Below are 57,671 nucleotides of genomic sequence, written 5' to 3'. Positions count from 1 at the left end.
AATAGTCTGTAAAATAAACATTAACAACACCGCTTATGTTATTATTTGTTGTTAAATCGGTTTCATTTTTTTTGTTAAAATGACAAAAGGCATCATTATTAATAAAATCTATACTATCTATTAAATAAAATTCTAAATAGGCGTCAGCAAACAAATGGTTAAGGTTGTTTACAATTTGTATTAAATCGGCTTTACATAGACCGCCTTTGCCATTAGATTGTCTTACAACATGTGCTTTAATAGGTATAGAATTTCTTAGCCCTGGGTGTGAAGATTTACCATGATGAGAAGCTAAGTTTAAAAACTGGTTTTCGTATTGTTTAATTTGTGGCTTAATGCTTTTTATATATTCTTGATAACTTGCGCCATAACTTGTGCCACAGTGTAGTTGCTCTTCTTGGCTTTCTGCAGAAGCACAGTAGATAAACATCGAAACTAGTAATAACGATGCTAAGAGGTTGTTATGTAGGTTAAAAAGCTTCATTTGGGGTAAAACATTTTTTCAAATGTATTTCTAAATAAAACTTCTCGATAATTTAAACGTTAAACCCGCTATTATTTTCGTTAAATATAATAAAGGAGGAAAATATGATTCTAATTAATAGCTATTTTCTGAGTTTTAAAACTCCCGTTTTCCAAATTCAGTTTAACTAAGTAGATACCTTTATTTAAATTAGAAACATCTATTTTAATAGTTTTAAGCGACTTTAAAGTTGAAATTTGCTTAACCATATTTCCTATTGTGCTATATATTTCTATGTTTTTTAAATTGATATTTTGAATGTTTGATAGCGTTATTATAGAATTTGTAGGGTTAGGAGATATTTTTACACCTGCAATGGCGTTAGGTTCTCTATTGCTTAATGTTGATGCGTTATAGGTAAAAGTAAGAGTTGCCATTTTATTACCATTTATAGGTGCGTTATTAATTTTAAATATGTTAGTTCTTGGGGTATTAGCACTGTTTGAAGCGTTGTAATTTGTACCATTATCTGTTCCTGCATCGTATGCAAATACATCTATGGTATAAGTATCTTTCCAGCCATTAAGGGTGAGTAAACCCGATCTTAAATTTTCGTTGGTAACTGCAATAAACCAATCTGGACTAGGCGCAACCATACTTATTAAAGTAACTAAAGGGAAATCTTCGCTTACCATAACATTGTGCATTGTTGCTGTTGCAATAGCACCACTCGAAAAGTTTTCTATTAAGTATTTATCTGCATTTCCAGAAGCTATAACTGTGTTAATTTCGTTATTAAAATTAGTGTTTATTCCCCTTTCGGCAACGTCTTTTAAGCCATTTGTTAATGGTGATGGTTTACTTAAATTTACGATATCGTTTATGTTTTTGTGTGTAGCACCAACCAGAGGCGACCAATGTGCGCCAGCAGGAACAGACGTATGGTTTTCACTGTTCCATATAGTTGTTACAGATATATTATAATTGGCAATACTTTGGCTAAATAATTTGGAGCTTATAAAAGCAAAAAAGATTACAAAATATAATTTAAGCGCAGGTGTAAAATTTATCATGGTTATAGCTTTTATATTTAATAATCGTCGAAAAAACACGACATAACTTACCAAAACGTTTAGTTTTAATTATAGTTTATTAATTATTTATAGAAATCTATTAAGTAAATATTAAGTATTTGTTTAAGGAAATAATAGTACATTTATGGTCTTATTATATCCAACAATGCTAAAAAATATTAAAGTAATTGAGTGCCCAAGAGATGCTATGCAAGGTATAAAGCAGTTTATACCAACAGAGCAAAAGGTGCAATATATTCAGTCGTTACTACGTGTTGGTTTCGATACTATAGATGTTGGTAGTTTTGTGTCTCCAAAAGCAATCCCGCAAATGGTAGATACAGCACAGGTGTTATCTCGGCTAGATTTATCTAAAACATCAAGTAAATTATTAGCTATAGTTGCCAATTTAAGAGGGGCAGAAAATGCATGTGCTCAAAAAGAAATAGATTATTTGGGCTATCCGTTTTCTATATCAGAGAATTTCCAAATGCGAAATACCCATAAAACCATAGCGCAATCTGTAAGTCTTTTGCAAGATATGTTAGAGTTAACAAATAAGCATAATAAACAAATGGTTGTATATATATCTATGGGGTTTGGTAATCCGTATGGAGACCCTTGGAATGTTGATATAGTAGGCGATTGGACCGAGAAATTAGCAAAGATGGGTGTGAAAATACTGTCGTTAAGTGATACGGTTGGCACATCGAACCCAGAGAATATAGACTATTTGTTTTCTAATTTAATTCCAATTTATCCAAATATAGAATTTGGAGCGCATTTGCATACCACGCCTACAACTTGGTTCGAAAAAATTGACGCAGCCTACAAAGCAGGTTGTATGCGTTTTGATGGTGCTATTCAAGGGTTTGGCGGTTGCCCAATGGCAAAAGATGAGCTTACAGGCAATATGCCAACAGAAAAATTATTATCTTATTTTACGACTCAAAAAGTTAATAATTTAAATGCTCTTAGTTTTGAAAGTGCATATAATGAGGCATCAAAAATCTTCAACGTTTATCATTAAAGTTCATTTTAATAGTACAATATTCTTATTTGCAGGTTTTAATGATTAAATTCTAATATTTATTTAAATTTAATCTAAATAAACTTTGCAAAATTACTTTCGTGTTTTATATTTGCAGCCTTAAACAATGTTTTATTTGTAATAAGTCTAAATAAAAACAAATTAATTAGCTAAAAATGAAAAAGTTAGTATTAAGTATTTTTGTAGTATCAGCATTATTTCAATCATGTTCAAGTGACGATGATGGTGGAGATGGAGGAAGCCAAGTAGTTGCTCCTGCAACATATAGTTTTGAAAGAGAAGGCGAATCTTCTGTTAGCTTTAGTGGTCAAACTACTAGAATAGAAATGGGGCAAGAATTTATAGATGCCTTAAAAGATACATCAAAGAGTGAAGCAGATTTAGATGGTATGTTTGCTCATGCAGAAGGTGATGCAGATTTTAGTGATGCAGACTTGAATGCTTCAGATAAAAGTATAAGAAGTAAAACAGCAGCTTCGTCTGATTATTTTTCTGCAAACACTACAGATGCTAATGAAATTAAAGCAGAATTTGATACTTGGATAAAAGCACAAGTGTATGAAGTTTTTCCTAACTGGAATGTTGATGCTGTAGCAGGAACTGCTGGGAAAATTCAAGAAGCAGGTGGTGGTTCTACGCGTTATGTAAATGCAAAAGGGTTAGAACTAAACCAAGCTATTAATAAAGGTTTAATAGGAGCTTTAATGGCAGATCAAGCACTTAATAACTACTTAAGTACAGCTGTTTTAGATGCAGGAAATAATATTGCAAATAACGATGCAGGTACTGTAGAAGATGGTAAAACGTACACTACAATGGAGCATAAATGGGACGAAGCTTATGGTTACGTTTTTGGAGCAAATGCAGACCCAGCAAATCCTAACGCAGATTTAGGTGCAGATAACTTTTTAAATAAATATTTAGGTAGAGTTGAAGGTGATACTGATTTTGCAGGAATTGCTGACGATGTTTACCAAGCATTTAAATTAGGTAGAGCAGCAATTGTTGCTGGAGATTACGATTTAAGAGATGAACAAGCTGAAATTATTAGAGAAAAAATTTCTGAAGTTATTGGTGTAAGAGCAGTTTACTATTTACAGCAAGGTAAAGCAAATTTAGGAACAGATATGGCTTCTGCCTTTCACGATTTATCTGAAGGATTTGGGTTTGTTTATAGCTTACAATTTACAAGAAAACCAGGGACAAATGAACCATATTTTACAAAAACAGAAGTTGATGCATTTATAGCTACACTTTTAAACGGAAATGGTTTTTGGGATATTACAGCAGGAGATTTAGATACAATGTCTGATACAATATCTGCTAAATTTAATTTTACAACTGCACAAGCAGGAAGTTAAAAAAGAATTGTTTTTTTAACTTTAAAAGTAGTCATTGTATTACCATATACAATGACTACTTTTAGTATTTTTGCAAAATATTTATTTTAATAAGATTATGATTACAATTAGAAAGATTTTTTTAGCTTTAGTGGCTATAGGTTCTATAGTGGCTTGTAGTTCTTCGTCTTCCGATGATGGACCTTCAGGGAAAACAGATACATTTGATAGAGGTTTATTATTAGCGAATATTGCTGATAATATTATTATTCCTGCATTTGAAGATTTTCAAATAAAACTATCTGCTTTAGATGTAGCAAGAGGAAATTTTGTTAATGATATAAATCAAACTAACTTAGATGCCTTAAGTAATTCTTGGTTAGAGGCTTATAAAGTGTGGCAATATGTTGAAATGTTTAATATTGGTAAAGCTGAGGGTATAGACAATACAAATCACATTGGTTTTGTGTCTTTTTTTAATATTTACCCTTTAGAAGTCGCCGATGTACAAAACGGTGCTGATAATGGTAATTATGATTTAACTACTTCTAATTATCATGATGGGCAAGGTTTTCCAGCTTTAGATTTTTTAATTCATGGTTTAGCAGATGCAGATGGTACCTCCATTGAAAAGTTTACTACAAATACAAATAAAGATGGTTACGTAAATTATCTTACTGATATTGTTAGTAGAATGATTTCATTAAACAACACTATTCTTAATGATTGGAAAAATGGTTATAGAAATAGTTTTGTTGCTAATGTTGAAAGCTCAAAAACGGGTTCAGTTAACAAAACTGTAAATGATTATGTTTCTTATTATGAGAGAGGCTTACGTGCGAATAAATTTGGAATACCAGCAGGGAATTTTTCGAATAGCCCATTACCAGAAACAGTGGAAGCATTTTATAAGCAAGATGTTTCAAAAGAATTGGCTTTAGAAGCCTTAAAAGCTGTTCAAGATTTTTTTAATGGTAAAGCTTATAATGGATCGACTAATGGCGAAAGCTATAAGTCTTATTTAATTGCTTTAGATAGAAGTGATTTAGCTACACTTATTAATTCAAAGTTTGATGCTGCCAGAGAAAAGATTCAGGTTTTAGATAATAATTTTTTTAATCAAATAAATACTGATAATACTAAAATGACAGAGGCTTATGATGCACTTCAACTTGTTGTTGTATCTTTAAAAGTAGATATGATGAGTGCTTTTGATATTTCTATTGATGAAGGGTTTCAAGATAATGACGGCGATTAATTTATTGTTTTTTCTTGTATTTGATCGATGAAAATACTTTCAATATTTTAAATTTAGATCAATGAAAAAAATAATAATTTTATTAAGTTTTGTAATTACTTATCAGGTAAATTCTCAGATTACCACCCAAGATTGTGGTAATTTTAACTCAGTGCGTATTAGTACTTTTGAAGTTGAGAATAGTAAATTGGAGAGGAATGGTTTTGTATTCCAAAAAAAAGTTTACACTGGATTTAATATAATAGTTCCAGATGAATTAGGAGTTACACCTGATGGAGCACCTATAATTGCTAAAGGTCATATAGAAAAAGTTAGAGAAAAGATATGGTTTGATAGTAATAATCCATCAAACAATAATATAAGTAATGGTGAGTATTTGAATGGGTGGGGAGTCAATTATTATCCAAACACCTTTGATTCGTTTTTCAAAATAAATACTAGATTAGGTGTAGGTAAAAATAATTATGCCTATTACAGTAATACTGATACTTCTGTGGTATTTGATCAATCTGGTATAAACTTTTTTTTGGGAGGAGAAAATAACTTCCCTTCTAATGAGATATTTAGAAAAATTAGATATTCTGTTTACATTTATGTAAAGGAAGAATATGCACATTTATATCCAGGCGGAATTAATAATAGAATTTATCAATTTGGAAAGGGAACTTATCAAGGAAATGAAAATTCTATTGACTCAAATGGGTATAAGTATGTAGAATTGGATTGGAGTATATCGGTAGATAAAGATAATGATGGTATTCTAAATGAAGATGATAATTGTCCAAGTGTATCGAATGCTAATCAATTAGATACTGATGATGATGGAGTTGGAAACATTTGTGATAATTGTATTAATAATTACAACCCTAATCAGTCTGATATAGATGGTGATGGTATTGGAGATTTTTGTGATGATGATATAGATGGTGATGGAATTCTTAATAATATTGATAACTGTGCAACTAATTATAATCCAAATCAAGAAGATAATGATAATGATGGTATAGGTGATTTATGTGATTTTGATTCGGATAATGATGGTGTTTTAGATGTAAATGATAATTGTCCAAATGAGCCAAATGCCAATCAGACAGATATAGATGGAGATGGGATAGGAGATGTTTGTGATGAGGAATTTAATAAACCTAATTTAACTTTAACAAAAGTAGTTGTTAAAGTAGGAAAGAAAACATATACCATTGATTCAGAAACTAATAAAAATGATACTCCAATATTCAAAAAAGGCGAGAATCATACTTTTACAATAACAATAAAAAACGATGATGATGGTCGCGCTTTATCTTCAAATTATATGGTTTTGGTTTCAGAAGAAGCTAAATATCCAGATTTTGGTAGTAAACCTGCTTATGAATATAGAAGGGATAATATAGGTGCTATTAATGGAAATTCTAAAAAATCTGATTCTTTTTCAACATATATTTATGATTATATATCTTCGCTAAATTTAAAAGAGAATAAAACTTATTATTTAATTTTTGATATTGATTATAACGGAAGTGTTGACGAATCAAATGAGAAAAACTCAGATAATATTAAGTATGTTCCTTTTAAGTATAGTAAATCAGGTACTAGTAAAAAAGCTTATCTAAATACTAAGAGTGGATTGATTGAAATTCCTTTGGATAATTATTTATCAATCCCTTTTGATAGAGAACCTTTGCCAAGTCCAATAAATCAAAATATTTCTTTAAAAGAAAATAAAAGCAAAATTCTAATTGATCGGTTTGATGATTACATTAGTCCAATTTCAACATATAATCTTAAAATATTTAAACTTATTGGAAATAGATTAGTTGTAAATAAAAATATAACAGCAGGCTCAGTAATTAATACTTATCATTTATCATCAGGTATTTATGCTATTCATGTAAATAATAAATATATAAAGAAAATAAAAATATTTAAAGGATCAGAACCTATTAGGACAATACCAATAGAAAGATAACCAAACTATGTATATATTAAAAAGGTTGTCTAACAAAGGGCAACCTTTTTTGTACTTATGGATTTCAATATAAAAACATATTTAAATAAAAATACAAATGCGGCACCTTTAGCAGTGTTTAGAATAGCGTTTGGTATCATGATGTGTTTTAGTATTATTCGTTTTTGGTATCACGGATGGATAGAAACATTATACATTCAACCAAAATTTCATTTTTCGTATTATGGTTTCGAATGGGTTAAGCCTATAGGTAGTTATACTTATTTATTATTTGTTTTATGTGGAATTGCTGCTTTTTTTGTAGCAATTGGATTTAAATACAGATTAGCTATAATTACGTTTTTCTTAAGTTTTACTTATATAGAACTTATGGATAAAACAACCTATCTTAACCATTACTATTTTATAAGTTTATTAAGTTTTTTAATGATTTTTCTACCTGCCAATGCCCATTTTTCAGTAGATAATATCATTAAGAAAAGGCGTTACGAAAACATACCTAAATGGACATTAGATAGTATAAAACTCCTTTTGGGAATTGTATATTTTTATGCTGGTTTAGCTAAAATAAATAGTGATTGGTTACTTAGAGCCATGCCTCTAAAAATATGGTTACCTTCAAAATACGATTTACCGTTAATAGGAGATACGCTAATGCATAAAGAATGGTTTCATTATGCGATGAGTTGGAGTGGAATGCTCTACGATTTGTTAATTCCGTTTTTATTGTTGTACAAAAGAACACGAGTTTTTGCTTTTATATTAGTAGTGATTTTTCATGTGTTTACTAGGGTGCTATTTCCTATAGGCATGTTTCCGTTTATCATGATAGTGTCCACATTAATATTCTTTGATGCGAGTTTGCATAAAAAAATCATTAGTATAGTAAAACGTATTTTTCAATATAAGGCTTCAAGCTTAATTGATACAGTAAGAACTAATTATACGTATCAATTTAGAAAGCCTATAGTGTGTTTATTAACCGTCTTTTTTATTATTCAACTTGTTTTTCCGTTTAGAAATATATTTTATAAAAATGAATTGTTTTGGACCGAAGAAGGTTTCCGTTTTTCATGGCGTGTTATGCTTATAGAAAAAATGGGAATTTGCACGTTCAAAATAGTGAACGGAGAAACTGGAGATTTTTTTTATGTAGATAACAAAGATTTTTTAACACCATTTCAAGAAAAACAAATGAGTTTTCAACCCGATTTTATTTTGGAATATGCCCATTATTTAGGAGATCACTTTACATCGCAAGGGCATGAAAACGTACAAGTTTTTGTTGAAAGTTATGTGGCATTAAACGGAAGATTAAGTCAACCATTTATAGATAAAAACGTAGATTTGCATCGCGAAAAAGAATCATTTAAAACAAAACATTGGATTTTACCATTTAAAGATGAGATTAAAGGACTTTAATATAATTGTAGCACTAATTTTTAGTGTTGCAATATTTGCACAAAATAAGGTGTCTGGAGTAGTAAGTTATTCAAAAAATAATAAACCTTTAATTAATGTAAAAGTTTACGATAAAGCTTCAGGTATTTTAACTACTACAAATGCTTCTGGTTATTTTCAATTTGAAACTGCTAAAAAAGAAATAACATTGGTGTTCTTTTCTTACGAATATGATGTTAATGAGGTTAAAATAAATACCAATAATGCTTCAGATTTAAAAATTATTTTGAATGATTTATCTGAAACTTTAAGTGAAGTTGAAATTACAGCAAGAAAAAGACGTGTTTTCGAATTAAAACGATTAAATGATGTTGAAGAGACAGCTATTTATGCAGGAAAAAAGACTGAAGTTGTTTTAGTCGATCAATCTATGGCTAATTTGGCATCAAACAATGCACGTCAAATTTATAGTCAGGTTGCAGGGTTAAATATTTATCAAAACGATGATGCCGGATTACAATTAAATATTGGGGGTCGTGGACTAGATCCAAATAGAACAGCCAACTTTAATACTAGACAAAACGGTTATGATATAAGTGCCGATGTTTTGGGGTATCCAGAAAGTTATTACACACCAGCATCAGAAGGATTAGAAGAAATTCAAGTTATTCGTGGTGCTGCCTCTTTACAATATGGAACACAATTTGGAGGGTTAATTAATTTTAAAATGAAATCGCCAAATCCAAATAAGGCTTTAGAAGTTGTAACAAGAAATACATTAGGAAGTTTTGGTTTGTATACAAATTTTACAAGCTTTAGTGGTACTAAAGATAAGTTTAGTTATTATACTTATTTCAATTACAAAAAAGGAGATGGTTTTAGACCAAATTCTGAATTTGAGTCTAAAAATGTATTTGCACATTTAGGATATCAATTTAATAAAAAAACAAAGTTAAGTCTAGAAACAACTTATTTAAATTACTTAGCGCAACAAGGAGGAGGTTTAACAGATGCCATGTTTGAAGAAGACCCTTTGCAAAGTAATAGAGAAAGAAATTGGTTTCAGGTAGATTGGTTACTTTATAATTTAAAGTTTGCTCATGAGTTTTCTGAAAGAACAAACTTTACATTCAATGTTTTTGGATTAAATGCATCGCGAAAAGCTTTAGGGTTTAGAACGAACAGAGTTAATCAAATAGATCCAGGACAAGAACGCGATTTAATAAAAGGAGATTTTAAAAATTTTGGGTTTGAGTCTCGTTTGTTAACAAAGTATAAAGTTTTTAGTAAAGATGCTACTTTTTTAATAGGGACGAAGTTTTATAAAGCCGATAATTATCAAAAACAAGGACCAGGAAGTGATGGTATTGGGGCCGATTTTAATTTTGCTTCAGATGATTTTCCTAATTACCCTAATCAGTCTCAATTTGATTTGCCAAACTTAAATATGTCTGTATTTGGAGAAAATATTTTTTATTTGACAGAACAGTTTTCTATAACTCCTGGGTTTAGGTTTGAATATATAAAAACGGAAAGTGAAGGTTTCTTTAAACGTATAAATACAGATGGAGCGGGCAATGTTATTTTTGAAGAAAATATAGAAGATAACCAAGATTTTGAACGGTCGTTTCTCTTATTAGGGGTTGGTCTAAGTTATAAGGCAAATTCTAATTTTGAAATTTATGGAAATGTTTCGCAGAATTATCGTTCCGTCACTTTTTCAGATATAAATATTACTAATCCTGCATTTTCAATAAACCCAGATATTACAGATGAGAAAGGGTTTACTGTAGATGTTGGTGTAAGAGGAAATTATAAAGGATTATTATCATACGATTTAGGAGCATTTGGTTTGTTTTATAACGGGAGAATAGGTTTTGTTCAAAAAGGCTTAGCAGATGGAAGAGTTGTTAGTGAAAGAGGAAATGTTGGAGATGCAATGATGTATGGTATAGAATCTTTATTCGATTTTAATTTAAAGAAAATATTGGATTTAAATAACAATTTTCAATTAAATTATTTTGTAAACACTTCAATAATAAATTCTGAGTATACAGCTTCAGAGCAGAATGGTATAAAAGGAAATAAAGTAGAGTTTGTACCAGATTTAAATATTAAAACAGGATTAAATGGAGGTTATAAAAATTTATTAGGGAGTATTCAATATACGTATTTAGGTAAACAATTTACAGATGCAACTAATTCTACAGCAGCTGGTTTAAGTGGTGTAATAGGCGAAATACCAGAATACGATATTTTAGATGTTTCTTTATCATACAGCTATAAAAACTTTAAATTGGAAACAGGAGTAAATAATGTTTTAGATAATAGTTATTTTACTAGAAGAGCAACTGGGTATCCTGGACCAGGAATAATTCCATCAGCACCTCGAAATTTTTATACCACACTGCAAATTAAATTTTAAATAGAAAGCCCATGAAAATTGTAAAAAAAACACTTATTGCTTTATTGGTTTTATTAGTTCTAATTCAATTGTATAGACCCGAAAAAAATGATGCAAAATATAGAGACGTAGCCTCTTTTATAGAAGATACTAAACCAGATGAAGATGTGGTTGCTATTTTAGAAAAGCATTGTTTTGATTGCCATAGTAATAAAACAGAATATCCTTGGTATGCAGAAGTGGCACCAGTATCTTTTTGGATAAATCATCATGTAGAAGACGGTAACAAGCATTTTAATGTATCTAAATGGGATATGTATAAAATTAAAAAACGAGATCATAAACTTGACGAACTTATAGAGGAGTTAGAAGAGGGAAAAATGCCTCTAGATTCTTATACTTGGCTACATGGGAGTATTACAAGTCAAGAAAAAGAAGCTTTAATTGATTGGGCTAAAAAGGTAAGATTAGGCTATAATTTAAAATAGATTTTAACTAAAGTGAATTTTTTATAACTAATAATTTATCATATTAAATTTTGTGTTTTTTTTAACATCTGTGGTTTAAACTATTAGAAATTGGCTGGGTCTAAACACTTTAACCTAACCAATACAAATTGAAAAAAACACTAGTATTACTCACGTTATTACTTACAACTTCTTTATTTGCTCAAAAATTCACGTTAGAAGGAGTTGTAAAAGATCAAGATGCTAATGTGTTAGAAGGTGCAACGGTATACCTTCAAAGTATAAAAGACAGTATTCCCATAGCTTACAGTATCACTAATAAAATGGGTGAGTTTTCTATGCGAGTTAATTCAGGTTTAGATTCAAAAACCATATTCAACATTGCTTATTTAGGTTATAAACCATACATAAAAGATTTAAATGTACCATCTGGTGATTTTTTAGATATGGGAGATGTTATTATAAAAGACCAAATAGAAGAACTCGATGTTGTGTCTATTATAGCAAAAGCACCACCAGTTTTAATTAAAAGAGATACTATAGAGTATAATGCAGATAGTTTTAAAACACTACCTAACGATAAAGCAGAAGATTTGTTAAAAAAACTACCTGGTGTAGAAATAGATTTAGATGGAAACATAACCGTAAACGGAGTAGATGTAGAGGCTATTAATGTTGATGGCATGAAGTTTTTTGGCGAAAAAAATGGAGAGATTGCATTAAAAAACCTACCAAGTAATGTAATAAGCAAAGTACAGGTTACAGACTATAAAACTAATATGCAAAAATTTACAGGTGAGGAGTCTGATTCTGGTACAAAAGAAATTAACTTAAAAATTAAAAAAGGAAAAAATAGAGCCACCTTTGGCGATATAAAAGCGGGTTATGGTACAGATGATAAATACCAAGCTAATGCTAATATTTTTAAGTTGATTGATGGTAAACAGTTGGGTTTAATATCTGGTACAAATAATATAAATATGTCGCGTGGGTTTAATGCGCTGCCAGATACCGATACTAGTAACGGGTATATAGAATCTGATTTTATAGGAGCTAATTTTACCAAAGGAAAATGGAACGAAACCCGAATTAATGGGAATTATAAATATAGTACGCAAAATAGAGATTTTGAACAATTAAGCCACAGAGAAAACTTCTTACCTAATTTAAATTATACCACAGACTCCAAAACACGTAGTTATAACGATTCTGACAAGCATCAAGGAGGAGCCGATTTAAAGTTTATAATCTTACCAAAAAATAAAAGTTCTAAAAAGGTGCAACTATCAAACGAAATAGATTTTAATAGCTCTACAAGCGAATATGGTTCATCAGAAGAAAGAACATCTATAGAGAGTAATGGCGATTTAGTTAGCGATTATAATTCTACTAATGCATCAACATCTTCAAATTACGAAATAAAAAATGCGTTTAGTGTAACGCCAATTTTAAACAGTGGTAGAGATTATTTAAACATTAGGTTAAATACCAATTTTAATAAAGCAGATACAAACTCACAAAAGTTTTCAGAAAACCTATTGTATAATAGTAACACAACCATAACGCAAGATCAAATTAGTGAAACTAATAATGCGAGTAGTAATATCAATTTATCGGCATTTTGGAGTAAAGCATTATTTCCTAATTTTAGATTAATGCCAAGGTACAGCGCTACAGTAAACACTCAAAATAACGAGAAATATATTTACGATTTTGATGAGAACTCTAACAGATATGATGATTTTAACGACGTTTTAAGTTCAGACAGTAAATATGTAACCACAACTATAAGACCAGCATTAAAATTGAGATACGAATATAAAAACATACGTTTTGAGGTAGAAGGTGCTTTTACAAACACCTATAGAAGTTATAAAGACGCAATTGTTACAGCCCGTAATTTTAAATCAGATTTCGACTATGTTACCTATTCTAGTCGTATTCGATATAGAGATCCAAAAGGTTATAAAAACATATCGTTAAATTACAATCAGAGTGTAAATATCCCGTCTGTTAATCAGCTTCAACCTGTAGAAGATGTAAGTAACATAACTCATATTAGAGTAGGAAACCCGTTACTAGAACCAGAAATAAGCCATAATGTAAATTTTGAATATCAAAATAATTTAGCTTATAACAATATAAATATTACAGGAAGAGCGAAAGCTCAATTTGTTCAAGATAAAATAATTAACTCTACTACAACCGATGCAGATTTAAATCGCTATACCACCTACACAAATATTAATGGAGACTACTCGTATACTGGTAATGTAGCCATATCAAAATCGTATTACAATAAGAAAACCAACATAAATTTAAATGCACGTTTTATGGGGAGTTATAACAACAACCTATCTGTTCAAAACAATGTAACTTTTACAGCAAAAACTACGGTTATAAAACCTTCATTTTCTTTTAAATATTCTTATAATAGTAAAGTCGATGTAAGTACAAGTTATAGTTACGCAACCCACAAAAGTGTTTTTGATACAGATAATTTAAACGATAATAAATATTTTATTCAGAATTTAGATGTAAACACATCTTTGTTCTTTTTTAAAAACGCATTTTTATCTAACAGAATATCTTACCGTTATAATAGCAGAGTAGGAGATACTTTTGATGGAGATGCTGTGTTCTGGAATGCAGGTTTGGGGGTCGAGTTATGGGACAATAAAGCTACATTAACACTTGTTGGGTACGATATGTTAGGCAAAAATAATGGCTATAGGAGGTCTGTTACAGAAACCTATATTCAAGATGTCGAGAATAAAATATTAGAGCAATATTTTATGATGACTTTTGTGTACAAGTTTGGAAACTTTGCTGGACAAAAAATGAAAATGGGAGGAAAACAACGTGGCCAAGGTGGGCGTTCTGGCGGTAGTTTTAGAAGGCGTTAATAAAGTTTAACAGTTTAGTAATGCTTTCAAACCAAAAGCCATAGCAAATAATAATTTTATTTGGTATTTATATTGTATATTTGCACGCAATTATAACGTAATTGCATCATGATAGCACATCAAAACAAAATAGTAGGAGAAGGTCTAACTTACGACGACGTACTTTTAGTTCCAGCTTTTTCTGAAGTTCTTCCAAGAGAAGTTAGTATTCAATCAAAATTTACACGAAATATTACAATAAACGTTCCCATTGTATCTGCAGCTATGGATACGGTTACCGAAAGTAAAATGGCTATTGCCATGGCACAAGAAGGCGGTATTGGTGTACTTCATAAAAATATGACTATAGAGGCTCAGGCCCTTAAAGTTAGAAAAGTAAAACGTGCAGAAAGTGGTATGATAATAGACCCTGTTACGTTACCACTTACAGCCAAAGTGTTAGATGCAAAGCAATATATGGCAGAGTATGGTATTGGAGGTATTCCTATTGTTGCAGAAGATGGTACATTAAAAGGTATTGTTACCAATAGAGATTTACGTTTCGAGCACGATAATACAAGAAGTATAACAGAAGTAATGACTAGCAAAGATTTAGTTACAGCTGCAGTTGGTACATCTTTAAAGGATGCTGAATTAATTTTGCAAGAACACAAAATTGAGAAATTACTTATAGTAGACGATAATTATAAACTTTCTGGATTAATTACTTTTAGAGATATTACAAAGCTTACTTTAAAACCTAATGCAAATAAAGATAAGTTTGGACGTTTACGTGTTGCTGCAGCAATTGGAGTAACTGGTGATGCAGTAGATAGAGCAGAAGCTTTGGTAGGCGCAGGCGTTGATGCTGTTGTAATAGATACAGCTCACGGACATACAAAAGGTGTGGTTAATGTTTTAAAAGAAATTAAATCTAAGTTCCCAGAATTAGATGTTATTGTGGGGAATATAGCAACAGGTGCTGCAGCTAAATATTTAGTAGAAGCAGGCGCAGATGCTGTAAAGGTTGGAATTGGACCTGGTTCTATTTGTACAACAAGAGTTGTTGCAGGTGTTGGTTTTCCTCAGTTTTCTGCAGTGTTAGAAGTTGCTGCTGCTATTAAAGGTACAGGTGTTCCTGTAATTGCAGATGGAGGTATTCGTTACACAGGAGACATTCCTAAAGCCATTGCAGCAGGAGCAGATACCGTAATGCTAGGGTCGCTTTTAGCAGGAACAAAAGAGTCTCCAGGAGAAACTATTATTTACGAAGGACGTAAATTTAAGTCGTATCGTGGTATGGGATCTGTTGAGGCTATGAAACAAGGTAGTAAAGACCGTTATTTCCAAGATGTAGAAGATGATATTAAAAAATTAGTGCCAGAAGGTATTGTTGGTCGTGTACCTTATAAAGGAGAATTAAACGAAAGTATTCATCAGTTTGTTGGAGGTTTACGTGCAGGAATGGGCTACTGTGGTGCAAAAGATGTAGAAACACTTAAAGAAACAGGGCAGTTTGTTAAAATTACAGCAAGTGGTATTAACGAAAGTCACCCGCATGATGTTACTATTACTAAAGAATCTCCAAATTATTCTAGGTAGGTTTAAATTATACTTATAAAAGCAGAAAGCACAATTTTTAAATTGTGCTTTCTGCTTTTATATTGTATTTCAATTATTTTTTATTTAACTAGAAAAAAGCGAGGTTTAGAAGTTTCAATATTCCCATTTATATCTGTTGCACTAAATATAACATTGTAATTTCCTGCATCTGTAGGTTCAAAACTTTCAGAAATGGTTAGTGCTTTATCATTATTAGTTGTGTTGTTAATTGTCTTATCTAAAACAACTGTTCCGTCAGCATTTTTAACAGTTAAATTCATACTGGTTACTTTATCCTCATCGGTACCAAGTGCTTTAACTATTATTTTATCTCCATCTGGCCATGCGCCACCCCAATATCCTATATAGGTTTGATTTAATTCTGGACTTTGAATAGAAATTGTAGGAGCATTATTTTCTGTGTTTTCATCATCATTAGAGCAACTTGTATAGCCTATAGATAATGTAAATAAAGCAATTAGTTTAAGTTTTATGTTTTTCATTTTCTTTTTTTAGCAAAACAAATGTAGCATAAGTTTTATGCGTAATAGAGAAAATTAACGTTAACAATAAGTTAATCTTGTATCGCGTATACTTGCCCACGATGTGGTTTTAAAGCATCGCGTATTGGTTTCATATTGGCTTCTGTAACAACTAAAAAAGCAATAGCATGCACATCGGTTAGAGCTTCAAAACCTGTTATATTTAATTCTAACTTTTCAAGTTGTATATATTCTTTTAAATGAATTTCGTGGTGTTCTGCAATTTTAAGAGCATCTGGACCACGAAAATCCCAAATAAGTTTAAGCTGTCTCATATCGTATTATAAATAAAGTAAAAGGTTATTTCAAATATACTTTAAATTAAGAAATAAATAGCGTTTAGAAACGTTTGTAAATGCAACTTGTATAATAGGTTTATATTAGTATTTTTGCGTAGTTCGTTTCATTTTTAAATAACAGTTTATTAGTATGAAATTAAAGTGTTTTTCTATTCTTTTTTTTGTGTTGCTATTTTCTCAATTAAATGCCCAAAAAACAAATAACGATGTACTTTTTGTTGTTGGAGGTGAGCCTGTTTACACATCAGAGTTTCTTCGTGTTTACAATAAGAATTTAGATTTGGTGCAAGACGAATCTCAAAAAGATGTCGATGAGTATTTAAAATTGTTTACCAATTATAAATTAAAATTAAAAGAAGCAAGAGCTCTAGGTTTCGATAAAAAACCAGCATATTTAAGAGAGCTTAAAAATTATAAAAAGCAACTTGCAAAAAACTTTTTAACAGATACTAAAGTCACCAATGCATTGATTGAAGAGGCTTACGAGCGTATTTCTTACGATATAAAAGCATCGCATATTTTAATAAAAGTCTCTGAAAATGCGAGTCCGCAAGATACACTTGTTGCTTATAACAATATTGTAAGTTTAAGAAATCGAGCACTGCAAGAAGGATTCGAAAATGTAAGAACAAGCGTGCATAATGGCAAATCTATTTATGGAGAAGACCTAGGGTATTTTTCTGGTTTTAAAATGGTTTATAAATTCGAGAGTATGGCTTTTAATACACCAGTAGGAGAAATTTCTAAACCGTTTAGAACCCAATTTGGATATCATATTATAAACGTAATAGAAAAACGCAAATCTAGAGGCGAGTGCACTGTTGCTCATATTATGGTTGTAGATAAAAAGGAAGATACCATTGCAAATAATGCTGAGATTAGAATTAACGAAATTTATAAAAAATTAAACCAAGGAGAAGTATTTGAGGCTTTAGCTAAACAGTTTTCAGACGATAGAAGCTCGGCATCAAAAGGCGGACAAATGGCACCGTTTTCTAGTGGACAAATAAGTTCTAAAATATTTGAAGACACAGCTTTTAGTTTAAAAAATAATGGAGATGTATCTCAACCTATAAAGTCTAAATTTGGATGGCACATTATAAAATTAATAGATAAAAAACCAATTGCGTCTTTTAAAGATATGAAAAGCGAGTTGGAGAATAAAGTAAAACGAGACTCAAGATCTAAATTAATAGATGATGCCTTACACGATAAATTAAAAGTAAAGTATAGTGTAAAGCCTAACCCAGAAGCGTTAGCTTATTTTACTTCTATATTAAACGACGATTATTATAAAAGAACGTGGCGTTTACCAAATAATTTTGATAACGATAAACCCTTAGTAAAAATAGGTAATAAGCAAATTACGTATAAAGCGTTTGGTGATGCTTTGGTACGTAATCAAAAAGGAATAAGAAATAAAGAGCCTTTTGTAAATTTAGTGTCTAATGCATATAATAATTTTTTAAATACAAGTTTAGTAAATTATCAAGAAGATAATTTAGAAAACGAAAATACAGAGTTTGCTTACATTGTAAACGAGTATAGAGATGGTTTATTATTGTTCGATTTAATGGAGACAACCATTTGGAATTCTGCAAAAAACGATACGTTAGGAATTCAAAATTATTATAAAACAAATAAAGATAACTATATTTGGCCAGAACGTGTAGATGCCATAGTGGCATCTTCGGCTAATCAAAATGTATTAAAAAAAGTATCTAAATTATTAGCCAAAAACAAGGAGTTGTCAGAAATTAAAGAAACTGTAAATACTAACGGAGACGTTAATGTTATTTTTACAACAGGAGAAATGGAAGCCAACCACCAAGCATTGCCAAATCATTTTAAATTCGAAAAAGGAATTTCTAAAATATATAAGCATAACGATGCTTTTATAGTGGTAAAAGTAAAGGAGGTTTTACCCAAAAAACAAAAAACGCTTAAAGAAGCAAAAGGTTTGGTAACCAGCGATTATCAGGTTTTTAAAGAAGATAACTGGTTAAAAACACTAAGAGCTAAGTATAAAGTCGAGATTAACAAAGAAGCCTTAGCAAAGGTTAAGCAAAAAATAAAAAATCAATAATTTGAAATCAAGAATAAGTACACTTTTGTTAATTTTAATGGTGTCGTCTTGTACGTTTTTTAATAAAACAGAAGAACGTACTCCGGTGGCTAGAGTTAATGATACCTATTTGTATTTTGATGACATAGAGTCTTTAGTTGCCGACGGAGTTAGCAAAGAAGACAGTACATTGTTAGTGCAAAATTATATTAATAATTGGGCTACAGAGCAGTTACTTGTTAGTGGCGCAGTGCTTAATTTAAGTGAAGACGAGCAAGAAGCATTTAATAAATTGGTAAAGCAATATAAAAACGATTTATATACAAAGGCGTATATAGAAGCTTTGGTAAAAAAAAATATAGACACTGCAGTATCTGTAGCCGAGGCTAATGCCTATTACGACGTAAATAAAGAGGTTTTTAAGCTTAATGAAGAATTATTAAAGTTTAGATACATACATGTAGACGAGAACATGATAGATTTTGATGCTATAAAAACAAAGTTTAAACGTTTTAATGATGAGGATAAAAAAGAACTCGATTCTATATCTATACAGTTTAAATCGTATTCTTTAAACGATAGTATTTGGATAAAAGTTAAGCAAGTTGTTGATAAAATACCAAGTATTAATTCTGAAAATAAAAATGAACTGTTAAAAAAATCTAATTTTGTACAACTCAAAGATTCATTAGGAGTATATTTGATGCAAATTAACGATGTTTTGCTGCGTAACGATACAGCTCCTTTAGAGTATGTTAAATCTACAATAGACCAAATCGTTATAAATAAAAGGAAGTTAGAGCTAATTAGAGAATTAGAAAAGGATATTACAAAAGATGCGATTAAAAATAAACAATTTGAAATTTACAATTAATTTGAAGCAAGTATTTATTTTAGCAATATCATTATTAACTATTAATAGTGTTAAAGCTCAAGAAGTTATACAAGATGAGGTAAAAGAAGAGGCAGAGAAAAAAGCAGATTCTATAGATTTTACAGGAGCTAGAAAAGTAGATGGTGTTGCTGCTGTTGTTGGAGATTATATTGTTTTAGATTCTGATATCGATAAAGCATTTTTACAATTACAAGCTCAAGGTGTTAATACAAAAGATATAGAACGTTGCCAATTATTTGGTAAGTTGTTAGAAGATAAATTGTACGCACACCATGCCATACAAGATAGTATTCCTGTAGCAGATGCAGAAATTCGTCAAAGTGTAGATTATCAAATACAGCAGTTTTTACAACAAACTGGTGGCGATATGAAAAAACTTTTAGAATTCTATAAAAAAGAAGACGAGCAAAGTTTTAGAGACGAAATGTTCGAAATTAATAAAGGTAACATGTTAGCGCAAAGAATGCAAGCTAAAATTGTTGAAGAAGTTGAGGTTACTCCAGAAGAAGTTCGTGTGTTTTTTAATAAAATTCCAGAAAACGAGCGTCCTACATTTGGTACAGAATTAAAAGTAGCACAAATAGTTATAGAACCTAAAGTATCTCAAGAAGAGAAACAAAAAGTAATAGACCGTTTAAAGCAATTTAAAAAAGAAGTTGATAATGGAGCTAGCTTTAGATCTAAAGTTATATTATATGGTGAAGATCCAGGGTTAAAACAATCAGGTTACATTTATACTCTTAATAAAAAACAACCTAGAATGGTTAAAGAGTTTAGACAGGTTGCTTTCTCTTTACAAGAAGGTGAAGTGTCTGAGCCTTTTGAAACCGATTTTGGATTTCATATTATTCACCTTCAAAAAATAAGAGGACAAGAATACGATGTAAGTCACATTCTACTTAGAGCTAAAGTATCTACAGCAGCTGTTAGAGAAGCTCAAGAAAAATTAGAAAAAATTAGAAAACGTATTGTAGATGGCGAAATTAGTTTTGCTGATGCAGCAAGAGAAGCTAGTGACGAAAAAGAAACACGTAATGATGGAGGGCAACTTATAAATCCAGAAACTCAAGATTATAATTTTGAATTAACAAGGATGGATCCAGAATTATATGCTCAAATTCAAGATTTAAAAGATGGTGAAGTGAGTTTGGTTTTAGCAGATCAAGATAGAAATCAAAAGAGAAAATTTAAAATATTAACAGTTACAGATAGAATTGATGAGCATGAAGCAGATTATGCTCGCGATTTTTTAAAGATAAAAGAACAAGCTCTTAACGAGAAAAAAGTTATTGCTATAGAGAAATGGCAAAAAGAAAAAATTCTTGATACATATATTAAAGTTACTGGAGAATATAGAGACTGTGAGTTTGCTAGTAACTGGTTAAAAAAGTAAATCTATGTCAGACGTTGCTGCGGTAAAACAATTTGTAGAAAAATATAAAACATTAAAACTTGAAATTGCCAAAGTTATTATTGGGCAGGACCAAGTTGTAAACCAAATTCTAATATCCATTTTTTCTGGCGGGCATTCTTTACTTATAGGTGTGCCTGGTTTAGCAAAAACATTAATGGTAAACACCATTGCTCAAGCTTTAGGTTTAGATTTTAAACGTATACAATTTACCCCAGATTTAATGCCAAGCGATATTCTTGGTAGTGAAATTTTAGACGAAGACCGCCATTTCAAATTTATAAAAGGTCCTATTTTTGCTAACATTATTTTAGCAGACGAAATTAACAGAACACCACCAAAAACGCAAGCAGCTTTGTTAGAGGCCATGCAAGAGCGTTCTGTTACCGTGGCAGGACATAATTATAAATTAGATTTACCTTACTTTGTTTTAGCAACTCAAAACCCAATAGAGCAAGAAGGAACGTATCCGTTACCAGAAGCGCAATTAGATAGGTTTATGTTTGCAATAAATTTAGAGTATCCAACTTACCAAGAAGAAGTTCAGGTTGTAAAAGCAACTACTACAGATTCTAAATCAACCGTAAACGCATTGTTTTCGGCAAAAGAGATTGTTGATTTTCAACAATTAATAAGACGCATACCGGTAACAGATAATGTTATAGAGTATGCAGTTGCTATGGTTGGTAAAACAAGACCTCAAAGTCAATCGGCAGTAGAACTTGTTAAAAATTATTTAGATTGGGGAGCAGGACCTCGAGCGTCTCAAAATTTAATTTTGGCTGCTAAAACACATGCGGTTATTAAAGGTAAGTTTTCTCCAGATATAGAAGATGTACAAGCTGTTGCTATTGGCATTTTGCGTCATAGAATTATAAAAAACTACAAAGCAGAAGCCGAAGGTGTTTCAGAGGAAGACATTATTAAAAGTTTATTTTAATTTACTACAAACCAACGCTATTAGAGGGTAAATATATAGCCACTATTTTCTTAATACTTTGCTTAACATCCTTGATCTAAATAGAATCTTAGCATTAAAAATTTTATCTATTACATAAATCACGTTTTTTAATATGTGTAATTTTCGTGTATTTTGTTAAAAAAACAATAAAATAAGTATAATGCATTCTTGTTTGTTGCTAATTATGTAATTATAGGTCTGTTTTTTTGTTAAATACATAGTCATATTTATTATTAATGAAGCTATAATAAATTAATATAATTACTTATTGTATTAGGCGTTTTCTTTTTAAAACTTTGCTTTTATTTTTTTAAGTTTGTAGATACTTAAAAAACTAACTTTAATATAAATTATTTGGTTTAGAATCTTGTTATTCTTGCCATTTTAAAATTGTAAAAAATCCTTTTATGAACATTTATAACGATTACATGCAGGAGATAGAAGACCGTAAAGGTTTAGGTCTTCATCCAAAGCCTATTGATGGCGCAGATTTGTTAAGCGCAATCATTTCCCAAATTAAAGATTTAGATAACGCCCATAGAGAAGATTCTCTAAACTTTTTTATCTATAATGTTTTACCTGGAACCACAAGTGCTGCTGGTGTAAAAGCGAAGTTCTTAAAAGAAATTATTTTAGGAGAAGAAGTTGTTAAAGAAATTACGCCAGAATTTGCTTTAGAGCAATTATCACACATGAAAGGGGGACCTTCAGTTAAGGCTTTAATTGATTTAGTTCTAGATCAAAAAGATATAGAAATCTCTAAGAAAGCTGCCGAAGTTCTTAAAACACAAGTATTCTTATACGAAGCAGATACAGATCGTTTAGAAGAAGCTTTTAAAGCAGGAAATCCAATTGCAAAAGATATTATAGAAAGCTACGCAAAAGCAGAGTTTTTTACGAAGCTTCCAGAAATAGAAGAAGAAATAGAGGTCGTAACATATATTGCTGGCGTTGGAGATATTTCTACAGATTTATTATCTCCAGGTGGCGATGCGCACTCACGTTCAGATAGAGAATTACACGGTCAGTGTATTTTCGAGCATAACAAAGAGATGCAAAAAGAAGTATTAGCATTAAAAGAAGCGCATCCAGATAAGCGTGTTATGTTAATTGCAGAAAAAGGAACTATGGGAGTAGGGTCTTCTAGAATGTCTGGTGTAAATAACGTGGCATTATGGACAGGTATTTCTTCTAGCCCATATGTGCCATTTATTAATATTGCTCCGGTAATTGCAGGAACAAATGGTATTGCACCAATTTTTTTAACAACAGTAGGTGTAACAGGTGGTATTGGTTTAGATTTAAAAAACTGGGTAATCCAAAAAGATGCAGAAGGAAAAACTATTCGTGATGAAGATGGCGAGCCAGTATTAAAAGAAACTTATTCTGTAGCAACAGGAACAGTACTTACAATAAATACAAAAGAGAAAAAATTATATAACGGAGATAAAGAGTTAAAAGATATTTCTGCAGCATTTACACCACAAAAAATGGAGTTTATGAAAGCAGGAGGTTCTTACGCTGTTGTTTTTGGTAAAAAACTACAAACATTTGCCTGCAAAGTATTAGGTATCGATGTGGTGCCAGTTTACGCACCTTCAAAAGAAATTTCTATCGAAGGGCAAGGCTTAACTGCAGTTGAAAAAATATTCAATAAAAACGCAGTAGGAACTTCAGGAGCTACATTACACGCAGGATCTTACGTTCGTGCAGAAGTAAATATTGTAGGTTCTCAAGATACTACAGGTTTAATGACCTCTCAAGAATTAGAGATGATGGCAGCAACAGTTATCTCTCCAATTGTAGATGGTGCCTACCAATCAGGTTGTCATACCGCATCAGTTTGGGATGATAAATCTAAAGCAAACATACCAAGGTTAATGAGCTTCATGAACGATTTCGGATTAATTACCGGTCGTGATCCTAAAGGGAAATATTTTCCAATGACAGATGTTATTCATAAAGTACTTAATGATATTACTGTTGGTGATTGGGACATCATTATTGGTGGAGATTCGCACACACGTATGTCTAAGGGTGTTGCTTTTGGTGCAGATTCAGGAACAGTAGCCTTAGCATTAGCAACAGGAGAGGCTTCAATGCCAATTCCAGAATCAGTTAAAGTAACCTTTAAAGGACAAATGAAATCTTACATGGATTTCCGTGATGTTGTACATGCTACACAACAGCAAATGTTACAACAATTTGGTGGCGAAAACGTATTCCAAGGTCGTGTAATCGAGGTACATATCGGGACATTAACTTCAGATGAAGCCTTTACATTTACAGACTGGACAGCAGAAATGAAAGCGAAAGCTTCAATCTGTATTTCAGAAGACGATACTTTAATCGAATCTTTAGAAATCGCAAAAGGTCGTATCCAAATCATGATCGATAAGGGTATGGACAATGCAAAAGGTGTGCTTAAAGGTCTTGTTGATAAAGCAGAAACTAGAATTACAGAGCTTAAAACAGGTATCAAACCATCTTTAAGACCAGATGCAGACGCTAAATATTACGCAGAAGTTATTATTGATTTAGATGAAATCGCTGAACCAATGATTGCAGATCCAGATGTAAATAACGAAGACGTTTCTAAGCGTTACACACACGATAATATTCGTCCGTTATCTTACTATGGTGGTACCAAAAAAGTAGATTTAGGTTTCGTAGGGTCTTGTATGGTTCACAAAGGAGACATGAAAATATTAGCTCAAATGTTGAAAAACGTAGAAGCACAACACGGTAAGGTAGAATTTAAAGCGCCTCTAGTAGTTGCACCTCCAACGTACAACATTGTAGACGAGTTAAAAGAAGAAGGCGATTGGGAAGTATTACAAAAATACTCAGGGTTTGAATTTGACGATAGCGCACCAAAAGGATTGGCACGTACCAAGTACGAAAACATGCTATACCTAGAGCGTCCAGGGTGTAACCTATGTATGGGTAACCAAGAAAAGGCAGAACCAGGAGATACGGTTATGGCAACATCAACCCGTTTATTTCAAGGTCGTGTAGTAAAAGATGCAGGCGAGAAAAAAGGAGAGTCATTATTATCATCAACACCAGTCGTAGTATTATCTACTATTTTAGGAAGAACACCTACATTGGCAGAATACGAAGCAGCGGTCGATGGTATTGTCTTAACTAAGTTTAAGCCATCAACAAAGCAATTGGTTAGATAATCAATTATTACATAAATAATTCAAAATCCCGGGTCTTAGGCTCGGGATTTTTTTCTTGTGCCTAACTCGTTTCAGCATCTCTTTATTATGTTCTTGGGCGTTACCGCAAGGGGCGGGCTTTCCGTTGCAAGTCCTCGCTCTTCCTACGTCACAGGCTGTGGGCTATCCACTACAATCCCTAACGCAAAGGCTAACTTAATCTTCATGTTTACAATGTTTAGCGAAGTTTCTATCAAATAAAATTTTAAAGTTCTTATTTTTACTACCTATTTAAGATAAATTTAATGATGTTAAAAAAACAAATATATTATCTCATTATAGCAGCACTGGTTGCTTTAGCGTGTTCAGAAGAGCAAAGTGATACGTTTACCTCTATAGTTGATACAAGTGTTACAAGCGAAGACATTGCAGGAACATGGTTCGTTTATGCAGGCGAATACTTAGATAATTATGCGGTTACTTCTCCTAATTTTGTAGAGTGTGGCTTTGATTATATTGTTTTTTCTGATGATGGGAATTATAAAGAAGTATTATATAACAATTCAGATTGTGTTCCTGTTATTATCACTGGTAATTGGAACTTTAAAAATGGAATAATAAATATTTCTAGTACAAATGGAGAAAATGAAAGCTTTCCTGTTATTGAATATGACTCTTCTCAGTTAGTTGTTAATTTTAAATATGATTATAACAATGATGGAATACAAGAAGTTTCTAAAGCTTACTTAAGGCGATATAATCCGGTTTCTAATAACAATATTTCAAGTTCTTTTAAGCGAGATTTAAGTGAAAATACATTATTAAAGTTTAATTGGGAAGCTGCTACTAGTTTAGATGACTTTGTTAGTTACAAAATATACCGGTCAGAGAAAGGAACATGTAGTAAAGAAAATGCCATACTTATAACAGAAATTAGTGAGGTTGCTATAACATCTTTTATAGATTATAATCCGCCAGCAACCCAAGAGAATTTATGCTATTTTTTAAGAGTTTATTCTAATAATGGTTTGGTAGGCGAAAGTAGTTTGGTAAATGTAAACCCCAAAGAGTTAGTTATTGTGGCTAATATGAACCTTAACACGCCAACAGTAAATAAAGAAAACATTGAATTAGAATGGCAAATAGATGAGATACCTTACTTTTCACATTACGAAATAGTTTATGCTAATACAAACGGAACTAACTTACTATTTCATGAAGAAGCAAGTATTACTTCTATCTATAATATTGATAATAGTACTTATCTAAATGTAGATCCTCCGTATTTAGAAAACCCCTATTTTGCAGTTTATGTATATAATATCTTTGGAACTAGTAAAGTTACCAACTATCAACAAGTTAACTTTAGACGAAAGGATCTTATAGGCCCTATATATTTAAATCACATAGAGGTAGATAACGAGCAACCTATAGTTTATTTGCATGGAAGTAGTAAAATTCCAAATTGGGCTACTTACAATACAAATGCAGTTTTAGGAGTTAATTATAAATTAACTTCACTTGAAACCACCGAAAACGAGGTTTATGTAGCTGGAGAATTTCCGTTTAGAAAACCAATGGGGTTTCCAAACGGGCGAGAGTTGGTTGTAAATGGGCGAAATAATTTGCACTTTCTTAATCCAAATTCATTAAAGGAGAATTTCTCTTTTGAATCGTTCTATTTGGCAGAAACATTTAAATTATCAGGAATTGTTGATTTTGCTTATACAAATAATAACTTTTTCGTAGTTATTGATACAGATTCAATATTTGTTTTTCAGAGAAGTGAAGATAAATTAACACTTATTGATAAACAAACTCATTACGAAACCCACCACGGAGATAATTTTTATAGATTAATTACAGTAAATGATAATGAAATTATAGTGGGGCATAAATATGATAATGCAAGTATTGTATATAAAATTGATGATAATGGATTTTTGCAAAACAGAAGAGTGATTAACCTGTCTTTAAATTCCAGTTATATCGCTAAGTATAAAAATGATTCATTCTATAGTGATTCAAGTCATTCGCTCATAAATTATGGAGCTAGAACATTATATTCAACTTTAACATTTCAATCAGAAGTAGAAATGCCTGAAGATTTGTTTGCTTTAGGCTTGTCTAATAATGGATCATACATCTTCGCATCTACTATAGATCCAGATTGGTTTGGTAGTGATACAAAAACAGAATTTTTAAAACGAGAAATTATATTATTTGATACGCAAACAAGTCAAACCGAAACAATAAAAATAAAAGGCTATCCTATAAGAATTTTTGAAAACAAAGAAGGAACTGTCTATTCTATATCGATTCCAGAAAACCAAACAATTAATAATTTTGATGTTTTTATAGAGGAAGTAAACATGCCTTAGCTCTAATGTTTAATATATATTATTCTCTACTTTTTTCTTCTAAAGAAAATAAGTCGCATCAAGTTGTTTTAGCTTTTAAGCTATAATTATAGTGCTAAATTTCTGTAGAAAGCATACAAAAAGCTTGATAGTCGTTAAATAAATATTAAATCCAGAAAGGAAGTATGTGTACACTTTCAAAACCATGCTTTATTTTGTATCTTTAGGATAATAATAATTGAACAAAAAAAGAAATTATATGGCATTCGATATTGATATGATTAAAGAGGTTTACACCAAAATGGCAGAACGTGTAGATAAGGCACGCAGCATTGTAGGTAAACCATTAACACTCTCAGAAAAAATTCTATATTCTCACCTTTGGGATGGAACACCTTCAAAAGCATTCACCCGTGGAAAAGATTATGTAGATTTTGCTCCAGATCGTATAGCATGTCAAGATGCAACAGCGCAAATGGCCTTGTTGCAATTCATGCAAGCCGGAAAACCTAAAGTTGCAGTACCAACAACGGTACATTGCGATCATTTAATTCAAGCAAAAGAAGGTGCAGCAAAAGATTTAAAACACGCCAACAACGTAAGTAGCGAAGTTTTTAATTTTTTAGAGTCTGTATCAAATAAATATGGTATTGGTTTCTGGAAACCAGGAGCAGGTATTATCCATCAAGTTGTATTAGAAAATTATGCATTCCCTGGAGGGATGATGATTGGTACCGATTCGCACACCGTAAATGCTGGTGGATTAGGAATGGTAGCCATTGGAGTAGGAGGAGCCGATGCAGTAGATGTTATGGCAGGTATGGCTTGGGAACTTAAATTTCCAAAACTTATTGGTGTTAAATTAACAGGTAAATTATCAGGCTGGACAGCACCTAAAGATGTAATACTAAAAGTAGCCGAAATTCTTACAGTAAAAGGAGGGACTGGAGCTATTGTAGAATATTTTGGACCTGGAGCAACTTCTATGTCTTGTACAGGAAAAGGAACCATTTGTAATATGGGTGCCGAAATAGGCGCAACAACATCTACTTTTGGTTACGATGCCTCTATGGAGCGTTATTTACGTTCTACCGATAGAGCAGACGTTGCCGATGCTGCAAATACAGTAAAAGCACATTTAACTGCAGATGAAGAAGTGTATGCCAACCCAGAACAATATTTCGATCAGGTAATAGAAATTAATTTATCTGAATTAGGACCTTTATTAAACGGACCATTTACACCAGATTTATCAACAGAAGTTGGTAAAGCCATGACCGAAAAAGCAACAGCTAACGAGTGGCCTTTAAAAGTAGAATGGGGATTAATTGGTTCGTGTACAAACTCATCTTACGAAGATTTATCGCGTGCATCATCCATAGCACAACAAGCCTTAGATAAAGGATTAAAAATAAAAGCAGATTTAGGGATAAATCCAGGATCGGAGCAGGTACGTTACACAGCTGAACGTGATGGTATCTTGGGGATTTTCGAAAATCTTGATGCTAAAATATTTACAAATGCTTGCGGACCATGTATTGGACAATGGGCACGATATAGCGATCCTAAAAATGCACCCAAAAATAGTATTGTACACTCGTTTAACAGAAACTTTGCTAAGCGTGCCGATGGAAATCCAAACACACACGCCTTTGTTGCATCTCCAGAGTTAACCGCTGCTATAGCAGTTGCGGGACGTTTAGATTTTAACCCATTAACCGATAAGTTAATTAACGAAAACGGAGAAGAAGTAATGTTCGATGAGCCAACAGGATGGGAATTACCACCAAAAGGCTTCGAGGTAAAAGACAATGGGTATTTAGCTCCAGAAGCAGATGGTAGCCATGTGCAGGTTTCGGTTAAAGACGACTCAGAACGTTTGCAATTGCTAACACCATTTACACCTCTTGGAGGCAGTATAACAGGTGCAAAACTATTAATTAAAGCCTTTGGTAAATGTACCACCGATCATATCTCTATGGCAGGGCCTTGGTTACGTTTCCGTGGGCATCTAGATAACATTGCAAATAATACATTAATTGGAGCAGTAAATGCTTATAACCAGAAAACTAACTTTGTTAAAAATCAATTAACAGGCGATTATGGTGGTGTACCAGATGTACAACGCGAGTATAAAAAAGCAGGTATTAAAACTGTAGTTGTGGGCGATCATAATTATGGAGAAGGTTCTTCTAGAGAGCATGCTGCAATGCAACCACGTCATTTAGGAGTGGCAGCAGTTATTGTAAAATCGTTTGCGCGTATACACGAAACAAACCTTAAAAAACAAGGTATGTTAGGTTTAACGTTTGATAATGAAGCCGATTACGATTTAATTCAAGAAGATGATACTTTTAACTTTTTAGATTTAAACGAATTTGCTCCAGATAAACAGTTAACGCTTGAAGTGGTGCATACCGATGGATCTAAAGATACCATCAAATTAAATCACACATATAACGAAGCTCAAATTGCTTGGTATAACGAAGGTTCTGCACTTAATTTAATTAAAAAGCAAAACGCATAATCTATAAACAACCTACAGGGATTTATATCTTGTAGATGTATTTAGAAAATTTAAAAAGCCTGCTAGATTTATAATTTAGCAGGTTTTTTTATTTAATTTAGATTAAAAGCAAAGACCCGATAGGTCTTTAAAACAAAGTCATTCATACGAATGTATAAAACGCATTTTTTATTCTCCTGTAAGGTTTCCAAAACGGCGCAGCTCAAATAGGATAATTTTATAAAATCGAGATGTTATATTTAACTGGATTGCTGTAAACCTTTATTCTTTTCTTTTAAAATAGCCAATTGCTTTTCTAAAAAAGAAATAGCATGTTCGGTTTTATAACTTGCCCTAGATGCAAAGTCTTTTATATCTTCTTTTATTTTATCTTTTCCTGAATTAGCAGCTTTTGTTACATCGTCTTTTACTTCACTAAAATCTTCTGTAATTTGGTCTTTTATAATCTTGCCTTCTTTTTTTAGCTTATTTCGGGTTTCCTTACCTTTTTCTGGTGCTAACAAAACACCTATACCTGCACCAATTAATGCACCTAACAATAATGTTCCTTTATTAATAAACATGTTTTTTTCTTTTAATTAAACTTCTTTTATTAATTAGTTGCAAAACATGGCGTTTTGTTACAAAAGTGTTTAATCTTTGTTGATAATCGGAAAATTTAAACGGAATATTTTTTGTAAGCTTTTACTTGGTTTTTATTTGCGATATAGGCATGTTGGCTACTGTACTTTATTCTCTTTTTTTTTAGATACTCGTCTTGTTTAAAATTCAGAACCCGATAATGTTCTTTTGTTATTACAAGTCTAAATTCTTTGTCTTCAGATATTGGATTTGGGTATTGCAGATAACTTGTTACATCAAAACTTTTATCGTGGATATATGGAAATAAAACTGGTTATCGTCCGTTTTGTGTTACTGCTATCTCGTAAATATATTTAATTTTTCTTACATATTTTTATTAAAAGTATTATCTACTATTTAGGCTTTTAAGCGAATTTTTAGAGGCAGTATTTAGCGCTTAAAACATCAAAGTTGTACTTTTACAAAAACTTCAATACATGAATTCTAGAGCAAATCAACTAAAAGCATTCGATCGCTTATTAACCATTATGGATGAGTTACGCGCACAATGCCCGTGGGATAAAAAGCAAACTATGGAAACCTTACGCCATTTAACTATTGAGGAAACTTACGAGCTAGGAGATGCTATTTTAGATAACGATTTAGAAGAGGTTAAAAAAGAGTTGGGCGATGTGTTATTGCATATTGTGTTTTATTCTAAAATAGGAAGTGAAACCAACGATTTTGATATTGCTGATGTATGTAACGAAATTTGCGAAAAACTAATACATAGGCATCCGCATATTTATGGCGATGTAAAGGTTGAAAATGAAGAAGATGTAAAACGTAATTGGGAAAACTTAAAACTTAAAGAAGGTAAAAAGAGCGTTTTAGAAGGAGTGCCTAAAAGTTTACCCGCTTTGGTAAAAGCCAACAGAATTCAAGAAAAAGTAGCAGGTGTAGGTTTCGATTGGGAAAAACCAGAGCAAGTTTGGGAAAAAGTAGAGGAGGAACTTAGCGAATTTAAAGCAGAAGTAGCAGCCAAAAACATAGATAATATGGAAAGTGAATTTGGCGATGTTTTATTTTCTATGGTAAACTACGCTCGTTTTTTAGATATTAACCCAGAAAACGCTTTAGAGCGCACCAATAAAAAATTTACAAAGCGTTTTCTGTACCTCGAAGAAAAAGCTAAAAGCCTTAACAAATCTTTAAAAGACATGACTCTTGCAGAGATGGATGTGTTTTGGGAAGAGGCTAAACGATTATAAAATTAGCTATACTAAAATTTAAAATTGTTATCTTTTGGGTTTTAGCTGTTAAAACATGTTTTGTTATTAACTAATTTAAAGTGTTTTAAAAAAGGCTTTAATAAAAGTCCATGAAAACAAAGATTTCATAATTTTAAATTCTTCTAAAAGGGTCGATTTTTCATCTAGAAAACGAAACATCGTCTTTGCATTATTTTTATTATAAAATTGCTGAAATATCCATTCTCCTTTATCGTTTTCGTCTTGTAAAACCTTTAAGAATATTTTGTCGTAAAACTTATACCTTTTTTTAAATAATTTATAAGAAGGGATTTTGTTAGCCTTTATATTAGTAATAATTTGAGTAGCTTTATTTTCGGAGTGCTTAAAGGCATATCCTGTAGAGGGTTTTACCCAGCCACCAGCAGTGCCTATTTTTGTCATATTTGGTGTATTATAGGAATTAAAAGGGAAGGTTGTCATTGGTATTTTACCTTTTTCAGACTCTAAAATATCGTATGTTTCAATATTTAAATAGTTTTTAATATAAGTTGCAATATAGGTGTCGTAAACGTGCTCTTCTACTAGGTTTTTAGTAAAGTAGGTAAACTCTATAAGGGCTTTATTTTTAGCAAAAGGCAATACATACATAAAAGAAGTTTTGTTACCATCTTTTAAGCGATAATCCATCATTACTAAAGTATCAATATCAAAAACATTAGTATCTGTTTTTATAACAATGCCTTTAAAATGTTGCGTTATATTAATGCTATTATTATGGTTGTAAAAATCGAGAGGTAGTCTACTATCAAAAACGTGCTTGCAACTATAAGTTATGTTTGTTGTTGTTACTTTTACCACTTTACCTTCAGTTACAGAAGTAACTCGATCAATTATAAAGTGAAAATTTTTATGTTTGCCTAATTCTAATTTTGCATTAGTATAAAAATCTATGGAGCGAATAGAAAAATATTGATAAGGAGCTAACTGTAATGAAATTGCTTTTCTTGAGGTGTAAATCTTAGCATTGCTCCATGTTTTGTAGCTAATGTTATGCCATTTAGAATGCGAAGTGTCCCAAAAACTCCAAGTTTTATCGTTGCTGTTTTTGGTGCTAGGATCGATAAGGGCAATGGTTTTATTTTTAAAATACTCGTCCGAGGCCATTTTTAAAGCCAGTTGTAAACCAGCTAAACCATTTCCTATAATAATATAATCGAAATGGGGAAATTTCGTCATATACTATTATTGTTTTTTAAAATATTTAAAAGGCACAAAAAGCATCCCGAAACATTCTCCTTTGTCTTTACCTAAATGTTTGTGGTGTATTTTGTGTGCACGTCTTACACCTTTTGCATACCAATTATTTGCGTTTCTAAATAGTTTAAAACGCTGATGAATAAATATATCGTGTACTATAAAATACGAAAGCCCATAGGCAAAAATACCAATGCCAATAGGTAGGCCAATCCATAAATCGTTATAGCGCCATAAAAGAAAAAAAGTAATGCTAACTATGGCGTAAAAAATAAAAAAAGCATCGTTTCTCTCGAACCAACTATCGTGATCTTTTTTATGATGATCTTTGTGTAAAGACCATAAAAAACCGTGCATTACATATTTATGGGTAAACCACGCCATAAACTCCATAAAACAATAGGTTGATAGAAAAACGAGTATCCAAAGTGCGGTTTGCATAATTTAAAATTAAATTAAATTTAATTGATATTTTACATAACTACGCATTAAAAGCTCTATTTTTTTTGGATTAGAAACTCGTATTCTGGCTTCTTTAATTTGTAAAGCAGGTGTTTTTTTTAGTTTTTTTAATAATTGGCTGTAATACCTATACGCCATAAAAACTCCAAACTTAGCTTCCAAAGGCAATTGTTTTATACCTAACAATCCATTTTTAAAATCAGATTCTATATCATCTATAATATCTTGTTTAGAGGCTTCGTTTAAATGTGTTAAGTCTGTGTTAGGAAAATAGCTTCGGTTTAACGTATCGAAATCATCTTTTAAATCTCTTAAAAAATTCACCTTCTGAAAGGCTGAGCCTAGAGCCATAGCTTTGTCTTTAAGGTTGTTGTATTTTTCTTGATCGCCTTTTACAAAAACGGTTAAGCACATTAAACCAACAACATCTGCAGAGCCATATATGTAATCTTTATATTCTTGGTTTGTTAGATAATCTGTTTTGTGTAAATCTAATCGCATACTTTTCATAAAGGCATCGACTAAAGTTTTGTCAATATTATATTTATAAAAGGTATGTTGAAATGCGTTTAATATGGGATTTAAGCTGATTTTATGTTTTAAGGCATCTTCAAGATCATCAGAAAATTTATTGAAAAGAAGCTCTTTATTGTAATCGTGAAAAGAATCTACTATTTCGTCTGCAAAGCGCACAAATCCGTAGATGTTATAAATATCCATTCTAATGGATTTTGAAAGCATTTTTGTAGCTAATGAAAACGATGTACTATATGTTTTGGTAACGATTTTACTAGAATTGTAAGAAACGGTATCGAAGAGAGATTTCATGGCTTAACTATTTTGTTTAATGATTAATTCTGAAACTAATTTTCCTGATATTAAAGCAGGAGGAACACCGGGGCCAGGAACAGTTAGTTGTCCTGTAAAAAACAGATTTTCTACCTTTTTGCTTTTAAGTTTTGGTCTTAAAAAGGCAGTTTGCATTAATGTATTAGCCATTCCATACGCATTTCCTTTATACGAGTTATAGTCTTTTATAAAATCGTTAATACAAAAGGACTCTTTAAATATAACATGTTTTTTTATATTTTGTGAGGTTAAAGATTCAAAACGAGTCATTATTTTATCGAAATATTGCGCTCTTAATTCAGGAGTGTCCTCTAAGCCTGGAGCAAGCGGAATTAAAAATATACCTGCTTCTTTATTTTCTGGCGCAGCGCAGTTATCTGTTTTGCTAGGAAAACTTGCATAAAATAGTGGCGATTCTGGCCATTTGGGGTTGTCGTAAATAGCTTTGGCATGAGTATCGAAATCAACATCAAAAAATAAAGTGTGATGATTTACATTTTTTATTTTTTTATCGAAACCAACGTAGAATAATAAAGATGATGGCGCAAATGTTTTTTTACTCCAATAATTTTCTGAGTATTGCCTTAATGGTATTTCTAGTAATGTTTCGGTGTGGTGATAATCGGCTCCACTTAAAACAATATCGGCATGCAGTTTTTCTTTATTAGTAATAACACCAACCGCTTTTTTGTTTTTAGTTACAATTTTTTCTACGGGCGTATTTGTTTTTATTTTAACACCTAATGTTTTTGCCAAATTCTCTAAAGCTAATATTACTTGATACATACCTTTTTTAGGGTGAAAGGTGCCCAATCCAAAATCGGCATAATTCATAAAACTATAAAAGGATGGTGTGTCGCTTGGTTTTGCTCCTAAAAATAACACAGGGAATTCAAGAATTTTTACCAAACGTTCGTTTTTAAATTCTTTTCTAACGTCTCGCTTTATATTGCTAAAAAACTCATTTAGTTTAGTTACAGTTTTACTTGTTACAAGCTCTAAAGGCGATACACCTGGGTTGTAAACTAAATCTTTAATTGCAATATCGTAATTGCTTTGTGCTCTATTTATAAACTTTTTTAATTTTTTAGCACTTCCTGGTTCTTCTTTCTCAAAAGCTTTGTAAATTTTATCTAATGTGTCTTCTATAGTGATATAGTCGTTTTTTTTAAAGTAGACACTGTATGCAGGGTTTAACTTTTCTAAAGTGTAGTAATCTGATGGTTTTTTATTAAAATCTGAAAAAAAACGTTCGAAAACATCAGGCATCCAATACCAAGTTGGACCAATATCAAAAGTAAAGCCATCTCGTTTTAATTGTCTTGCTCGGCCCCCAATAGTTGCATTTTTTTCTAAAATACTAATATTGTAACCAGATTTTGCGAGATAACAAGCAGCGGATAATGACGAAAACCCCGAGCCAATTATAATTACTGTTTTTTTCATTTTGTTTAACAAATATTTTATAAAGTTAAACAAAATTAAGCTCTCTTACAAATTCTCTACAAGTATTTTTATAGAATTAAAAGATTTTATTTTGTTTTTAAAATCAGATAGTTCCATGTCTATTAGTCTAGGTCCTAAAACATTTAAGCTAGTATTAGTTTTGTTTAGTAGTAAATTTTTAAAACGTTTTAAATAATTTAAAACCTCGTTGGTTTCTGGGTACACTGTAAAGTAAGAAATAAAGGTAACGTCGTTAAAATAGCCTACAATGTCTGTAAGACTTTCCATTGGTACACTTTCTCCTAAAAATATAGTATGATATCCTTTTCTTCTAAGTTGATAATTTATAAAAAGTAATCCAATATCATGAATTTCGTTGTCTGGAAGAAATAAAACAAAGGTTTTGGAATTTGGTTTTGGTTCTTCGAACTCAATGCGCTCTATGCTCAATAATATTTTTTGTTTAATATGCGTAGACAAAAAATGTTCGTGAGCAGGCGTTATTGTATTTGTTTGCCAAAGCAGACCAATATCGTTTAAAACGGGTATAAAAACATTATAAAATATGTCGTCAAAACTTTGGTTTTTAGTTAAGTCGTTATAGGTTTTATAAAAAAGAGACTGATCAAAATTAATCATAGCCAATTTTAATGCATTTATGGCGTGGTCTTCTGTTTTAGATGTAAATGCAATTTCTTTAACCTTTAAAGGTATTTCGTTTTCTTTAAGCTTTGCAATTTTAGATATTTTAAAACCATTATTATTTAAATAAGATATATTTAATAATTTTTGAAGACTCAATATATTGTAGTTTCTAATGTTAGTTTCAGATCTGTTTGGGCTTAATAAATTATAGCGTTTTTCCCATATTCTAATAGTATGTGCTTTAATGCCTGTTAGATTTTCTAAATCTTTAATGCTAAAATCAACTTGTATATTGTTCATTTTTTATGGTAAAAAGTTAAACAATATTAAGGAAAATAAATAAGAATAAAAAAGAAGGATAAATAAAAAAGTGCGCACGAGAAGATTCGAACTTCCACATCTTATAACAGATACTGGCCCCTCAAGCCAGCGCGTCTACCAATTCCGCCACGTGCGCTTAAAATAAAAAAGAGTATAAAACAAAAAAAGTTAAGCGACAAACTTAACTTTTTTTAGTGACCGGGCTGGGGCTCGAACCCAGGACCCTCTCCTTAAAAGGGAGATGCTCTACCAACTGAGCTACCAGGTCTTAATTTAAAATATTAGTAAAAATGTTACTAAATCGAGACGGTTGTTAAATTAAAAAACCCTAATAAATTTATAGTTACTAGGGATTTTAATTTTTATTTTAGTGACCGGGCTGGGGCTCGAACCCAGGACCCTCTCCTTAAAAGGGAGATGCTCTACCAACTGAGCTACCAGGTCAATTTAGTTAACAAACATTATTGCTGTTTGCGGGTGCAAATATATAATGTTTTCTTAATTAAACAATAGTTTTTTTAAGTTTTTTTCGTTTTTTTGTAGCTTGTAAACGTATGTTTTTCATAATCAATTTATAAGGTAGTAATGATTATAGTGTTAATTGGATATATGGCTTCAGGAAAGTCGTCTATAGGAAAGAAAATAGCAAAAAAATTAAATTATAATTTAGTTGATTTAGATGATTTAATAGAAGAAAGGGAGCATTTGTCTGTAAGCGAGATATTTAAAACGAAAGGCGAGGTCTATTTTAGAAAACAAGAAGCCCTTTATTTAAAAAATCAAATAGAAAGTAATACAAATTTAATATTATCGCTTGGTGGTGGTACACCTTGTTATGGCACTAATATGGATTATATATTAGAAGCCAATAATGTTAAAAGTGTATACTTAAAAGGAGCTATTCCTACTTTAGTTTCAAAATTAATTAAAAAGAAAAGTACGCGCCCTTTAATTGCTCACATAGAAACCGAGGAGGCTATGACAGAGTTTGTTGGTAAACACCTGTTTGAGCGTAGTTATTATTATAATAAAGCAGAGATTATAATAAATATAGATAATAAAACGAAGAAAGAAATAGCAAACGAAATTGTTACTACTTTATTCTAAAGTGGCCTCATAAACTTTTCCTTCTAAAACAACATTTACATGTTCGTGAAGCGATGTAGATAAAGATATACCCTTAAAATCTGCTTTTACAGGGTATTTTTTATGATTTCTATTTACAAGTACCGCTGTTTTAAACTGTTTTAATGGTACGCCTAAAAAGTGTTTAACACCATAAACAAGCGTAGTACCAGAATTTAAAACATCATCTACTAAAACAATAGATTTATTAGAGTAATCTTCTGCAGATAAAGATGTTTTAATAGGTTCCCAAGGATTTTTTTTGTTTATAATAACTTTACAAAGCACGGGGTTTATGTTCGATATTTTTTGAAGCACAGCTTTAATTTTCTTAGCAAACACATAGCCATTACTATCTATACCAGCTAGAATAACTTCTTTTTCGTAAACATTGCTTTCGTAAATTTGAAAAGCAATACGTCTTATTTTATGATTAATTTCTGCGTGTGTTAAAATAACATTTGTTGCTACAGTCATATACCCGTTTTTCTTTTTTAAAATATAAAATTACACTTTTTTATTTGTTTATTTTACCTTTTAAAGGGCAAATAAAATTGGTATACAAGAATTAATCTTCTTCAAAAAAACTCTCTTCATTAAAATCATCAATATCTCTTCTGTCTTTTTTAGTAGGTCTACCAACACCTTTTTTTCTGTAATAATCTTTAGAGTATTTTAAAAGTTCTTGAGCTTCAAATTGCTCTTTAGGCGTAGTATCTATCCTATATAAATCAACAAGTTTGGCGCCAACTCTGTTTGGAGGTATATCGTTAACTTTTAATCTGTAATTAATTTGATTTTTTCTAAATTGTACAACGTCTTGAGGATATACATCTCGACTGGGCTTAACAATTTCGTCATTAATTCTAACTTGGCCTTTTTTACAAGCTGTAGTAGCTAGTGTTCTTGTTTTATAATACCTAACACACCATAAATACTTGTCTATTCGCATATAATTATGTAAAACTACGTTAATGTTCTTGTGCAAAATTATATTAAAATTGTATCTTGCGCGTCAAAAATAAGCAATAATCAAGCATTATTAAAGTTATAAATTTTTAAGATTGATTTTGCTTAGAAAAGGAAAACACCAAAGTATATGAAAATAGTAAAATTAAGTTTGTTAACATTATGCTTAACAATAGGTCTTTTTTCTTGTAAAAAAGATGATGATAGTGATGATGTAATTACTATAGAAGTTAGAGATAGAGATGAAGTACAGGAAGAAGATATTTTAGAGATTGAAACCTATTTAGCAAACCATTATTATAATTCTAGTGAGCTAGAAGCTATAGGAGATCCAAGTAGTTCTGATTTAGAAATAAGTGCACTTGCTAATGGAGAAACCGAAGCTCCAGAAGGACATACTATTTTATGGGATTTATTAAGTGAATCAAACCCAATTTTAACAAAAGAAACCAAGACATACGCAAACACTACTTACGAATTTTATGTACTTAAATTAAATGCAGGTGGCGGAGAGGAATCTCCAAATTTCTCAGACGAAGTAAGAGTTAATTACGAAGGTTTTTTATTAGATGATGATGCTACCATTTTTGATAGCGCTGTAAACCCTGTTGTTTTTGATTTAACATCGTTAATACCAGGATGGAGAAAAGTTTTACCGCTTTTTAATACCGCTGTTTCTTTTGAAGATGGTGGCGATGGTACTGTAGATTATATGAACCATGGTGCTGGTGTTATGTTTATTCCGTCTGGTTTGGCTTACTTTAGTAACGGGTCTACAGGTATTTCTACTTATACACCAATTGCTTTTAAGTTTGATTTAATGAATGCTTACGTAACCGATCATGATGGTGATGGTATTCCTTCTTATTTAGAAGATTTAAATGGAGATGGCGAATTTACTATTGCAGATCCAGATGACGATACTGTAACTCATGATGATACAGATGGTGATTTTACTCCAAATTATTTTGATGCAGACGATGATGCAGATGGTATTGCAACTATTAACGAATTAGAACCTAAGACTTATACGGTTGATACTAATAATGGAGGTACAGAGCCTGTATTGGTAGCTAATAGGGAGTTTGAAATTAGCAGAACTGAAGAAGCAGGTGTTATTACTATAAATACAGTAACTATAATGGACTCTAATAATGATGGTGTAGATGATTATTTAGATGGAGAAATAACTATTAATTACAACTCTAGTAATTAGTTTGGCAATATAAATTAAAACAAAAAAATCTCGCTATTGCGAGATTTTTTTGTTTTATAAAGCATGTATATTATAAAATAAGCGACAAACTTAATATAAGTTGATCTGGTCTTGTATCTAGTCTGCTAACTGCGTTAGTAGATATGTTATTGTTTATAAAACTAGCTTCGTTATCATTAAAGCCTCTTTCGTATCTTAGGTCTATACCTACTTTTTTAAAGTTTAAACCAATTCCAAAATTAGCTCCAACAGAGAAATCTTCCTCAACATCTTTAATAGCTATGCCATCATATTCAGAATCTAAAATATACTGAAAAGAAGGACCTGCAAATACACTAATAGGACCAAGTACTTTTACACCAATAAGAATAGGAGCATCTATTTTTTGCATTTCAAAACTATCGTCATCATAATCACTTTTAGTGCTAGTGTATACAATTTCTGGCTTTAAATACAGTTTGTTTCCAATTTTTCCGAATAAACCAAAGTGATACCCCACATTTCTCTCGGGCTTTTTGGCATTATCTCCAATAGATTCAAAATAGTTTCCGTTAGCATTGTAGTTTACCCCGCCTTTAATTCCTATTCCGGTAGCAGTTTGCGCATAGGCTCCAGAGCTAAATAAAATAGCAAGTAAAGCTATAAAAAAAGAATTCTTATTCTTGCTACTAGGTGTTGCAATAGATTTGCGACATGTTTTAAAAATGTTCATAATTATTCGTTTTTAAGATTGAATGTACCTAATATCAAAAACGTTGCCAAACGAATATTATTTTCTTGAAGATAGTATTTTAAAGCAAAAAGGGTTCTTTTAAAATTTAAAAGAACCCTTTAAGTAAGTTATAGTAATTGTTATTTTCTTTTTATAACAGCAAGTGCTTTTTCTACAATAGATGCGCTATTTAATCCGTATTTATCCATTAATTGCGCAGGAGTACCAGATTCTCCAAAAGTATCGTTAGTACCAATAAACTCTTGCGGAGTTGGTTTTTGAGTAGCTAAAGTACGTGCAACACTTTCGCCTAAACCTCCTAAAATATTATGCTCTTCTGCAGTAACAATACAACCTGTTTTAGTAACAGAATCTATAATAGCCTTTTCATCTAAAGGCTTAATAGTATGTATGTTTATAACCTCGGCAGATATACCTTGTTCGTTTAAAACTTTTGATGCTTCTAAGGCTTCCCATACTAAATGTCCTGTAGCTACAATAGTAACATCTGTACCTTCTGTTAACTGTATTGCTTTTCCTATTTCAAATTTTTGATCTGCTGGAGTAAAAATAGGAACAGATGGACGTCCAAAACGTAAGTAAACAGGGCCTTCATATTCTGCAATAGCAATGGTTGCAGCTTTTGTTTGATTGAAATCACAAGGATTAATAACTACCATGCCTGGAAGCATTTTCATTAACCCAATATCTTCAAGAATTTGGTGTGTTGCACCATCTTCTCCTAAAGTTAAGCCTGCGTGCGATGCGCATATTTTTACATTCTTACCAGAATAAGCTATAGATTGACGAATTTGATCGTAAACACGACCTGTTGCAAAATTTGCAAAAGTACCAGTAAAAGGAATTTTACCTCCAATAGTCATACCAGCAGCAATACCCATCATATTGGCTTCAGCAATTCCTATTTGAAAAAAACGCTCAGGGTTTTCTTTAATAAATTCCCCCATTTTTAACGAAGGTGTTAAATCTGCACAAAGTGCAACAACATCAGGGTTTGTTCTTCCTAATTCTGCTAAACCAGCACCAAATCCGCTACGTGTATCTTTCTTTTCTGTATATGTATAAGTTTTCATTTTCTTTTTTGATTGCTAGATTAATAATCTCCTAAAGTTTCAGGGTTTTGTGCTAAGCCAATAGCTAATTGCTCGTCGTTAGGTGCTTTACCATGCCACTCGTGTGTATGCATCATAAAATCTATACCATTACCCATTATTGTTTTTAATAAAACACAAACAGGTTTTCCTTGTCCAGTTTTAGCTTTAGCTTCAGCCATTCCTTTAATAATAGCATCAATATTATTTCCAGCTTCAATTTCTATAACAGTCCACCCAAAAGCTTCAAATTTACCTTTAATGCTTCCCATTGGTAAAACGTCATCTGTTGCTCCATCAATTTGTTGACCATTTAAGTCAATTGTAGATATTATATTATCTACATTTTTTGCAGCAGCATACATTATAGCTTCCCAGTTTTGTCCTTCTTGTAATTCGCCATCGCCATGTAAAGAATAAACAATACTTTTATCTCCATTCATCTTTTTTACCTCGGCAGCTCCTAAAGCAACAGACATGCCTTGACCTAAAGATCCAGAAGCTACTCTTACTCCAGGTAAACCTTCGTGCGTTGTTGGGTGTCCTTGTAAACGAGAGTCGATTAATCTAAAGGTGCTTAATTCTTCAACTGGAAAATAACCAGCTCTTGCCAAAACGCTATAAAATACTGGAGAAATATGTCCGTTAGATAAAAAGAATAGGTCTTCGTTAATTCCATCCATATCAAAACCTTCTTTTCTATCCATGATTTCATTGTATAATGTAACCAAAAATTCGGCACATCCTAATGAACCTCCTGGGTGTCCAGAATTTACTTTGTGAACCATTCGTATAATATCTCTACGAACTTGCGTGGTTAAATCTTCTAATTGTTGTGTATTTGGCATGTTTAATTTATTAAATTTTGCGACACAAAAATAGTCTATTATGTTTCTTTTACAAAGTATTAACAACCTAATTTAAGTAAACATTTAACTTTTTTTAGTAAATTAAACATTAATAAGAAAAGCTTTATTTTTAGGTGCTACTAATACGTATTATTCTATATAATTCTGGGTAAAACTAAATTTAAATTAAAAAAATATGTAGGTTTGCGCATTAATGCTTTTTAGATTATTTAAAGCGTTAATATAAAACTGTAAATTTTATTTAAATGAAGTTCGAATTAAACGCGTTAGACCCCAAAAGTAAAGCTAGAGCAGGTAAAGTAACAACCGATCATGGTGTTATAGAAACTCCAATTTTTATGCCTGTTGGTACTGTAGCAACAGTAAAAGGTGTACATCAACGCGAGCTTAAAGACGATATAAATCCAGATATTATTTTGGGTAATACCTATCATTTATATTTAAGACCACAGACAAAAATTATTGAAAAGGCTGGCGGACTTCATAAATTTATGAATTGGGATAGAAATATTTTAACCGATTCTGGGGGCTACCAAGTATACTCACTTTCTGCAAATAGAAAAATTAAAGAGGAAGGTGTAAAATTTAAATCGCATATAGATGGTAGTTACCATACATTTACACCCGAAAATGTTATGGAAATTCAGCGTAGTATTGGTGCCGATATTATTATGGCTTTTGATGAGTGTACGCCATATCCTTGCGATTATAATTACGCTAAACGCTCTATGCACATGACGCATCGCTGGTTAGATAGATGTATTAATCATTTAGAAAAAACACCTTTAAAATACGATTATAACCAAGCCTTTTTCCCTATTGTACAAGGTAGTACGTATAAAGATTTGCGTAAACAATCGGCAGAGTATATAGCTAATGCTGGAGCAGTAGGTAATGCTATTGGCGGTTTATCTGTTGGAGAACCTGCCGAAGAAATGTATGCCATGACCGATGTAGTTTGTAGTATTTTACCAGAAGATAAGCCAAGATATTTAATGGGTGTTGGTACGCCTATCAATATTTTAGAAAATATAGCGTTAGGTGTAGACATGTTCGATTGTGTTATGCCAACACGTAATGCTAGAAATGGTATGTTGTTTACTGCACATGGTACTATAAATATTAAGAATTTAAAATGGGCTGATGATTTTTCGCCTATAGACGAAATGGGTATAACATTTGTAGATAAAGCATATACCAAGGCATATGTAAGACATTTGTTTACCGTAAACGAATTATTAGGTAAGCAAATAGCAACTATACATAATTTAGGTTTCTATTTATGGTTGGTTCGCGAAGCTAGAAAACATATATTAGCAGGAGATTTTTCTGTTTGGAAAGATAAAATGGTAAAGCAAATGAATAACCGACTATAAAAGCATAAATAAAATTTAAGATAACATTGAAAATACTAGATTGGTACATATTAAAACGTTATTTATTTACATTTTTTATGATGTTACTTTTGTTTATTCCTATTGGAATAACAGTACATCTAGCAGAAAAAATTGGAAAAATTTTAGATAAAGAAGTCCCTTTTGGCGAGGTAGCTGTTTATCTTTTCGACTTTACTATTTACTTTGCACACCTACTTTTTCCTTTGTTTTTGTTTTTATCAGTTATCTGGTTTACATCAAAACTTGCAAATAACACCGAGGTTATTGCCTTTTTAAGTTCTGGAGTATCTTATGTTAGGTTTTTAAGACCGTATTTAATAGGTGCTACAATAACAGGTTTTATGGCATTAATACTTGGTTTGTATTTAGCACCAAGAGCAAGTAAGGGCTTTAACGATTTTACTTATAAATATTTTAAATCTCATTCTAAAGACAGTCAAGATCGAGATGTTTACAGGCAAATTAGCGAGTCCGATCAAATTTATGTTAGTCGTTTTGACGATAGAAATAATGTAGGACACGATTTTACTTTTGAGCATTTTGACGGTAATAAATTAGTGTATAAAATAACAGCTGATAATATTAGGTATATAGAAAAAGATTCGGTTTACAGAATGACAAATTATGTAAAGCGTACCATTGGAAATTTGCCCGATTCTTTAGAAATATTACGTAAAAAAGACACCTTGTTTGCTTTTGAAATAAAGGATTTAATTCCTAAAATTTATGAAGCAGAGGTTTTACCATACGGAGAATTAGTAGAGTTTATTGAAAAAGAGGAGCAAAGGGGCTCATCTAACATTGGTAGATATAAATTGGTAAAATATAGAAAATGGAGTTTGCCTGTCTCTGTTTTTATCTTAACTATTATAGGTGTTGCAGTATCATCAAACAAAAGACGTGGTGGTATGGGTGTAAACTTGGCTATAGGTATTTGTATAGCCATGGTGTTTGTATTTTTCGATAAAATATTTGGGGTTATGGCACAACAGTCTAACTTCGACCCAATAATTGCTGTATGGTTTCCAAACATTATTTTTGGAGTGCTAGCTGCTTACCTGTTATATAATGCTAAGCGCTAAATTTAAAAGTTATTTACACTTACATGTTTTAGTTTTTATAGCTGGTTTTACAGCTATTTTAGGCGAGTTAATTTCTATAGAGGCCATTCCGTTGGTGTGGTTTAGAATGCTCATGGCGTTAATTTTAATGTATGTTTATGTAAAAGTTGCTAAAATAAATATTAAAATAACATCAAAAGCAATTACTAAATTTGCCTTTGCTGGCGTAATTATAGCCTTACATTGGATAACCTTTTTTACAGCCATAAAAGTAGCCAACATATCAATAGCTTTAGCAATGTTTTCTACAGGTGCTTTTTTTGCATCTATAATAGAGCCCATAATTTATAAACGTGCCATTGTTTGGTACGAAATTTTATTTGGCATTATTGTTATAATTGGAGTCTACATTATAACCCAAAGCGAATTAAAGTATATTACAGGTATAATTTTAGGTATAACATCGGCTTTATTATCGTCGTTATTTGCAGTTTTAAATGGTAAGTTTTTAAAAACACACTCTGCAACTACTATCTCTTTTTACGAGTTTTTAAGTGGTGTACTTTTTATATCTATGTACATAATGCTTTTTACAGAAGGGTTTTCAATTAACTTTTTTAACCTAAGTGTGCCAGATTTTGGTTACCTATTTATTTTAGCTTCTATATGTACTACGTATGCCTTTATAGCTTCGGTGTATATTATGAAAGATATAAGTCCGTATACAGTTGTGCTAACCTATAACTTAGAACCCATATACGGTATTGCTATAGCTGTATTACTTTTTCCTGATAAAGAAAAAATGAGCCCAGCATTTTATTACGGAGCTTTAATTATTATCATTACAGTATTATGTAATGGCATTCTTAAAAATATGAAAAAAATTAAAAAAAGTAGCTAATACTTATATGTTCAAAATGATTAAGTTAAATCATACAAACTAAAATTATACTGTTATTTCATTTTTATTTTAAAAGGTAAACGAAATAAAATATGTAGTTTTGTAAACTAAACCAAATATTGAAATAAAAATTCCTATGGAATATTTAGAATTTGAACTTCCAATAAAAGAGCTTGAAGATCAATTACAAAAATGTAAAGTGATAGGCGAGGAAAGTGAAGTAGATGTTACAGAAACTTGTACTCAAATAGAAAAGAAGCTTGCAACAGCAAAAAAAGATATATACAAAAACCTAACGCCTTGGCAACGGGTACAACTTTCACGGCATCCTAATAGACCATATACACTAGATTATATTCATGCTATTTGTGGAGATAGTTTCTTAGAACTTCATGGAGATCGTAATGTAAAGGACGATAAAGCCATGATTGGTGGCCTAGGTAAAATAGGCGATCAAAGTTTTATGTTTATCGGTCAACAAAAAGGATATAATACCAAGACAAGACAATACAGAAATTTTGGTATGGCCAATCCAGAAGGATATCGAAAAGCATTACGTTTAATGAAATCTGCTGAAAAATTTGGTATTCCTGTAGTTACTTTTATAGATACTCCAGGTGCATACCCAGGTTTAGAAGCTGAAGAACGAGGACAGGGAGAAGCCATTGCTAGAAATATTTTAGAAATGGCTCGTTTAAAAGTTCCTATTATTGCTATTGTTATAGGTGAAGGAGCTTCTGGTGGAGCCTTAGGTATAGGTGTAGGAGATAAAGTTTTAATGTTAGAAAATTCTTGGTACTCAGTAATTTCTCCAGAAAACTGTTCTTCTATTTTATGGAGAAGTTGGGAGCACAAAGAAAAGGCTGCAAAAGCACTTAAACTTACAGCAAGCGATGCTAAGAAAATAAAAGTTGTTGACGGGATTATTAAAGAGCCTATTGGAGGTGCACATAGAGATCGTGAAAAAACATTTTTAACCGTTAGCGAGACAATTGTTAAGACTTACGAAAGCCTTAAAAACTTATCACCAACAGATTTAATTTCTGAGCGTATGGATAAATATTTAAACATGGGTGTCTATAAAGGATAATTCGTTTAAAATCATATAATAAAAAATCTGAAGTGTCATGCTTCAGATTTTTTTTATGGATATTAACAATATTTCTAAGTTATTAACAGTTAAATTGTTAACTGACAGTTAACAACGATAAATTTAAAACGCTTTAAGCCAAAGCATATTTAGTTACTTTTGTAGTTATGAAACAACCCGACCAAGTCAAAGGATATAAAGTAGACAAAAGCACATTAATTAGTCTAGAAAAAGGAAAGATACCTCCGCAAGCTATTGATTTAGAGGAGGTTGTTCTTGGGGCAATGATGATTGATAAGAAAGGGGTAGACGAGGTTATCGATATTTTAAGTCCCGATGCTTTTTATAAAGAAGCACACCAGCATATATTTAATGCCATATTTACCTTATTCGAAAACAGTGAGCCTGTAGACTTATTAACGGTTTCTACACAATTAAAGAAGGATGCAAAGCTAGAATTATCTGGAGGAGATTTTTACTTAATATCTTTAACTCAAAAGGTATCATCTTCTGCCCATATCGAGTTTCATGCTCGTATTATTTTACAAAAATTTATTCAGCGAAGTTTAATTAAAATTTCTAGTGAAATTATAGAAGAAGCTTACGACGAAACTAAGGATGTATTCGATTTATTAGATACAGCAGAAACTAAATTATACGAAGTTACCCAAGGTAACATTAAAAAATCGAGTGAAACAGCTCAAGACTTAGTAATTCAGGCAAAGAAAAAAATTGAAGAGATTTCTAATAAAGAAGGCTTAAGTGGTATTCCTACCGGGTTTACTAAACTAGATAAATTAACGTCTGGTTGGCAACCTTCCGATTTAATTATTGTTGCAGCGCGTCCAGGTATGGGTAAAACCGCTTTAACACTGTCTATGGCAAGAAATATTGCTGTAGATCAAAATATACCTGTTGCTTTCTTCTCTTTAGAGATGGCTTCAGTACAATTAATTACCCGTTTAATTTCTAGTGAAACAGGATTGTCATCAGAGAAGTTGCGTACTGGTAAATTAGAAAAACATGAATGGGAACAACTAAACGTAAAAGTAAAAGGCTTAGAAAAAGCACCTTTATTTATAGATGATACACCGTCACTTTCTATTTTCGATTTAAGAGCAAAAGCAAGGCGTCTGTCTTCGCAACATGGTATAAAATTAATTATGATTGATTACTTGCAGTTAATGACGGGAGGTAGTAATCATGGAGGAAACCGTGAGCAAGAAATCTCGATGATTTCTCGAAACTTAAAAGCCTTGGCAAAAGAACTTATGGTACCAGTTATTGCATTATCGCAATTATCGCGTGCGGTAGAAACGCGTGGAGGAAGTAAAAGACCTTTACTGTCAGATTTACGTGAATCTGGAGCGATAGAGCAAGATGCAGATATTGTAAGCTTTATTTTCCGACCAGAATATTATAAAATTGATGAATGGGATGATGACGAACGTTCGTCTACCCAAGGCCAAGCCGAGTTTATTATTGCAAAACACAGAAATGGTGGTTTAGAGAATATTCGTCTAAAATTCTTAGGACACTTAGGTAAGTTTGATAATTTAGATGATTTCGATTCGCCTTTTGATACCGAATTTCATTCTAAAATGAATGCAGCTGCAAACGACGACACTTTTAAAACAGACGATTTTAAAGCAAGTCCAGATCAAGCTTTTGGTAGTTCTTTTAATAATGAGGATAACGACGTACCATTTTAACTTAATATTTTTATAAAGATTTTATTTAGGTTTTCTTTTTAAGTATCTTTCACTTATAAAATTAGGTATCTAAATCGTTTTAATTAAAACGATTTAGATACCTTGTAAAGTACCGCTTCAAATTGAAAAAGATATTTATAATCATATTATTTATAAGTTTTAGCTTAAAAACTTATGCATCATACATTCTTGTTCCTATGGATGTAGAGAGTCAAAAAAATCATTTAAAAGCTTATGGCGTAACTTATTGGGTGCTTAATAAAGAGCTTAAAGTAAAGTGGCTTCTTAATTATAGAGGTGGCTCTTTTTTACTTCCAGATACAGATAAAATTAAAAAAGAATGCCAAATACGAGGTGTATCTTTTGAGGTGATATCTAATAATAATGCCGAAAGTATTTTACAAGAAATTAGTAGTCCAAGTAAAAATATGGAAGCAGTGGTTTTAGAAAAAGCTCCTAAAATAGCAGTGTATACTCCAAAAGGAAAATTGCCTTGGGATGATGCAGTTACTATGGTTTTACAATATGCAGAGATTCCTTACGAAACGGTGTACGATGAAGAAGTTTTAAACGATGGTTTGTTACTGTTTGATTGGCTGCACTTACATCACGAAGATTTTACGGGGCAATATGGTAAGTTTTATGGTGCCTATAGAGCTTCTTCGTGGTATATTGAAGAGAAAAAAAATGCAGAAATATTAGCACATGCTTTAGGTTTTAGTAAAGTATCTGAAGAAAAAAGTGCTGTGGCTTCTAAAATTAGAGACTATGTTGTTGGAGGTGGTTTTATGTTTGCCATGTGTAGCGCAACAGATAGTTTTGATATTGCACTTTCGGTTGAAGGGTTAGATATTTGCGAGCCTATGTTTGATGGAGATGGAACAGATGCTGGCTATCAAAATAAAATCGATTTTTCTAAAACTTTTGCTTTTACAAATTATACCTTAGAGCGCAGTCCGTTAATTTATGAGTTTTCGTCAATAGACATGACAAGAAAACGTCGTGTAACTAAAGATTCAGATTATTTTTCTTTAATGGAGTTTTCTGCAAAATGGGACCCTATTCCAACTATGTTATGTCAAAACCATACCGCTTTAGTAAAGGGGTTTATGGGGCAAACAACATCGTTTACTCGCGAAGAAATAAAATCGAGTGTATTAGTAATGGGAGAAACAAAATCTAATGGAGAAGCCAAATACATACATGGCATAAAAGGAAAAGGTTTTTTTACTTTTTATGGAGGCCATGATCCAGAAGATTATCAGCATAAAGTGGGCGATCCTAAAACCGAGCTCGATTTACACCCAACCTCCCCTGGTTACAGGCTTATATTAAATAATGTTTTATTTCCTGCAGCTAAAAAAAAGAAACAAAAAACTTAATTACAGAGTTTCTTTAGCTTCTAATAATTTTTCTAGAACAAGCTCTACACCAAATTCGTCGTTACTTTTTGTGTTAAAATCTGCGATTTTTTTTATGTTTTCATGTGCGTTTTCCATCGCAAAACCATGTGTAGATTGCTTAAACATTTCAATATCATTATTATAATCGCCAAAAACTAAGGTTTCTTCTGGTAAAATATTATAATTGTTTTGAAGCATTTTTATAGCGTGCCCCTTATTTGCTAAATTATCAGAGATGTCTACCCAATTTTTACCAGAAACTTTTACACCGTATGTATTATCTAAATCTTTAAAGTATGGGTAAATATGGGTTTCAGAGCACTCCTTATGGTATAACGCTATTTTTATAATAGCTTCTGGTATGTCATCTGTAGTTTTAAAGTAATCAAACTCTGGATAAAACTCGGTTAATACCTTTAATAAATTAGCATCTTTGGTTTTAAAATAAGCTTTTTTTTGGGTGCAAAAAACAGCATTAATATCATCTAACTTGTTTAATATAGAAATAATATTATCTAGTTTACTTTTTTCTATTGGTGTAGTAAGTAAAACTTCCTCTTTTTTAATAACTACACCACCATTTTCTGCAACAATAGTAATGTCGTCTTTTATGTCTTGTAGTTTTTCTAATATACTATAATACGGTCTGCCACTAGCAGCTACAAAATGAATATTATGTTTTTTTAAAGCATCAAATAATTTGAAAAAACGAGAACTTACTTCGTGATTAGAGTTTAATAAAGTGCCATCCATATCGGTAGCAATAAGTTTTATTTTCGAAAGATTCATACTATATATTTAATATATTAAAACACTAAGCAATTATTTTTATATGTTATAAAAAATAATTGCTTGCTATAAGTACAAATATAAATAACTATTACTGGATATCTGTTTTAGATTAGCTAAGATGTTGTTAAGCTTTAATTACCAGAAGAGTCTGTAGTTATAAGTTTTCTTGTAAAATTGTAAACAAATAAATCACTAGAATTTCCAGTAGATGTATGGTTTTGGTTTATTGTTATAGCATCATTGTTACTCGAAAATATAATTTCACCATATTCTTCTCCATCAATTACTATGTATACTAAATTATTAAGCTCTAACAACTCATATAAATAAGTTCCAGAACTTAAAGCATCTTCTTTGTTATCGTCTGTGTTATTATTAGAAATGGTTAAAGATCCATTTTGCGAATCAAAATCCCAAATAATTGTATCTAAATCAAATTCATAATCTTCGCCAGCTATACCGCCAGAAGATTTTGTAAGGTGCCATTCTATAGTAATTACTTGATCTGTTTCAATACTGTTTTCGTTATCATTTAAAGAGCAACTTGTAACAATAAATATTAAAGAAAGAATAAGATAAAAAGGATATTTCATAAAGTAAGCTTTTATTTTTAGATGAATATTTTCTTAAATGGTTGCGTATAATAATTAATCAATTTAGAAGTTTTTATTTATATGTTATAGAAACTTTTCCTTAAATTTAATTACAAATAAATATACTAATATGGCTACTAAAGAAATAATACTTAATAAAATTCAAATCCTAATTACAAATCATTTTGAAACTCCAGAAGCTGCTTTTTCTTTTTTTGATAAAGATGAAAATGGAAAACTAAAGAAGAAAGAAATAGTGGCATTATTAAAAGAGGCCGAGATTAATGGTTTTATAAGAGGGTTGGTGTCATCTAAGCTAATTGAAGGTTATGATAAAGATGGAGATGGATTAATAGACTGGGAAGAGTTCAAATTAGCTATTGAAAATATTACAGATAAAGATAATTAATTTTAATATTCTACTTTGAACAAAAACCTTAAAGATTTTTCAATCTTACTTTTCAGGTCTGTATTTTTTTGGATTTTTGCTTGTTTTCTCCTCATTGTAATTCGTTACTATGGCATAGGCGAAGAGGAGGGAAGAACCATTAGAGAAAACTACGAGGTTCCCATAACAGAATGGTTCGATATTTTACTTTATGCTGGTGCTCTTCTGGGGCTTTTGTATGCTTTGGTAGAGTTTTTTCTCGAAAAAATTATTAATAATAAGTTTTCTTTAGGCTTTATCTTGCTTATAAAACTTGTAATTTACTTAGTTGCTTTAATTTTAGTAACAACTTTAACTACATTTTATTTTGAACATAGAATGGATATAGACCTACCTAATAATCAAGGTTGGTGGCAAACAAGCAAAGTGTTTTGGGTATCTGTACTCTATTTTTTCATGAGCTCGCTCGTATTTTCATTCTTAAAAATAGCCAGCGATAATTTCGGTAGTGGTGTTTTTGCAAATATGTTGCTGGGCAAATACAGAAAGCCAATAGAAGAAGAACGTATTTTTATGTTTTTAGACTTAAAAGATTCTACTACAATTGCAGAGAAATTAGGTCATTTTTTATACAGTGAATTTATTCAAGATTGTTTTCTAGATTTAAATAGAATTGTAAACAAATACGATGCCCAAGTATATCAATATGTAGGAGACGAAGCTGTCTTAACATGGAAATTTAAAAAAGGCATCTATAAATTTAATTGTGTAACCTTGTTCTTCGATTTTAAAAGTCAATTACAGAAAAGAGAATTGTATTATATTAAAAAGTATAATTATTTCCCAGAATTTAAAGCTGGTTTACATGGTGGTAAGTTAATGGTTGCAGAAGTTGGAACTGTAAAAAAAGAGTTAGCTTTTCATGGCGATGTAGTTAATACTGCGGCTCGAATTCAAGGTCAGTGCAATAAACTTGATGCGACCTTGTTAATTTCTGAAGATTTGTTATTGCCATTAAATTTAAACTTAAATTATGTTGTAAAAGAAGTAGGAGCGCTAGAGTTAAAAGGAAAACAAGTAAAAATAAATGTATTTACTATAAACAAAGTTTAAAACAAAATAGTTAAGATGAAGTGTTTTCAGAAGGAATTAAAATTGAAGGCTTATACAAGAGGTTTCCATTTAATTACAGAAGCTGTGCTTAGTGCAATTCCAGAAATGTCTGAAATTAAAACTGGGCAATGTCAGGTTTTTATAAAACATACTTCGGCAAGTTTATCAATTAACGAAAATGCAGATTTTACTGTTAGACAAGATTTTGAAAGTCATTTTAATAAAATGGTTCCAGAGAATGCACCCTATTACAAACACACTTACGAAGGTCCAGACGATATGCCTGCGCATATTAAAGCTTCTTTACTAGGGGCTTCTATTACCATGCCAATTACCAACGGAAGACTAAATATGGGGATTTGGCAGGGTATTTATTTATGCGAACATAGAGATTACGGTGGTTCTAGAAATATTGTTATTACAGCCTTCGGAATTTAAAGGGTTTAATTACACTTAAACAAATTGGTTTGCATTAAGTAAGACAATCTTTCTATTCAGGGGCAACAAAAGTTCATCAAGTTCTTTATTTGGCAAACATGCAATACAAATAAACAACTATCGACAAACTTATTTATAATAAGGCCTAAAATATATGTATAAAAAAAATCCGACTCTTTCGAATCGGATTTTTCTATTAAGCGAATAATATGTTTTACAATAGGCGAAGTGCCTTATTTTACTTTGTTAATTACAGCTTTAAAAGCCTCTGGGTTATTCATAGCTAAATCGGCTAAAACCTTACGGTTTAATTCGATATCATTAGCTTTTAATTTTCCCATAAATTGCGAATAAGATAAACCGTATTCTCTGGCTCCTGCGTTAATACGCGTTATCCATAAAGCACGGAATGTTCTTTTCTTATTTCTACGGTCTCTGTACGAGTATTGCATCGCTTTATCAACCGCATTTTTTGCTACTGTCCAAACGTTTTTACGACGTCCAAAGTAACCTTTTGCTTGTTTAAGAACCTTTTTTCTTCTGGCTCTTTTTGCTACAGAATTTACTGATCTTGGCATAATTTTAAATGTTTTTTGTAGTAGGCGGTCTTGTAATAGACACTTTGTTTTTTGAGCCTAACTCCAGGGTTTATAATTTATTTAACCAACGTTAAAAAAATGATGTGTTTATTTTAAACGCATCATAGTTTTAATGTTATTCTCATCTGCTTTATGTACTAATGTATCATGACGCAGTGCTAGCTTACGCTTTTTAGACTTCTTTGTTAAGATGTGACTCTTAAAAGCGTGCTTTCTTTTTAATTTACCAGTACCAGTAAGCTTAAAACGCTTTTTAGCACTAGATTTTGTTTTCATTTTAGGCATTTTCTTTTCCTAGTTTTAATTATTTCGCTTAATTATTTTAATGCTGGTCTTAATCTCCAGCATAATATATTTTAAACATAATATGTCTTAGTTTTTACTAAAGCATATTATGTTTATAAATGTCAATTACTTCTTTGGAGAAATAAACATTGTCATACGTTTACCTTCAAGTCTTGGCATTTGCTCTACTTTACCAAATTCTTCAAGATCTTGTGCCAAACGTAATAATAATATTTGTCCTTGCTCTTTAAAGATTATAGATCGTCCTTTAAAAAATACAAAAGCTTTAAGTTTTGCACCTTCTTTTAAAAACTTTTCTGCGTGCTTCTTTTTAAATTGATAATCGTGATCGTCGGTCTGTGGACCAAAACGAATCTCTTTTACAATTACTTTAGTAGCTTTAGATTTTATGGCTTTATCTCGTTTCTTTTGTTCGTAAAGAAACTTTTTATAATCCATAACCTTACAAACAGGAGGGTCTGCATTGGGTGATATCTCTACAAGATCAAATCCTTGAGCATCTGCTATTCTCATAGCATCTCCTTTGGTATAAATACCAATTTCTACATTATCTCCAACAAGACGTACCTTTTGGGCAGTAATTTTAGAGTTAATTTTGTGTTTGTCTTCTTGCGAAACCCTACGGTTTTGCTGTCTTCTACGAATTGCTATGGCCTTATATTTTTAAGTTAAACTTTTTTAAAACGTTTTTAACGTTTTGCTTATTTCATCTTTAATAATTTCAGAAAATACTTCTATCGAAATCATTCCTAAATCTTCACCACCATGCTTTCGCACAGTTATTTTGTTTTCTTTTTCTTCATTCTCGCCAATAACAATCATGAAAGGGTATTTTTGCATTTCGGCTTCCCGAATCTTTTTACCCATAGTTTCATTTCTGTTATCTACAAGGGCGCGAATTTCGTTATTTTCTAGCAAATTTAAAACTTTTTCGCCGTATTTTTCATATTTCTCGCTAAGAGACAATATAATAACTTGTTTAGGCATTAGCCAAATAGGGAAATTACCAGCGGTGTGTTCTAATAAAATGGCTATAAAGCGCTCAATACTACCAAACGGAGCTCGGTGTATCATTACTGGTCGGTGTAATTCGTTATCGCTTCCTTTGTATGTTAAATCAAAACGTTCTGGTAAGTTATAATCTACTTGTATAGTCCCTAATTGCCATTTTCTACCTAAAGCATCTTTTACCATAAAGTCTAATTTAGGGCCATAAAAAGCAGCTTCTCCAGTTTCTACAACATAATTTAAACCTTTATCACTAGCAGCATTAATAATAGCTTGCTCAGCTTTTTCCCATTTTTCAACGTCACCAATATATTTGTCGGGATTTTCAGGGTCCCTTACAGAAACTTGTGCTGTAAAGTTTTCAAAACCTAAAGATCCAAAAACATAAAGAACCAAATCAATTACATTTTTAAATTCCTCATCCAGTTGCTCTGGCATACAAAATAAGTGCGCATCATCTTGAGTAAAACCTCTAACGCGTGTTAAACCATGTAATTCTCCACTTTGTTCGTATCTGTATACGGTACCAAATTCGGCATAACGTACAGGTAAATCTTTATAAGACCACTGGAATGCTTTGTAAACTTCACAGTGGTGCGGACAATTCATTGGTTTTAAAAGAAACTCTTCATTATCCTTAGGTGTAAGTATTGGTTGAAAACTATCTTCGCCATACTTTGCATAATGTCCAGAAGTTTCATAAAGTTCCTTTTGTCCAATATGTGGGGTCGATACCATTTCGTATCCAGCTTTTTTTTGTGCTGCTTTTAAAAAATTTTCTAAACGCTCACGTAAAGCTGCGCCTTTTGGTAGCCATAAAGGTAAACCTTGACCCACTCGATGCGAAAACGTAAAAAGTTCCAATTCTTTACCTAGTTTTCTGTGGTCACGTTTTTTAGCCTCTTCTAATAAAGTTAAGTATTCAGTAAGTTCCTTTTGCTTCGGGAACGATATACCGTAAACTCTAGTTAACTGCTGTTTCGTTTCATCACCTCTCCAATAGGCACCAGCAACGCTTAGTATTTTTACAGCTTTTATAATACCTGTATTTGGTATGTGGCCTCCACGACATAAATCTGTAAACGTAGAGTGATCGCAAAAGGTAATAGTGCCATCTTCTAAGTTTTCAATCAATTCAGTCTTAAACTCATTATCTTTATATTCCTCCAAAGCATCAGCTTTAGACACAAATCTTAAATTAAACTCATGTTTGCCTCTAGCAATTTCAAGCATTTTAGTTTCAATAGCTTTAAAATCTTTTTCAGATATGCTATGTTCTCCAAAATCAACATCATAATAAAATCCATTTTCAATTGCAGGTCCAATAGTAAGTTTTACACCACTATAAAGTTCCTCTATTGCCTGAGCTAAAACGTGTGCACTAGAGTGCCAAAAAGCAGTTTTTCCTTCATTATCTCTCCATGTATATAAAACTAAAGAACCATCAGTGGTAAGCGGAGTTACCGTTTCAACAGTTGTACCATTAAAGTTCGCAGAAATAACGTTTCTAGCAAACCCCTCACTAATGCTCTTCGCAACATCCATTGGCGTAACGTTTTTTTCAAACGTTTTTACAGTGCCATCTGGTAAAGTAATATCTATCATTAAAATAAATTAAGTTCAGTTCACAAAGATAGGAGTATAAAAAGTTACATACAATATATATGTTGGTAATATTTATGTTTAAACATTTCCTAATTAATATTTTTATTCTAAGTTGATATTTTTTGTTATATAGTAATGTGCTTATTACTAAATTTTCTTTAAGATAATTATAATATTAAGATTAAAGCTTGAGAATTTTTAGTTACTAAGTAAGTAAACAGTCTATTAAATTAAAAAAGGATGTCCCATATTAAATAGGGAAATATATTTTTTAGAAAAAGAAAGTAGTTTACTGTAAAAAAAATAATAAAGTATTTTATAACGCAATACACTATTA

At 31.5% G+C, this 57,671-nt stretch carries 48 protein-coding genes, 3 tRNA genes and 1 pseudogene (1 of these 52 running past the window's edge); 28 read left to right on the top strand and 24 right to left on the bottom strand.

The annotated features are described in order from the left end of the window. Both ABD715_RS09500 and ABD715_RS09495 read right to left on the bottom strand, forming a co-directional pair. On the bottom strand, positions 1 to 484 hold the start of the coding sequence (locus tag ABD715_RS09500; RefSeq protein WP_344787954.1) for a T9SS-dependent choice-of-anchor J family protein. The gene continues 1,469 nt to the left of window position 1, outside the view; only the first 484 of its 1,953 coding nucleotides appear in the window; its start codon is at positions 482 to 484; its stop codon lies beyond the left edge, outside the window. Positions 485 to 594: 110 nt separating this feature from the next. Then, positions 595 to 1,536 (bottom strand): T9SS type A sorting domain-containing protein, encoded by a 942-nt coding sequence (locus ABD715_RS09495; RefSeq protein WP_344787953.1) that lies wholly within the window; start codon positions 1,534 to 1,536, stop codon positions 595 to 597. A gap of 166 nt (positions 1,537 to 1,702) precedes the next feature. Between ABD715_RS09495 and ABD715_RS09490 the strand changes: the two genes are divergently transcribed. The 9 genes and pseudogenes from ABD715_RS09490 (at position 1,703) to guaB (ending at position 15,910) form a co-directional block, all read left to right on the top strand. Further along, positions 1,703 to 2,566, top strand: a complete 864-nt coding sequence (locus ABD715_RS09490) for a hydroxymethylglutaryl-CoA lyase (RefSeq protein ID WP_344788424.1) — start codon at positions 1,703 to 1,705, stop codon at positions 2,564 to 2,566. A gap of 176 nt (positions 2,567 to 2,742) precedes the next feature. Continuing rightward, on the top strand, positions 2,743 to 3,948 hold the full coding sequence (locus ABD715_RS09485; protein WP_344787952.1) for a DUF4856 domain-containing protein: 1,206 nt from the start codon (positions 2,743 to 2,745) through the stop codon (positions 3,946 to 3,948). A 97-nt stretch (positions 3,949 to 4,045) separates the two neighbouring features. Continuing rightward, positions 4,046 to 5,185 (top strand): imelysin family protein, encoded by a 1,140-nt coding sequence (locus ABD715_RS09480; RefSeq protein ID WP_344787951.1) that lies wholly within the window; start codon positions 4,046 to 4,048, stop codon positions 5,183 to 5,185. Positions 5,186 to 5,924: 739 nt separating this feature from the next. Further along, positions 5,925 to 6,326: pseudogene (locus ABD715_RS17835) on the top strand (thrombospondin type 3 repeat-containing protein); the annotation flags it as partial. Between the two features lie 882 nt (positions 6,327 to 7,208). Next, positions 7,209 to 8,573: an HTTM domain-containing protein gene (locus ABD715_RS09470; RefSeq protein ID WP_344787949.1), complete on the top strand. Its 1,365-nt coding sequence runs from the start codon at positions 7,209 to 7,211 to the stop codon at positions 8,571 to 8,573. After that, positions 8,554 to 10,977, top strand: coding sequence for a TonB-dependent receptor domain-containing protein (locus ABD715_RS09465; protein ID WP_344787948.1), 2,424 nt, complete (start codon positions 8,554 to 8,556; stop codon positions 10,975 to 10,977). Before ABD715_RS09470 ends, ABD715_RS09465 begins: the two co-directional genes overlap by 20 nt. A gap of 11 nt (positions 10,978 to 10,988) precedes the next feature. Then, positions 10,989 to 11,444 (top strand): heme-binding domain-containing protein, encoded by a 456-nt coding sequence (locus ABD715_RS09460; protein WP_344787947.1) that lies wholly within the window; start codon positions 10,989 to 10,991, stop codon positions 11,442 to 11,444. A gap of 128 nt (positions 11,445 to 11,572) precedes the next feature. After that, positions 11,573 to 14,329 carry an outer membrane beta-barrel protein gene (locus ABD715_RS09455; RefSeq protein ID WP_344787946.1) on the top strand — a complete coding sequence of 919 codons (2,757 nt, stop codon included), beginning with the start codon at positions 11,573 to 11,575 and terminating at the stop codon, positions 14,327 to 14,329. Between the two features lie 108 nt (positions 14,330 to 14,437). Beyond that, the gene (guaB, locus tag ABD715_RS09450) at positions 14,438 to 15,910 is read left to right on the top strand and encodes an IMP dehydrogenase (RefSeq protein WP_344787945.1); all 1,473 of its coding nucleotides are present in this window, start codon (positions 14,438 to 14,440) and stop codon (positions 15,908 to 15,910) included. A gap of 80 nt (positions 15,911 to 15,990) precedes the next feature. Here guaB and ABD715_RS09445 read toward each other — a convergent pair whose 3' ends face one another. Together ABD715_RS09445 and ABD715_RS09440 are read right to left on the bottom strand one after the other, a co-directional pair. Next, on the bottom strand, positions 15,991 to 16,413 hold the full coding sequence (locus ABD715_RS09445; protein WP_344787944.1) for a hypothetical protein: 423 nt from the start codon (positions 16,411 to 16,413) through the stop codon (positions 15,991 to 15,993). A 71-nt stretch (positions 16,414 to 16,484) separates the two neighbouring features. After that, complete coding sequence (locus tag ABD715_RS09440) at positions 16,485 to 16,727, bottom strand: hypothetical protein (RefSeq protein WP_344787943.1); 243 nt, start codon at positions 16,725 to 16,727, stop codon at positions 16,485 to 16,487. Between the two features lie 154 nt (positions 16,728 to 16,881). Between ABD715_RS09440 and ABD715_RS09435 the strand changes: the two genes are divergently transcribed. The 7 genes from ABD715_RS09435 to ABD715_RS09405 all read left to right on the top strand — a co-directional run bounded on the left by ABD715_RS09435 (position 16,882) and on the right by ABD715_RS09405 (position 30,134). Next, positions 16,882 to 18,837, top strand: a complete 1,956-nt coding sequence (locus ABD715_RS09435) for a peptidylprolyl isomerase (protein ID WP_344787942.1) — start codon at positions 16,882 to 16,884, stop codon at positions 18,835 to 18,837. A 37-nt stretch (positions 18,838 to 18,874) separates the two neighbouring features. Further along, positions 18,875 to 19,690: a peptidyl-prolyl cis-trans isomerase gene (locus ABD715_RS09430; RefSeq protein WP_344788423.1), complete on the top strand. Its 816-nt coding sequence runs from the start codon at positions 18,875 to 18,877 to the stop codon at positions 19,688 to 19,690. After that, positions 19,653 to 21,104 (top strand): peptidylprolyl isomerase, encoded by a 1,452-nt coding sequence (locus ABD715_RS09425; RefSeq protein ID WP_344787941.1) that lies wholly within the window; start codon positions 19,653 to 19,655, stop codon positions 21,102 to 21,104. Before ABD715_RS09430 ends, ABD715_RS09425 begins: the two co-directional genes overlap by 38 nt. 4 nt (positions 21,105 to 21,108) lie before the next feature. Further along, a complete protein-coding gene (locus ABD715_RS09420; RefSeq protein WP_344787940.1) occupies positions 21,109 to 22,062 on the top strand; it encodes an AAA family ATPase in 954 nt (317 codons plus the stop codon). A 428-nt stretch (positions 22,063 to 22,490) separates the two neighbouring features. Beyond that, a complete protein-coding gene (locus ABD715_RS09415; protein ID WP_344787938.1) occupies positions 22,491 to 25,268 on the top strand; it encodes a bifunctional aconitate hydratase 2/2-methylisocitrate dehydratase in 2,778 nt (925 codons plus the stop codon). Positions 25,269 to 25,552: 284 nt separating this feature from the next. After that, positions 25,553 to 27,628, top strand: a complete 2,076-nt coding sequence (locus ABD715_RS09410; RefSeq protein ID WP_344787937.1) for a lipocalin-like domain-containing protein — start codon at positions 25,553 to 25,555, stop codon at positions 27,626 to 27,628. A gap of 238 nt (positions 27,629 to 27,866) precedes the next feature. Next, a complete protein-coding gene (locus ABD715_RS09405; RefSeq protein ID WP_344787936.1) occupies positions 27,867 to 30,134 on the top strand; it encodes an aconitate hydratase in 2,268 nt (755 codons plus the stop codon). A gap of 239 nt (positions 30,135 to 30,373) precedes the next feature. On the opposite strand, the gene ABD715_RS09400 is transcribed toward ABD715_RS09405, so the two are convergent. After that, positions 30,374 to 30,697, bottom strand: coding sequence for a YtxH domain-containing protein (locus ABD715_RS09400; RefSeq protein WP_344787935.1), 324 nt, complete (start codon positions 30,695 to 30,697; stop codon positions 30,374 to 30,376). A gap of 495 nt (positions 30,698 to 31,192) precedes the next feature. Here ABD715_RS09400 and mazG point away from each other — a divergent pair, with 495 nt between their 5' ends. Further along, the gene (gene mazG / locus ABD715_RS09395) at positions 31,193 to 31,966 is read left to right on the top strand and encodes a nucleoside triphosphate pyrophosphohydrolase (RefSeq protein ID WP_344787934.1); all 774 of its coding nucleotides are present in this window, start codon (positions 31,193 to 31,195) and stop codon (positions 31,964 to 31,966) included. 75 nt (positions 31,967 to 32,041) lie between these two features. On the opposite strand, the gene ABD715_RS09390 is transcribed toward mazG, so the two are convergent. The 8 genes from ABD715_RS09390 to ABD715_RS09355 form a co-directional block, all read right to left on the bottom strand. Next, the gene (locus ABD715_RS09390; RefSeq protein ID WP_344787932.1) at positions 32,042 to 33,184 is read right to left on the bottom strand and encodes a lycopene cyclase family protein; all 1,143 of its coding nucleotides are present in this window, start codon (positions 33,182 to 33,184) and stop codon (positions 32,042 to 32,044) included. A gap of 6 nt (positions 33,185 to 33,190) precedes the next feature. Beyond that, on the bottom strand, positions 33,191 to 33,643 hold the full coding sequence (locus tag ABD715_RS09385) for a sterol desaturase family protein (protein ID WP_344787931.1): 453 nt from the start codon (positions 33,641 to 33,643) through the stop codon (positions 33,191 to 33,193). A gap of 9 nt (positions 33,644 to 33,652) precedes the next feature. Further along, the gene (locus ABD715_RS09380; protein WP_344787930.1) at positions 33,653 to 34,492 is read right to left on the bottom strand and encodes a phytoene/squalene synthase family protein; all 840 of its coding nucleotides are present in this window, start codon (positions 34,490 to 34,492) and stop codon (positions 33,653 to 33,655) included. Positions 34,493 to 34,495: 3 nt separating this feature from the next. Continuing rightward, positions 34,496 to 35,959, bottom strand: a complete 1,464-nt coding sequence (locus tag ABD715_RS09375) for a phytoene desaturase family protein (protein ID WP_344787929.1) — start codon at positions 35,957 to 35,959, stop codon at positions 34,496 to 34,498. A 45-nt stretch (positions 35,960 to 36,004) separates the two neighbouring features. Further along, positions 36,005 to 36,904 carry a MerR family transcriptional regulator gene (locus ABD715_RS09370; protein ID WP_344787928.1) on the bottom strand — a complete coding sequence of 300 codons (900 nt, stop codon included), beginning with the start codon at positions 36,902 to 36,904 and terminating at the stop codon, positions 36,005 to 36,007. Positions 36,905 to 36,975: 71 nt separating this feature from the next. Continuing rightward, positions 36,976 to 37,061 (bottom strand) — tRNA-Leu (locus tag ABD715_RS09365). Between the two features lie 59 nt (positions 37,062 to 37,120). Then, positions 37,121 to 37,193, bottom strand: a tRNA-Lys gene (locus ABD715_RS09360). 103 nt (positions 37,194 to 37,296) lie between these two features. Continuing rightward, positions 37,297 to 37,369, bottom strand: a tRNA-Lys gene (locus ABD715_RS09355). A gap of 141 nt (positions 37,370 to 37,510) precedes the next feature. Between ABD715_RS09355 and ABD715_RS09350 the strand changes: the two genes are divergently transcribed. Further along, positions 37,511 to 38,032 carry a shikimate kinase gene (locus tag ABD715_RS09350; RefSeq protein WP_344787927.1) on the top strand — a complete coding sequence of 174 codons (522 nt, stop codon included), beginning with the start codon at positions 37,511 to 37,513 and terminating at the stop codon, positions 38,030 to 38,032. Here ABD715_RS09350 and ABD715_RS09345 read toward each other — a convergent pair. Together ABD715_RS09345 and ABD715_RS09340 are read right to left on the bottom strand one after the other, a co-directional pair. Beyond that, positions 38,024 to 38,527, bottom strand: a complete 504-nt coding sequence (locus ABD715_RS09345; protein WP_344787926.1) for a phosphoribosyltransferase family protein — start codon at positions 38,525 to 38,527, stop codon at positions 38,024 to 38,026. The two genes, ABD715_RS09350 and ABD715_RS09345, sit on opposite strands and share 9 nt — an antisense overlap. Positions 38,528 to 38,618: 91 nt before the next feature. Further along, the gene (locus ABD715_RS09340; RefSeq protein ID WP_344787924.1) at positions 38,619 to 39,002 is read right to left on the bottom strand and encodes an RNA-binding S4 domain-containing protein; all 384 of its coding nucleotides are present in this window, start codon (positions 39,000 to 39,002) and stop codon (positions 38,619 to 38,621) included. Between the two features lie 147 nt (positions 39,003 to 39,149). Here ABD715_RS09340 and ABD715_RS09335 point away from each other — a divergent pair, with 147 nt between their 5' ends. Beyond that, positions 39,150 to 40,235: an FKBP-type peptidyl-prolyl cis-trans isomerase gene (locus tag ABD715_RS09335; protein ID WP_344787923.1), complete on the top strand. Its 1,086-nt coding sequence runs from the start codon at positions 39,150 to 39,152 to the stop codon at positions 40,233 to 40,235. Between the two features lie 70 nt (positions 40,236 to 40,305). Here ABD715_RS09335 and ABD715_RS09330 read toward each other — a convergent pair whose 3' ends face one another. From ABD715_RS09330 to ABD715_RS09320, 3 genes are all read right to left on the bottom strand, one after another. After that, on the bottom strand, positions 40,306 to 40,947 hold the full coding sequence (locus ABD715_RS09330) for an outer membrane beta-barrel protein (protein ID WP_344787921.1): 642 nt from the start codon (positions 40,945 to 40,947) through the stop codon (positions 40,306 to 40,308). Positions 40,948 to 41,087: 140 nt separating this feature from the next. Then, positions 41,088 to 42,041 (bottom strand): transketolase family protein, encoded by a 954-nt coding sequence (locus ABD715_RS09325; RefSeq protein WP_344787920.1) that lies wholly within the window; start codon positions 42,039 to 42,041, stop codon positions 41,088 to 41,090. 20 nt (positions 42,042 to 42,061) lie between these two features. Further along, positions 42,062 to 42,946, bottom strand: coding sequence for a transketolase (locus ABD715_RS09320; RefSeq protein ID WP_344788422.1), 885 nt, complete (start codon positions 42,944 to 42,946; stop codon positions 42,062 to 42,064). A gap of 227 nt (positions 42,947 to 43,173) precedes the next feature. Here ABD715_RS09320 and tgt point away from each other — a divergent pair, with 227 nt between their 5' ends. From tgt to ABD715_RS09290, 6 genes are all read left to right on the top strand, one after another. Beyond that, on the top strand, positions 43,174 to 44,304 hold the full coding sequence (gene tgt / locus ABD715_RS09315) for a tRNA guanosine(34) transglycosylase Tgt (RefSeq protein WP_344787919.1): 1,131 nt from the start codon (positions 43,174 to 43,176) through the stop codon (positions 44,302 to 44,304). A gap of 26 nt (positions 44,305 to 44,330) precedes the next feature. Continuing rightward, positions 44,331 to 45,407, top strand: coding sequence for an LptF/LptG family permease (locus ABD715_RS09310; RefSeq protein ID WP_344787918.1), 1,077 nt, complete (start codon positions 44,331 to 44,333; stop codon positions 45,405 to 45,407). Further along, positions 45,394 to 46,287, top strand: a complete 894-nt coding sequence (locus ABD715_RS09305) for a DMT family transporter (RefSeq protein ID WP_344787917.1) — start codon at positions 45,394 to 45,396, stop codon at positions 46,285 to 46,287. Before ABD715_RS09310 ends, ABD715_RS09305 begins: the two co-directional genes overlap by 14 nt. 136 nt (positions 46,288 to 46,423) lie before the next feature. Then, positions 46,424 to 47,377 (top strand): acetyl-CoA carboxylase carboxyltransferase subunit alpha, encoded by a 954-nt coding sequence (locus ABD715_RS09300; protein WP_344787916.1) that lies wholly within the window; start codon positions 46,424 to 46,426, stop codon positions 47,375 to 47,377. Between the two features lie 167 nt (positions 47,378 to 47,544). Continuing rightward, a complete protein-coding gene (dnaB, locus tag ABD715_RS09295) occupies positions 47,545 to 49,089 on the top strand; it encodes a replicative DNA helicase (RefSeq protein WP_344787915.1) in 1,545 nt (514 codons plus the stop codon). Positions 49,090 to 49,286: 197 nt separating this feature from the next. Next, positions 49,287 to 50,471: an asparagine synthetase B gene (locus tag ABD715_RS09290; protein WP_344788421.1), complete on the top strand. Its 1,185-nt coding sequence runs from the start codon at positions 49,287 to 49,289 to the stop codon at positions 50,469 to 50,471. On the opposite strand, the gene ABD715_RS09285 is transcribed toward ABD715_RS09290, so the two are convergent. After that, entirely contained in the window at positions 50,472 to 51,281 is an 810-nt protein-coding gene (locus ABD715_RS09285; protein WP_344787914.1) for an HAD family hydrolase, read from the bottom strand. It lies immediately after the preceding gene. Positions 51,282 to 51,415: 134 nt separating this feature from the next. After that, a complete protein-coding gene (locus tag ABD715_RS09280) occupies positions 51,416 to 51,877 on the bottom strand; it encodes a hypothetical protein (RefSeq protein WP_344787913.1) in 462 nt (153 codons plus the stop codon). Between the two features lie 130 nt (positions 51,878 to 52,007). On the opposite strand from ABD715_RS09280, the gene ABD715_RS09275 reads away from it, so the two are divergent. From ABD715_RS09275 to ABD715_RS09265, 3 genes are read left to right on the top strand one after another with little or no spacing between them, the layout of a single operon-like run. Next, the gene (locus ABD715_RS09275) at positions 52,008 to 52,286 is read left to right on the top strand and encodes an EF-hand domain-containing protein (protein WP_344787912.1); all 279 of its coding nucleotides are present in this window, start codon (positions 52,008 to 52,010) and stop codon (positions 52,284 to 52,286) included. Positions 52,287 to 52,301: 15 nt separating this feature from the next. Further along, entirely contained in the window at positions 52,302 to 53,378 is a 1,077-nt protein-coding gene (locus tag ABD715_RS09270; RefSeq protein WP_344787911.1) for an adenylate/guanylate cyclase domain-containing protein, read from the top strand. A gap of 15 nt (positions 53,379 to 53,393) precedes the next feature. Continuing rightward, positions 53,394 to 53,816, top strand: a complete 423-nt coding sequence (locus ABD715_RS09265) for a secondary thiamine-phosphate synthase enzyme YjbQ (RefSeq protein WP_344787910.1) — start codon at positions 53,394 to 53,396, stop codon at positions 53,814 to 53,816. A 233-nt stretch (positions 53,817 to 54,049) separates the two neighbouring features. On the opposite strand, the gene rplT is transcribed toward ABD715_RS09265, so the two are convergent. The 4 genes from rplT to thrS all read right to left on the bottom strand — a co-directional run bounded on the left by rplT (position 54,050) and on the right by thrS (position 57,334). Next, on the bottom strand, positions 54,050 to 54,394 hold the full coding sequence (gene rplT / locus ABD715_RS09260) for a 50S ribosomal protein L20 (RefSeq protein WP_344787909.1): 345 nt from the start codon (positions 54,392 to 54,394) through the stop codon (positions 54,050 to 54,052). 108 nt (positions 54,395 to 54,502) lie between these two features. Further along, positions 54,503 to 54,700 carry a 50S ribosomal protein L35 gene (rpmI, locus tag ABD715_RS09255; protein WP_344787908.1) on the bottom strand — a complete coding sequence of 66 codons (198 nt, stop codon included), beginning with the start codon at positions 54,698 to 54,700 and terminating at the stop codon, positions 54,503 to 54,505. 126 nt (positions 54,701 to 54,826) lie between these two features. After that, positions 54,827 to 55,366, bottom strand: coding sequence for a translation initiation factor IF-3 (gene infC / locus ABD715_RS09250; RefSeq protein ID WP_344788420.1), 540 nt, complete (start codon positions 55,364 to 55,366; stop codon positions 54,827 to 54,829). Between the two features lie 33 nt (positions 55,367 to 55,399). Continuing rightward, complete coding sequence (gene thrS / locus ABD715_RS09245) at positions 55,400 to 57,334, bottom strand: threonine--tRNA ligase (protein WP_344787906.1); 1,935 nt, start codon at positions 57,332 to 57,334, stop codon at positions 55,400 to 55,402. Positions 57,335 to 57,671 lie beyond the last annotated feature (337 nt).

Source organism: Postechiella marina, from assembly GCF_039538365.1.
Lineage (GTDB): Bacteria > Bacteroidota > Bacteroidia > Flavobacteriales > Flavobacteriaceae > Postechiella > Postechiella marina.
The sequence above is the reverse complement of the archived record's forward strand: the minus strand, read 5'-3'. Positions and strand labels throughout refer to the sequence as shown.

Coding starts and splice junctions, on each gene's coding strand:
- thrS (WP_344787906.1), bottom strand. CDS start 57,334: ATGATAGATATTACTTTACCAGATGGCACTGTAAAAACGTTTGAAAAA.
- rpmI (WP_344787908.1), bottom strand. CDS start 54,700: ATGCCTAAAATGAAAACAAAATCTAGTGCTAAAAAGCGTTTTAAGCTT.
- ABD715_RS09390 (WP_344787932.1), bottom strand. CDS start 33,184: ATGACGAAATTTCCCCATTTCGATTATATTATTATAGGAAATGGTTTA.
- ABD715_RS09410 (WP_344787937.1), top strand. CDS start 25,553: ATGATGTTAAAAAAACAAATATATTATCTCATTATAGCAGCACTGGTT.
- ABD715_RS09385 (WP_344787931.1), bottom strand. CDS start 33,643: ATGCAAACCGCACTTTGGATACTCGTTTTTCTATCAACCTATTGTTTT.
- ABD715_RS09420 (WP_344787940.1), top strand. CDS start 21,109: ATGTCAGACGTTGCTGCGGTAAAACAATTTGTAGAAAAATATAAAACA.
- ABD715_RS09345 (WP_344787926.1), bottom strand. CDS start 38,527: ATGACTGTAGCAACAAATGTTATTTTAACACACGCAGAAATTAATCAT.
- ABD715_RS09350 (WP_344787927.1), top strand. CDS start 37,511: ATGATTATAGTGTTAATTGGATATATGGCTTCAGGAAAGTCGTCTATA.
- ABD715_RS09265 (WP_344787910.1), top strand. CDS start 53,394: ATGAAGTGTTTTCAGAAGGAATTAAAATTGAAGGCTTATACAAGAGGT.
- ABD715_RS09430 (WP_344788423.1), top strand. CDS start 18,875: ATGGTGTCGTCTTGTACGTTTTTTAATAAAACAGAAGAACGTACTCCG.
- tgt (WP_344787919.1), top strand. CDS start 43,174: ATGAAGTTCGAATTAAACGCGTTAGACCCCAAAAGTAAAGCTAGAGCA.
- ABD715_RS09425 (WP_344787941.1), top strand. CDS start 19,653: ATGCGATTAAAAATAAACAATTTGAAATTTACAATTAATTTGAAGCAA.
- ABD715_RS09370 (WP_344787928.1), bottom strand. CDS start 36,904: ATGAACAATATACAAGTTGATTTTAGCATTAAAGATTTAGAAAATCTA.
- ABD715_RS09490 (WP_344788424.1), top strand. CDS start 1,703: ATGCTAAAAAATATTAAAGTAATTGAGTGCCCAAGAGATGCTATGCAA.
- ABD715_RS09380 (WP_344787930.1), bottom strand. CDS start 34,492: ATGAAATCTCTCTTCGATACCGTTTCTTACAATTCTAGTAAAATCGTT.
- ABD715_RS09485 (WP_344787952.1), top strand. CDS start 2,743: ATGAAAAAGTTAGTATTAAGTATTTTTGTAGTATCAGCATTATTTCAA.
- ABD715_RS09330 (WP_344787921.1), bottom strand. CDS start 40,947: ATGAACATTTTTAAAACATGTCGCAAATCTATTGCAACACCTAGTAGC.
- ABD715_RS09495 (WP_344787953.1), bottom strand. CDS start 1,536: ATGATAAATTTTACACCTGCGCTTAAATTATATTTTGTAATCTTTTTT.
- ABD715_RS09335 (WP_344787923.1), top strand. CDS start 39,150: ATGAAAATAGTAAAATTAAGTTTGTTAACATTATGCTTAACAATAGGT.
- guaB (WP_344787945.1), top strand. CDS start 14,438: ATGATAGCACATCAAAACAAAATAGTAGGAGAAGGTCTAACTTACGAC.
- ABD715_RS09400 (WP_344787935.1), bottom strand. CDS start 30,697: ATGTTTATTAATAAAGGAACATTATTGTTAGGTGCATTAATTGGTGCA.
- ABD715_RS09440 (WP_344787943.1), bottom strand. CDS start 16,727: ATGAGACAGCTTAAACTTATTTGGGATTTTCGTGGTCCAGATGCTCTT.
- ABD715_RS09325 (WP_344787920.1), bottom strand. CDS start 42,041: ATGAAAACTTATACATATACAGAAAAGAAAGATACACGTAGCGGATTT.
- ABD715_RS09465 (WP_344787948.1), top strand. CDS start 8,554: ATGAGATTAAAGGACTTTAATATAATTGTAGCACTAATTTTTAGTGTT.
- ABD715_RS09275 (WP_344787912.1), top strand. CDS start 52,008: ATGGCTACTAAAGAAATAATACTTAATAAAATTCAAATCCTAATTACA.
- mazG (WP_344787934.1), top strand. CDS start 31,193: ATGAATTCTAGAGCAAATCAACTAAAAGCATTCGATCGCTTATTAACC.
- ABD715_RS09375 (WP_344787929.1), bottom strand. CDS start 35,959: ATGAAAAAAACAGTAATTATAATTGGCTCGGGGTTTTCGTCATTATCC.
- ABD715_RS09480 (WP_344787951.1), top strand. CDS start 4,046: ATGATTACAATTAGAAAGATTTTTTTAGCTTTAGTGGCTATAGGTTCT.
- ABD715_RS09340 (WP_344787924.1), bottom strand. CDS start 39,002: ATGCGAATAGACAAGTATTTATGGTGTGTTAGGTATTATAAAACAAGA.
- dnaB (WP_344787915.1), top strand. CDS start 47,545: ATGAAACAACCCGACCAAGTCAAAGGATATAAAGTAGACAAAAGCACA.
- ABD715_RS09285 (WP_344787914.1), bottom strand. CDS start 51,281: ATGAATCTTTCGAAAATAAAACTTATTGCTACCGATATGGATGGCACT.
- rplT (WP_344787909.1), bottom strand. CDS start 54,394: ATGCCAAGATCAGTAAATTCTGTAGCAAAAAGAGCCAGAAGAAAAAAG.
- ABD715_RS09415 (WP_344787938.1), top strand. CDS start 22,491: ATGAACATTTATAACGATTACATGCAGGAGATAGAAGACCGTAAAGGT.
- ABD715_RS09280 (WP_344787913.1), bottom strand. CDS start 51,877: ATGAAATATCCTTTTTATCTTATTCTTTCTTTAATATTTATTGTTACA.
- ABD715_RS09435 (WP_344787942.1), top strand. CDS start 16,882: ATGAAATTAAAGTGTTTTTCTATTCTTTTTTTTGTGTTGCTATTTTCT.
- ABD715_RS09300 (WP_344787916.1), top strand. CDS start 46,424: ATGGAATATTTAGAATTTGAACTTCCAATAAAAGAGCTTGAAGATCAA.
- ABD715_RS09460 (WP_344787947.1), top strand. CDS start 10,989: ATGAAAATTGTAAAAAAAACACTTATTGCTTTATTGGTTTTATTAGTT.
- ABD715_RS09405 (WP_344787936.1), top strand. CDS start 27,867: ATGGCATTCGATATTGATATGATTAAAGAGGTTTACACCAAAATGGCA.
- ABD715_RS09305 (WP_344787917.1), top strand. CDS start 45,394: ATGCTAAGCGCTAAATTTAAAAGTTATTTACACTTACATGTTTTAGTT.
- ABD715_RS09290 (WP_344788421.1), top strand. CDS start 49,287: ATGGATGTAGAGAGTCAAAAAAATCATTTAAAAGCTTATGGCGTAACT.
- ABD715_RS09445 (WP_344787944.1), bottom strand. CDS start 16,413: ATGAAAAACATAAAACTTAAACTAATTGCTTTATTTACATTATCTATA.
- ABD715_RS09470 (WP_344787949.1), top strand. CDS start 7,209: ATGGATTTCAATATAAAAACATATTTAAATAAAAATACAAATGCGGCA.